Source organism: Kitasatospora sp. NPDC001540 (assembly GCF_042894345.1).
GTDB lineage: Bacteria > Actinomycetota > Actinomycetes > Streptomycetales > Streptomycetaceae > Kitasatospora > Kitasatospora phosalacinea_C.
This window is the reverse complement of the sequence record NZ_JBIAVO010000054.1, coordinates 1-42,626: the sequence shown is the minus strand read 5'-3', so window position 1 is coordinate 42,626 and position 42,626 is coordinate 1. Positions and strand designations below refer to the sequence as shown.

At 73.7% G+C, this 42,626-nt stretch carries 36 protein-coding genes and 2 pseudogenes; 17 read left to right on the top strand and 21 right to left on the bottom strand.

Going from position 1 to position 42,626, the window contains the following annotated elements; genetic code table 11:
• Positions 1-505 (bottom strand): carbohydrate-binding protein (locus ACFY00_RS35955; protein ID WP_388037869.1); only part of this gene is annotated, 505 nt, incomplete at its 3' end.
• Between the two features lie 413 nt (positions 506-918).
• The gene (locus ACFY00_RS35950; RefSeq protein WP_388037866.1) at positions 919-1,749 is read right to left on the bottom strand and encodes a helix-turn-helix transcriptional regulator; all 831 of its coding nucleotides are present in this window, start codon (positions 1,747-1,749) and stop codon (positions 919-921) included.
• Positions 1,750-1,938: 189 nt separating this feature from the next.
• Between ACFY00_RS35950 and ACFY00_RS35945 the strand changes: the two genes are divergently transcribed.
• Entirely contained in the window at positions 1,939-2,718 is a 780-nt protein-coding gene (locus ACFY00_RS35945; protein ID WP_388037864.1) for an SDR family NAD(P)-dependent oxidoreductase, read from the top strand.
• Positions 2,719-3,141: 423 nt separating this feature from the next.
• Here ACFY00_RS35945 and ACFY00_RS35940 read toward each other — a convergent pair whose 3' ends face one another.
• The 5 genes from ACFY00_RS35940 to ACFY00_RS35920 form a co-directional block, all read right to left on the bottom strand.
• Entirely contained in the window at positions 3,142-4,047 is a 906-nt protein-coding gene (locus ACFY00_RS35940) for a 2-hydroxyacid dehydrogenase (protein ID WP_388037861.1), read from the bottom strand.
• 147 nt (positions 4,048-4,194) lie between these two features.
• Positions 4,195-5,055: an alpha/beta fold hydrolase gene (locus ACFY00_RS35935; RefSeq protein WP_388037858.1), complete on the bottom strand. Its 861-nt coding sequence runs from the start codon at positions 5,053-5,055 to the stop codon at positions 4,195-4,197.
• Positions 5,056-5,350: 295 nt separating this feature from the next.
• The gene (tpg, locus tag ACFY00_RS35930) at positions 5,351-5,893 is read right to left on the bottom strand and encodes a telomere-protecting terminal protein Tpg (RefSeq protein WP_388037855.1); all 543 of its coding nucleotides are present in this window, start codon (positions 5,891-5,893) and stop codon (positions 5,351-5,353) included.
• A gap of 71 nt (positions 5,894-5,964) precedes the next feature.
• Entirely contained in the window at positions 5,965-8,289 is a 2,325-nt protein-coding gene (tap, locus tag ACFY00_RS35925) for a telomere-associated protein Tap (protein WP_388037852.1), read from the bottom strand.
• Between the two features lie 194 nt (positions 8,290-8,483).
• A complete protein-coding gene (locus ACFY00_RS35920; RefSeq protein WP_388037849.1) occupies positions 8,484-8,951 on the bottom strand; it encodes a hypothetical protein in 468 nt (155 codons plus the stop codon).
• A 191-nt stretch (positions 8,952-9,142) separates the two neighbouring features.
• On the opposite strand from ACFY00_RS35920, the gene ACFY00_RS35915 reads away from it, so the two are divergent.
• A complete protein-coding gene (locus ACFY00_RS35915) occupies positions 9,143-9,688 on the top strand; it encodes a hypothetical protein (RefSeq protein ID WP_388037847.1) in 546 nt (181 codons plus the stop codon).
• Between the two features lie 239 nt (positions 9,689-9,927).
• Here the strand turns inward: ACFY00_RS35915 and ACFY00_RS35910 are convergent, their stop codons facing one another.
• A complete protein-coding gene (locus tag ACFY00_RS35910; RefSeq protein WP_388037844.1) occupies positions 9,928-10,278 on the bottom strand; it encodes a 5-carboxymethyl-2-hydroxymuconate Delta-isomerase in 351 nt (116 codons plus the stop codon).
• 109 nt (positions 10,279-10,387) lie between these two features.
• Here ACFY00_RS35910 and ACFY00_RS35905 point away from each other — a divergent pair, with 109 nt between their 5' ends.
• The 3 genes from ACFY00_RS35905 (at position 10,388) to ACFY00_RS35895 (ending at position 15,104) form a co-directional block, all read left to right on the top strand.
• Positions 10,388-11,464 carry a hypothetical protein gene (locus tag ACFY00_RS35905; protein ID WP_388037842.1) on the top strand — a complete coding sequence of 359 codons (1,077 nt, stop codon included), beginning with the start codon at positions 10,388-10,390 and terminating at the stop codon, positions 11,462-11,464.
• 180 nt (positions 11,465-11,644) lie between these two features.
• On the top strand, positions 11,645-12,469 hold the full coding sequence (locus tag ACFY00_RS35900) for an ABC transporter ATP-binding protein (protein WP_388037840.1): 825 nt from the start codon (positions 11,645-11,647) through the stop codon (positions 12,467-12,469).
• A 76-nt stretch (positions 12,470-12,545) separates the two neighbouring features.
• Positions 12,546-15,104 (top strand): FtsX-like permease family protein, encoded by a 2,559-nt coding sequence (locus ACFY00_RS35895; RefSeq protein WP_388037837.1) that lies wholly within the window; start codon positions 12,546-12,548, stop codon positions 15,102-15,104.
• A gap of 177 nt (positions 15,105-15,281) precedes the next feature.
• Here the strand turns inward: ACFY00_RS35895 and ACFY00_RS35890 are convergent, their stop codons facing one another.
• The 3 genes from ACFY00_RS35890 to ACFY00_RS35880 all read right to left on the bottom strand — a co-directional run bounded on the left by ACFY00_RS35890 (position 15,282) and on the right by ACFY00_RS35880 (position 18,819).
• Positions 15,282-16,739, bottom strand: coding sequence for an oxygenase MpaB family protein (locus ACFY00_RS35890; protein WP_388037835.1), 1,458 nt, complete (start codon positions 16,737-16,739; stop codon positions 15,282-15,284).
• Positions 16,740-16,974: 235 nt separating this feature from the next.
• Positions 16,975-17,844: a DUF4253 domain-containing protein gene (locus tag ACFY00_RS35885; RefSeq protein WP_388037832.1), complete on the bottom strand. Its 870-nt coding sequence runs from the start codon at positions 17,842-17,844 to the stop codon at positions 16,975-16,977.
• Positions 17,845-18,015: 171 nt separating this feature from the next.
• The gene (locus ACFY00_RS35880; RefSeq protein ID WP_388037830.1) at positions 18,016-18,819 is read right to left on the bottom strand and encodes a GNAT family N-acetyltransferase; all 804 of its coding nucleotides are present in this window, start codon (positions 18,817-18,819) and stop codon (positions 18,016-18,018) included.
• Positions 18,820-19,100: 281 nt separating this feature from the next.
• Here ACFY00_RS35880 and ACFY00_RS35875 point away from each other — a divergent pair, with 281 nt between their 5' ends.
• Positions 19,101-20,147: an NlpC/P60 family protein gene (locus ACFY00_RS35875; RefSeq protein ID WP_388037827.1), complete on the top strand. Its 1,047-nt coding sequence runs from the start codon at positions 19,101-19,103 to the stop codon at positions 20,145-20,147.
• Between the two features lie 56 nt (positions 20,148-20,203).
• On the opposite strand, the gene ACFY00_RS35870 is transcribed toward ACFY00_RS35875, so the two are convergent.
• Complete coding sequence (locus ACFY00_RS35870) at positions 20,204-21,169, bottom strand: EamA family transporter (RefSeq protein ID WP_388037825.1); 966 nt, start codon at positions 21,167-21,169, stop codon at positions 20,204-20,206.
• Between the two features lie 81 nt (positions 21,170-21,250).
• Between ACFY00_RS35870 and ACFY00_RS35865 the strand changes: the two genes are divergently transcribed.
• The 3 genes from ACFY00_RS35865 (at position 21,251) to ACFY00_RS35855 (ending at position 24,959) form a co-directional block, all read left to right on the top strand.
• Positions 21,251-22,135 carry a LysR family transcriptional regulator gene (locus ACFY00_RS35865; protein WP_388037822.1) on the top strand — a complete coding sequence of 295 codons (885 nt, stop codon included), beginning with the start codon at positions 21,251-21,253 and terminating at the stop codon, positions 22,133-22,135.
• A gap of 350 nt (positions 22,136-22,485) precedes the next feature.
• Positions 22,486-23,808 carry a bifunctional o-acetylhomoserine/o-acetylserine sulfhydrylase gene (locus ACFY00_RS35860; RefSeq protein ID WP_388037819.1) on the top strand — a complete coding sequence of 441 codons (1,323 nt, stop codon included), beginning with the start codon at positions 22,486-22,488 and terminating at the stop codon, positions 23,806-23,808.
• Positions 23,809-23,828: 20 nt separating this feature from the next.
• Entirely contained in the window at positions 23,829-24,959 is a 1,131-nt protein-coding gene (locus ACFY00_RS35855) for a homoserine O-acetyltransferase (protein WP_388037816.1), read from the top strand.
• Between the two features lie 45 nt (positions 24,960-25,004).
• On the opposite strand, the gene ACFY00_RS35850 is transcribed toward ACFY00_RS35855, so the two are convergent.
• Positions 25,005-25,427 (bottom strand): DUF350 domain-containing protein, encoded by a 423-nt coding sequence (locus ACFY00_RS35850; protein ID WP_388037814.1) that lies wholly within the window; start codon positions 25,425-25,427, stop codon positions 25,005-25,007.
• Between the two features lie 146 nt (positions 25,428-25,573).
• On the opposite strand from ACFY00_RS35850, the gene ACFY00_RS35845 reads away from it, so the two are divergent.
• Positions 25,574-25,912: a hypothetical protein gene (locus ACFY00_RS35845; RefSeq protein ID WP_388037811.1), complete on the top strand. Its 339-nt coding sequence runs from the start codon at positions 25,574-25,576 to the stop codon at positions 25,910-25,912.
• A 5-nt stretch (positions 25,913-25,917) separates the two neighbouring features.
• Positions 25,918-27,147, top strand: coding sequence for a glutathionylspermidine synthase family protein (locus tag ACFY00_RS35840; protein WP_388037808.1), 1,230 nt, complete (start codon positions 25,918-25,920; stop codon positions 27,145-27,147).
• 4 nt (positions 27,148-27,151) lie between these two features.
• On the opposite strand, the gene ACFY00_RS35835 is transcribed toward ACFY00_RS35840, so the two are convergent.
• Positions 27,152-27,436, bottom strand: coding sequence for a hypothetical protein (locus tag ACFY00_RS35835; protein WP_388037806.1), 285 nt, complete (start codon positions 27,434-27,436; stop codon positions 27,152-27,154).
• 335 nt (positions 27,437-27,771) lie between these two features.
• Entirely contained in the window at positions 27,772-30,699 is a 2,928-nt protein-coding gene (locus tag ACFY00_RS35830; protein WP_388037803.1) for an AAA family ATPase, read from the bottom strand.
• 455 nt (positions 30,700-31,154) lie between these two features.
• Here ACFY00_RS35830 and ACFY00_RS35825 point away from each other — a divergent pair, with 455 nt between their 5' ends.
• A complete protein-coding gene (locus tag ACFY00_RS35825) occupies positions 31,155-31,649 on the top strand; it encodes a DUF5709 domain-containing protein (RefSeq protein ID WP_388037801.1) in 495 nt (164 codons plus the stop codon).
• Here ACFY00_RS35825 and ACFY00_RS35820 read toward each other — a convergent pair.
• The 3 genes from ACFY00_RS35820 to ACFY00_RS35810 form a co-directional block, all read right to left on the bottom strand.
• A complete protein-coding gene (locus ACFY00_RS35820; RefSeq protein ID WP_388037798.1) occupies positions 31,640-32,398 on the bottom strand; it encodes a carbon-nitrogen hydrolase family protein in 759 nt (252 codons plus the stop codon). The two genes, ACFY00_RS35825 and ACFY00_RS35820, sit on opposite strands and share 10 nt — an antisense overlap.
• 98 nt (positions 32,399-32,496) lie before the next feature.
• A complete protein-coding gene (locus tag ACFY00_RS35815) occupies positions 32,497-33,321 on the bottom strand; it encodes an MFS transporter (protein WP_388037796.1) in 825 nt (274 codons plus the stop codon).
• 23 nt (positions 33,322-33,344) lie between these two features.
• The gene (locus ACFY00_RS35810) at positions 33,345-33,773 is read right to left on the bottom strand and encodes a DUF5959 family protein (RefSeq protein ID WP_388037793.1); all 429 of its coding nucleotides are present in this window, start codon (positions 33,771-33,773) and stop codon (positions 33,345-33,347) included.
• 145 nt (positions 33,774-33,918) lie between these two features.
• Between ACFY00_RS35810 and ACFY00_RS35805 the strand changes: the two genes are divergently transcribed.
• The 3 genes and pseudogenes from ACFY00_RS35805 (at position 33,919) to ACFY00_RS35795 (ending at position 36,695) form a co-directional block, all read left to right on the top strand.
• Positions 33,919-34,782 (top strand): transposase family protein, encoded by an 864-nt coding sequence (locus ACFY00_RS35805; RefSeq protein ID WP_388037792.1) that lies wholly within the window; start codon positions 33,919-33,921, stop codon positions 34,780-34,782.
• A 503-nt stretch (positions 34,783-35,285) separates the two neighbouring features.
• On the top strand, positions 35,286-35,771 hold the full coding sequence (locus tag ACFY00_RS35800) for a hypothetical protein (RefSeq protein ID WP_388037790.1): 486 nt from the start codon (positions 35,286-35,288) through the stop codon (positions 35,769-35,771).
• A gap of 153 nt (positions 35,772-35,924) precedes the next feature.
• Positions 35,925-36,695: pseudogene (locus tag ACFY00_RS35795) on the top strand (IS5 family transposase).
• A gap of 211 nt (positions 36,696-36,906) precedes the next feature.
• Here the strand turns inward: ACFY00_RS35795 and ACFY00_RS35790 are convergent.
• Positions 36,907-37,851, bottom strand: a pseudogene (locus ACFY00_RS35790) (IS481 family transposase); the annotation flags it as partial.
• Between the two features lie 131 nt (positions 37,852-37,982).
• On the opposite strand from ACFY00_RS35790, the gene ACFY00_RS35785 reads away from it, so the two are divergent.
• Together ACFY00_RS35785 and ACFY00_RS35780 are read left to right on the top strand one after the other, a co-directional pair.
• Positions 37,983-38,360 carry a hypothetical protein gene (locus ACFY00_RS35785; protein ID WP_388037787.1) on the top strand — a complete coding sequence of 126 codons (378 nt, stop codon included), beginning with the start codon at positions 37,983-37,985 and terminating at the stop codon, positions 38,358-38,360.
• A gap of 228 nt (positions 38,361-38,588) precedes the next feature.
• Positions 38,589-38,885, top strand: coding sequence for a hypothetical protein (locus ACFY00_RS35780; RefSeq protein WP_388037784.1), 297 nt, complete (start codon positions 38,589-38,591; stop codon positions 38,883-38,885).
• Between the two features lie 106 nt (positions 38,886-38,991).
• On the opposite strand, the gene ACFY00_RS35775 is transcribed toward ACFY00_RS35780, so the two are convergent.
• On the bottom strand, positions 38,992-41,442 hold the full coding sequence (locus ACFY00_RS35775) for a tyrosine-type recombinase/integrase (protein WP_388037782.1): 2,451 nt from the start codon (positions 41,440-41,442) through the stop codon (positions 38,992-38,994).
• Complete coding sequence (locus tag ACFY00_RS35770; RefSeq protein ID WP_388037779.1) at positions 41,435-42,433, bottom strand: tyrosine-type recombinase/integrase; 999 nt, start codon at positions 42,431-42,433, stop codon at positions 41,435-41,437. The genes ACFY00_RS35775 and ACFY00_RS35770 overlap by 8 nt, the downstream gene beginning before the upstream one ends.
• Positions 42,434-42,626 lie beyond the last annotated feature (193 nt).

Here is a 42,626-nt window from a genome sequence, read left to right as displayed (position 1 = left end):
GCGCGTTGACCAGGCCCGCGTACGTGTAGAAGGAGTTCCGGTTCGGGAACATCTGGTTGAACTGCGCCTCGGAGACCACGAACCCGCCCGGGTTGACGGTGCTCGACGGGCTCGGGCCGGTGGTGGTCGAGCCGGTGCAGGTGTAGGGGCTCCAGTACCAGGTGGAGACGGTCGGATCGTAGCCCGGGTTGTCGTGGGTGGCGATGTAGTACTGGCCGTTGGGCGCGTACTTCACGATCGAGCCGGTGGCGTACTGGGTGCCGGCCACCCAGGTCGGGTGGTTGCAGGTGGTGGGGGTCGTGGCGGTGCCGCCACCGCCGCCGCCGCAGGCACCCTGGTCGGCCCAGACGCCGGAGCCGCCGGTGCTCGGCGTCTCACCCTGGGTCCACCACTTGGCGTTCCAGTTGTGCCCGTTGTACGAGGCGGACATGCCGCCGGTGTACACCTGGGTCGCCGAGTACGGGGCGACGCAGGCCGCCGCCGCGGTCGACGTGGTGGGCACCATCACGGCCAGGCCGGTCGCGGCCAGCGCGCCGGTCAGCAGCGCGGCGATCTTTTGCTTGTTCACGTGCCACTCCTCGTGGGGGAAGGACGGGGCTGGGCAGGGAACCCGCGGCGCACTCAACTCCAAATGGTCCAGACCTGTCAATAGGCCAGGAAAGGAATCGTGGAAGGAGAGTGACGGAATGTCAGGAACCTTTACTGTCGTTCCGAGATCCCCCGACCCCCGCCCGACCGACCCGTTCCGATCCGGCCGACCAGCATCCACCAGCGCCGACACCGGGAATTCGGGATCCGGAACCCGATATTCCACAGCCAATTCCGACCCCGGCCGAATACACGCCCGCGCAGTGGTCTGAACCTATTGACGTTGCGGTCCAGACCTTTCTAACCTCTCGGTGACACCCCGGCGGAGGGTCACCCGACCAGGGACTGCGTGCCGACCACGCCGATCAGCGCGAGGCGTTCGGCGTCCGGGGTGCCCGGCTCGGCCGTGTAGAGCATGATGCGCAGGTCCTCCCCGGTGACGTGCAGCACGTCGCAGTCCAGGGTCAGCGCACCGACGAGGGGATGGTCGATCGTCTTGCGCGCACTGCGGTGGGGCGCGGCGGGCACCCGCCGCCACAGCTCGTCGAACTCGGGGCTCCCGGCCCGCAGCGCGGCGACCAGGCGGCGCAGGCGCGGGTCGTCCGGGTAGCGGTCCGCGGTCGCCCGCAGGTCGGCGACCTGCTGGGCCCGCAGCGCGGCCATCGACCCGGGGGTGTGGCGCACCCGGGAGCCGGAGCCCAGGAAGGTGCGCCGCACCGCGTTCAGGTCCTCGCCGTGCCACTCGCCCATCAGCGCGGTGTACAGGGGGTTGGCCAGCAGTTGGGTCCACCCGGCGTCGAAGACCGCGACGGGCGTGCCGGTCAGCCGGTCGAGCATCCGCTGCACCCCGGGGGTGATCCGCCCGGAGACGACCCCGGGGCCCGGCGGGGCGAGACCGGCCAGTTCGAACAGGTGGGCGCGGTCCGCGTCGTCCAGGCGCAGCGCACGGGCCAGGGCCTCGACGACCTGCCCGGACGGGTGCGCGGACCGGCCCTGTTCGAGGCGAGTGACGTAGTCGACCGACACCCCGGCCAGTTGCGCCAGCTCCTCGCGCCGCAGCCCCGGGGCCCGGCGGCGGCCGCCGCCGGGCAGGCCCACGGCCTCGGGGGTGACCAGCTCGCGTCGGCGCCGCAGCGCCGCGCCCAGGGGTGTCGTCGGCATGCGTCCAGTGTGCCGAACCGGGGTGGTCACGGCGGCTCCGTTCCCTGGTAACGGCAGTACCAGGACGACGGGTCCGCTGTCTGTCGGCCCGTTCCTCCCGCAAGGTGGGACCCGTGGCGGTGACGCGGCCCGACCCGCGTCCGACGCCCCTCGAACGCCCCGCCTCCCCCGACCGCAAGGACCTCCCCGATGAGCAACAGCCTCGCCCTGGTCACCGGCGCCACCTCCGGCATCGGCCTGGCCTTCGCCGAACGCCTGGCCGCCGACGGCCACGACCTGATCGTCGTCGGCCGCGCCGAGGAACGGCTCGACGCGTTCGCCGCCGCCCACCCGGACGTCGCGGTGCGCGTGCTCGCCGCCGACCTGTCCACCCCCGCGGGCATCGACGCCGTCGCCGACGCGATCGCCGACGCGCCCCTGGACCTGCTGGTCAACAACGCCGGTGTCGCGCACTACATGCCGCTGGCCGAGCTGCCCGCCGCGAAGGCCCGCGAGGTGGTCAACGTCAAGGTCCTGGCCCCCACCCTGCTGACCCGCGCCGCCCTCGGCGGGATGCTGCGCCGCGGCCGCGGCACCGTGGTCACCATCGCGGGCATGCTGGCCTTCAGCGGCCCCGCCGGGCCCGAGGTGATGCCCCGCCGGGCCGTGTACGCCGGGAGCCTGGCCCACCTGGTCACCATGACCCAGGCGCTGGCCGCCGAACTGGCGGGCACCGGCGTCACCGCGCACGTGGTCTGCCCCGGCGTGGTCGCCACCAACTTCCACGCCGTCCAGGGCATGGACCTCGGGGCGGTGCCCCGGATGAGCGCCGAGGACCTGGTCACCGGCGCGCTGGCCGGGATCGCGCTGGGCGAGACCGTCATCGCCCCCGGCGTCGAGGAGCGGCGGCTGCTGGACGAGGTGTTCGCCGCCGAGCTCGCCGCCTTCGCCGGTCAGCGCCCGGCGCTGGCCGCCCGCTACCGCGCCTGACCCGGCGTCGCCCCCGCCCCCGCCCGCTTCCGGCACCCCGGGAGTTCGGCGCCGCCGCGGGGGCACGGCCGGGCGGGTGGCCCGGATCGGCCAGCGGGTCGCGGTCAGGCACAGCGCGGAGACCGCGCCCAGCACCAGCGGGACCGAACGGACGCCCGGTGTCCCGATGGTCCCGCCCAGGGCCGGCCCCGCGACGCCGCCGCCCACCATCGAGGCCGCGATGACCGGCGCCCCGGCGCGACGGGCCCGTGGCCCGGCCCGGTGGAGCCGGGGAAGCCCGGTGGGGAAGACCGGTCCGATGAACAGGCCGACCCCGGCGTGGGCGTACGGGGCGGAGCCGTACGGGCGGCCCTGCGGTCGCCCTGTCCGTGACCCGGTGACGGCCGGAGGGGGGCGCCGCTCGGCGGTGTGCGCTCCGCCCCGTCAGTCGGCGAGCGGTTCGCCGTTCTCGAAACGCAGGACCTGTCGGCGCAGCAGGCGCTTGGCCCGCGGCAGGAAGGCGCTGCTGGGGCCGCCGACGTGCGGGGTGATCAGTACGCCGGGGGCGTGCCAGAGCGGGTGGTCGGCGGGCAGCGGCTCGGGGTCGGTGACGTCGAGCGCGGCCCGCAGGCGCCGCGCGGTGAGTTCGGCGAGGAGCGCCGGGGTGTCGACGACGGGGCCGCGGGCGACGTTGACGAGCAGGGCGCCGTCCTTCATCCGGGCCAGGAACCCGGCGTCGACGAGGTGGCGGCTCTCCGGGGTGAGCGGGGTCAGCAGCACGACGACGTCCGCGGACGGCAGCAGTGCCGTCAGTTCCTCCGTGCCGTGCACCCCTTCCTCCGGACGGGCCCGGCGCGCGACCCGGACGACCTCGCACTCGAAGGGCTCCAGCCGGGCGGCGAGCGCGCGGCCGATCGAGCCGTAGCCGAGGATCAGCACGGTCCTGTCGGCGAGGGACTGGTGGAACTCCTGCTGCCAGCGCCCCTGGTCCTGGAGCCGGGTGAAGTGCGGGACGCCCCGCAGCGAGGCCAGCACCAGCGTCACCGCCAGCTCGGCGGTGCTGGCGTCGTGCAGCCCGCGCGCGTTGCACGCGACGACCCCGTCCGGCACGTGCGGCAGCACGTCGTCCATCCCGGCGGTGAGGGTCTGGACGACCTTCAGCGACGGCAGGTGCCCGATCAGCGGGAGGGCGGCGGCGTGCCGCATGTAGGGCAGGCAGAAGAACTCCACCCCCCGCAGTTCCTCGTCCGGCGGCACCGGCCCGTCCCCGTCCCAGACGAGGGTGTCGAGGCCGGCGGGCAGGCCGCCGATCGCGTCGGGCGCGTACGGGAGGAGGTAGCGGGCGCTCATGCTCCGACCTTAGCCACTGTGACCGAGCACTTCAGCCGGCGACTTCCGCCCCCCGTGCGGTGCTCGGCGTCCGCCCTCAGCCGGGGAGCTCCTCAGGCACCGCCTCGGCCACGAGGCGCATGCCGTTTCGGCGGCGGACCGGGGCGATCAGCGGGTGAAGAAGTCGCCCAGGGCGGCGGAGAGCGGTTCGGGGGCCTCCTCGGCCACATGGTGGCCGGCGTCGACACCGTGGCCGCGGACGTCGTCGGCCCAATCGCGCCAGATGGCGCGCGGGTCGCCGTACAGGTCCTCCAGGTCGTCCCGTAGCGACCACAGCACCAGGACGGGGCAATGGATCCGCGCGCCCCGAGCGCGGTCCGCCTCCTCGTGCCGGCGGTCCACCGTGAGTCCGGCGCGGTAGTCCTCCAGCATGGCTCGGACGACGTCCGGATTCCTGGTCGCGGCCCGCCACTCTTCGTAGTTCTCCTGCCCCATGGCCTCGGGGTCGCCGCGGTACCAGGCATCGGGATCGGCGTTGATGACGCGTTCGGGAGTCTTCGGCTGGGCGAAGAAGAACCAGTGCCACCACGCGGTGGCGAACCTGGCGTCCACGCGGATCAGGTGCTCGCTCAGGGGAAGGCCGTCCAAGAACGCCACCCGGTTCACCGCGGAGGGGTGGTCCAGCACCAGCCGGAGTGCCACGGCGACCCCACGGTCGTGACCGACGAGTCCGAAGCGCCGGTGCCCGAGCGCCTGCATGACCTCCACCATGTCCTGGGCCACGGCACGCTTGGAATGCGGGACGTGATCAGGAGCGGGCGCCGGACCGCGAGAGCGCCCGTAACCGCGCAAGTCGGGACAGACGACGGTGAACCCGCGCCGCACCAGGACGGGTGCGACCCGGTGCCAGGTCGCCGACGTGCGCGGGTGACCGTGCAACAGCAGCAGAGGCGGCCCCTCGCCCCCGTAGCGGACGAAGACGGAAGCCTCACTGGTGCTCACCGTCCTGGTGGCGAACCCCTCGAACACGAAATGCCCCTCCCCGTCCCGGAGCCCGGTCCGCGGTACCCCGTCGTCCCGCATGCCCAGGACGGGCCCCGGCATGTCACCCGGACCTCCGAGGCGCCGGGGTCCGGCGGCGGCGCGGCCGGAGCCAGGGCTCTGATCGCTCCTCCCACCGACGCATCCGCGTCAAGGGTGCGGACGGGGACCGCGGCCGCACCGGCAACCGCTTCGGACCGACTCCGACGCCCGTCTCGCCAACTCACGTGCTCACTCGCCGCGTGGAGCGCTCAGTCACGGCAGCCCGGGCCCGGGCGGGGCGTCAGACCTCCAGTTCCAGCCAGCCGAGGTCGTTGATCTCGGTGGTGAGGCCCTCGGCGCGGCGGCCGCGGTCCTTGAAGTAGTGGTCCTGGAGGGCGTCGGCCAGGATGCGCCGCTGTTCGGCCTCGCCGGCCCCGGCGTCGCGGGCGGCGTAGAGCGCGCGGGCGACGGTGCCGGGCAGGTGCTGGGTGATCAGGCGTTCGCGCGGGTCGTCGGTGGAGCCCCCGGCGGCGGTGTAGCCGAAGCGGGCCTGGATGTGCAGCATGAAGCCCTGTTCCTCGGCGCGGCGGCGGACCCGGCGGCGGACGCCGGGCTGCCAGGTGGCGCGGACGCGCTCCTCGATCCGGCGGGCGGCGTCCGGTTTGGGGGCGATGGTGCCCTTGAGCCAGCGCTGCACGGTGCGTTGGGAGACGCCGAGCTCGGCGGCGACGGCCCGGGTCGACCCCTTGGCCCGCTTGACCAGGTACCTGACCCGGGCGGGTACGCCCCGCGGGATCGGCCGGGTCCGCTCGACCCGTTCGAGTCCTTCGTCGATCTCCCCCACGGGGCGTCACTTCCTCGTTGCTGTGCTGGAACGTTTCCACCCGTCCGGAACGGCTCGCTCACCGGGACGGTTCACTCGTCGGCGGAGACCAGGCCGCCGGTCTTGATGTGGCGGGCCGGGTTGGCCCCGTCGGCGAGCAGCTCGCGGATCTCGGCGAGCGGTCGGCTGCCCTCGAACTTGACGTGCCCGGGCGAGACGCCGAGCCGCAGCGCGGTGCTGAGGTCGCCGTCGGGGCGGCGCAGCACGTCCAGGGCCGAGGGGCCGGGGGCGGCGAAGACCGCGCAGTCGGAGAGCACGGCGAGCGGCGGGATGCCGAGTTCCGCGTGCAGCCGGACGAGTTTGCGGTGCAGGTTGACGGTGGCGGTGTCGATGACCAGGGCGCGCACCAGCGGGTCCCAGGTCGGGCGGTCCAGCGCGGCCCAGCGCTGCCCGGGGCGGTAGCCGAAGCCGCGCGGGCGCTCGCGGAACTTGCCGATGGCGCCCTTGGCGGTCTGCTTGATCGCGCCGAGCACGGCCAGTTCCGCCGGGTCGCCCTCGCCGAGCGCGGCCATCGCCGCCAGGAAGGCCCGCGGGTCGCGGTCGGCGAGGTCGAGCGGGACGCCGAGCGCGGCCATGGTGTCGACGTACGCCTGCCGCAGCCGCTTGTGCCACGGGTCGAGGTACGGGCCGGACTCGTGGCGCAGCCAGCCCTCGCTGGGGCGGACGTCCGCGCCGAGTTCGACGGCGTACGCGAGTTTGGCGGTGCTGTACCAGGCGGGGCCGGTGGGGGCGGTGCCGTCGGGGGTGAACGGGTTGGGCAGCAGCGGGTCGAGGACCAGGCCGCTGAGGTCGGCGCGCCAACTGCCCGGGACCTTCTTGTCGAAGACCGGGTCCAGCTCGTGGACGGGCCCGGAGAGCGGCAGGTTGAGGCGCCCGGCGGCGGCGAGGAAGGCCATGTTGACGTCGAGTCCGACGGCGAACGGCGCGGCCTGCTCCCGGTCGGTGAGCGGACGGTGCCAGTCCCAGGCCTCGGTGACCAGGACGGCGTCGTCCTCGCGTTCGGCGGCCAGCGGGTGCTCGTCGGGCACCTCGGGCGGCGCGGCGTCGAACGCCCGGGCCCGGGAGCCCTCCACCGGCCCCGACGCCCAGCCGCTGCCGGTGCGGACCGGCCGGGTCGGCGGACGCAGCGCGGTGACCAACTCCAGCCCGGAGACGGCGGTGGAGCCGCGCGGGGTGTGCACCCGGGTGGCGTACGTGCCGAGCAGGCGGGCGAGTTCGGGCGCGGCCAAGCCCTCCGGGACCTTCCAGCCGCCGCCGTCCAGCGCGCCCCACGGCAGCACGCACAACTGCACGCACTGCCGACGGCCCGCCTCGGGCTCGCGGTAGATCCGGGCCCAGGGGCCGAAGCCGCGCCGGGTCAGCTGCCAGCCGTCCTTCACCAGCGACTTGACCTGCTGGTGGGTGTCGGCCAGGCGGCCGACCCGGGCCACGTACTGGGTCCTCTCGTCGCGCCCGGCGGGCGGCAGGCCGAGCTCGGTGGCGGCCGCGTCGGTCAGCACCACCAGCGGGTCGCCGTCCTTGCCGTACCGGTGCAGCCGCGGCGAACCGAGCCGCGCGCGCAGCGCCCACTCCAGCAGCCCGGCCACCCCCGGCCCGGTCGGCGCCTCCCCCGCCAGCTCCACCCCGTCCGCGCCGTACGCGACCAGCCCGCGCCCGTCCGCCGCCACGTCCACCACGGCCAGCGGCCCGCCCGGGAAGCGCGCCGCGGCCGCCTGCTCCCAGTCCTCCCCCTCTGCGGCCCTGCGTGCCTTCCCGCCCCGCGCCGCACCGCCCGCCGTGCCCCGCCCACCTGCGGGCTTCGCCACCGGCGCGGGTCCGGGCGTCGCGGGTGCGGGTGCGGGTGCGGGTGCAGCGGCGGCGGGCGCGGCCGGACGGCAGAAGCCCCCCAGGTGCATCGGCCTGCCCTGCGCGCGGTACACCGACGGCTGCCCGCACTGCACGCACGGCGCAGCCTCGGCCATCACCAGCGAACCGTCCGGGTGCTGGTCGAGCATCACCCTCTGCATCGGCGGCGGCACCGGCACCACCGCAACCTCCGGCACCACCGCAACCTGCGGCTCCGGCTCCGGCTCCGGCTCCGGCTCCGGCTCCGGGGGGACGTTTTCCTCCCCGAGCTGCGCGGCGATGCCCTCCAACAGGCGCGCGTACGCGGCGCGCCCCTCGCCCTGCGGGTCGCGGCGGCCCTGCTCCCAGGCGGTGAGGGTGCTGGTGCTGATGCCGAGGGCCTGCGCGGTCTCGGTCTTCCCCAGCCCGTACCGCACGCGCAGGCGCTCGCGTTCGGCGGGTTCGGGCAGCGGGACGGGCCGCCGGGGGCCGGTTCCGAGCAGGGCGCCGATGGCGTCGGGGGTGCCGGTCACCTCACGCCTCCTTCGCCCGCGGAGCGCCGGTCGTACCGCTTCCGCTCCCGTGCCACACTGCCGGGCGGGGGCCACACATCGTGCCGCTGCACCTCTTCTTGCATCCTGCCGAACGGTCGAACTCCCGCTCAACATAGACACGCCTCGAGCAGCGGCACAAGCAAGCCCGCCCCGCGCCCGGACCCGTTCCCGGTTTACGCCCCGACCGCGGCGACCCAGACCGGGAACGGCTGCGGCTCCGGCTCCGGCTCGCTCCACCCGGCCCGGTCGTCGACCTCCTGCAGTTCCTCCCAGCGCACGACGCCCGGATCCTCGTCGGCCAGGTACCCCTCGACGATCGGCTCCAGTTCCTCCGTCGGGTAGTACGGGCCACCGAAGGGCAACTGGTCCGGACCTACCGAACCGGTGGAGCAGCGCAGTTGACCGGCCTGCACGTCGTGCCAGACGTAGAAGGTGGCGGGCCCGTCGTAGGGCATCTCCGCGGTGCGCCGCCGGATCCCGTCCGCGGTGGCCCGGAACGCCGCCACCACCTCGGCGACCGACGGGGCCGGGCCGTCGTCCGGGCCGAGCCACCAGGTGTTGGTCTCCCACTCCTCCAACGGGTGGTCGGGGTCGAACACGAGCGGTTCGTCCGCCACTTCGGCGATCCAGGTCAGCAGCATCCCGCAAGGATCCTCCACCAATCACTCGCTCACCTGTTCATCGGGTGAAATCCGCAGCGCCGGCGCGACGCTTCAACACCAGACCGTGACGCTGAGTACAGAAAGCCGCCGCCCGAGTGACGGAACGTCACGAAAGACGGGCCCCCGCGTACCCGGCCCGTCCAGGTCTCGTTGGGCGGGGCATGGAAAAGATGATCACTTGCGCATCGGTCGGGCTCCTCCTCCTGGCCGCCGCGGGCCCGGCGGGTGCGGCCCCCGTCCAGCGCTCCGGCGCCCACCTGGTGCGCGGACACGGCGTCGCGGCCTGCCCGGGTGACGCGTTCTGCCTCTACGAGCACGAGAACTACAACGAACAGGAGACCGGCCGGATCTGGGTGTTCCAGCAGGAGAAGCGCGGCACCAGCACCCCGCGGCTGGACCTGACCCGCACGGGGGTGCTCGGCTTCGGACGCTCCGCGGTGGCCAACGACAAGGACTTCGTCACCATCCGGCTCTCCCCGAACACCTGCTCAACGGTCCACAACCCGGCCCGCGACTGGGAGTACCTGATCTTCCTCCCGGACAGCGGCTACCCGGAACGCACCGCGCGCGTCCCCGACCTGAGCAGGGCCAAGGGCCTCCACCACACCGCGCGGGAGGTGGACCAACAGGGCCGCCAGGTGGTCTCCGGACGCACCGTCGACCTGAACAACCGGGCCCGCTGCCTGCTCTTCGACGAATCCACCCCCGGGCTGTGACGCCCCGCCGACGGGGCCCGGCCCGGCTCCCGCCGCCACCCCGGCGGGCGTCCGGGCCCGACCCCACACTCCCCCGCTCCGCCCGACCCCTTCTGCCGAGCCGAAACGATTCTTCCCCGCGGTCCCCAGCCTGACGAAACCAACCGGAGACCGGGGACCAGCAGCCCGGTGGATCGGTGGATCGGTGAACCGGCGGGCCCGGCAGCGCGATCCGAGCAGCCGGGCCCGCCGGGCCGCCCTCACCGCCCGGGGTGGTGGACGAACACGTAGGTGTCCCGGTCGAGTTCGGTGACCTCCACGCAGAACTCGGCCGGCACCCGGACGTACCCGCGCAGCAGGTCGGTCACCCGGGCGGTCAGCGCGCTCCTGGCCTCGGCTCGGCGACCGGCCAGGATCTTGATCTCCACGAACACCACGGCGTCCGTCGAGGCCCCGTCACCGACCAGGTGCTGCACGGCCGGGCGCACCAGCGTCTTGCAGTCGTCCGTTCTGGCCCCGATGACCTCGGGGATCAGCTGGTGCACCTCCTTGGCGAAGCCCAGCACGTCGAAGTCCAGGCCCGGCGAGTGGTCGATCAGGATCTGCGGCACGGCGGTCGCCCCTCCCGGACGACGGGCCCACCGGGGCCTTCCCGGATCTCCGCGTCCGTGATCCAGAACATAGTCCCGCGACGACACTCCCGGCGGGCATACTGGCGCAATGCCCGACCGCCCCCAGCCCGATGCCCTCGAACCCCCGGACCCTTTTGAAGGGCTGGTCCTGGACGAGGACTTCGTCCGCTCCGCCACCGTGAACGAGCCGTCCGCCCGGGCCCGGATGCTCGCCGAACGCTGGCGCCGCGAACCCCCGGTCGATCCGGGCGGCCGCCGCTGGTCCCTCGACGGCCCGGGCCGGACCCGCGGGAGGCGTTCGGCCACGCGCCCCGGACGGTTCCCCCGTCTGCGCGGGCTGCGTCGGCGGCGGGGCGACCGGGGGTTCGCGGCGCCAGCGTTCGGCGCCCTCAGCCGGGGCGAGCGCTGGACGGCCGTGCTCGGTGCGCTGATCGTCCTGCTGGTGGTGGGCGGGCTGCTGTTCGGCCCGAACCGGGCGCACACCCCGCAGATCGCGGCCCCCGGCTCCCCGGGCACCCTGCCGGGCAGCCCCCGCCCCACCGCCGACCGGGCGCTCCCGGGCGGCGGCACGTTCGCCGGGAGCAAGTGCGGGCAGCACGGCTACCACCACTTCCCGACGGTCGCCGACCCGCTCCCCGTCGAGGGGTCCACCGGTCCCTGGCTGCGCTTCGCCTCCTACGGCCACCGGCAGTCGGGGGGCGGCAAGCCCGGCGAGTTCCTGTTCGACCTGGAGCTCGGCTCCGGCTCCGGCTCCGGCACCCCGCTGGCGCTCTCCGCTCCGTTGGGGAACGAGGGCGTCGCGGTCGAGATCGAGGGACCGGGCGGCGTGGTGGCCGCCGCTTACGGGCTGCCCAGCACGGTGGAGGGCGCCGGGCACACCCCCGACGGGCAGGGCTGGCTGGTCACCGAGCGGGGCACCTCCGCCCACGTGGTGCTGCCGGCCGCCGCCCTCTGCCCGGGGGTCGACGAGCAGGCCGTGGCCGCCGGACTGTCCCTGCCGACCGATGCCGAGCACACCGTCAACGGACCCGCCTCCTACACCCTCACGGTGTCGATCGCCGACTCCGAGATCGGCGAACTGCGCCGCGTCCTGGGAACGCAGCTCCGCGGTGAGGTGCTGGCGGCCACCAACCAGCTGCCGGCGCCCGCCGCGAAGCCGGTCTGACCGGGAGCGGCTTGCCGGTCAGACCGGTGCGGTCGGGGGCTGGCCGCACCGGCGGGGGTGGGGGTAACCCCACCATGCGGCCACCGGCCGCCTCCATGGTGGGTGACCTGCGAGTTTCCTAGCGTTGACGGTGCCCCTGAGCAAGACCGCCGGGGTGCCGTCTCCGAGGAAGGCTCCACCATGTCGCCCCGCCCGCACCGTTCCACCTCCGGCCGGCCCGCCCCGTCCGCCGCCCCCGGGCCCGCCCTACCCGCCACCGGGGTGCCCGCCGTGGAACTCCGCGGGGTGCACCGCAGTTACGGGCGCGGCGCGGGCGCGGTGCACGCGCTCGGCGGCATCGACCTGGTGCTCGCGGCGGGCACCTTCACGGCCGTGATGGGACCGTCCGGCTCCGGCAAGAGCACCTTCCTGCAGTGCGCCGCGGGCCTCGACCGGCCGGACTCCGGCCAGGTGCTGCTGGCCGGCCGGGAGATCAGCTCGCTGAGCGAGGACCGGCTGACCAAGTTGCGACGCACCCGGATCGGCTTCGTCTTCCAGTCCTTCAACCTGCTGCCGTCCTTGACGGTCCTCCAGAACGTGCTGCTCCCGCAGCGCCTGGCGGGTCAGCGGCAGGACCGCGCCCGGGCCCACGAGCTGCTGTCCCGGGTCGGTCTCGGCGAGCACGCCGCGCGCCGCCCCGGCCAGCTCTCCGGCGGACAGCAGCAGCGCGTCGCGCTGGCCCGCGCGCTGGTCACCAGCCCCGACGTGATCTTCGCGGACGAGCCGACCGGCGCGCTCGACACCAGCAGCGCCCGCGAGGTCCTCGGCCTGCTGCGGGACGCGGTGGACGGCCTGGGCGCGACCGTCGTGATGGTCACGCACGACCCGGTCGCCGCCTCCTACGCCGACCGCGCGGTCTTCCTGGCCGGTGGCACCATCGCCGACGAGGTCCGCCACCCCGACCCGCGCACCGTCTCCGACCGCATGCTCGCCCTCTCCGCCTCCCCCGCGACGGCCGCCGCATGACCCGCCACCACCCCGGCAGCCCCTTCCCCGCCGCCTTCCGCCCCACCACCGCCGATCGCACCACGGAGCCGACCGCATGAGCAACGGACTGGCCCGCGCCGCCGTACGCTTCCGCCCCGCGTCCTTCGCGGGCACCTTCCTCGCCCTGCTGTTCGCGTCCGCCGTCGTGACGGCCTGCGGCGTGCTGCTGCAGACCGGCCTGACGGCGAGCGTGCCGCCCTCGCGGTACGCCGAGGTGCCGGTGGTGGTCGCGGCCGACCAGCAGGTCGAGGTGACCGTCGGCCGCGGCGAGGACCGCGAGACGATCACCCAGCCGCTGCCCGAACAGGCCAGGCTGGACGCGGGGTTGACCGCCACCGTGGCGGCCCGGCCCGGGGTCGCCCAGGCCCTGCCGGACTCCGCGTTCCCCGTCTCGGCCACCGACACCCGCCTGTCCGACCCGTCCGTCCTCCCCGACGGGCCCGGGCTCACCGGCCGGGGCTGGGGTGCGCTGGGCATCGCCCCGGGCGAGCGGCTGGCCGCGGGCCGGGCTCCCGCCGATGGCGAGCTGGTGCTGGACACCGCCAGCGCCCGGGCCGCGCACCTCTCCCCCGGTGACACCCTCACCCTGACCACGCCCACCGGCAGCGCTGCCTACCGGATCTCCGGCCTGGCCGAGACACTGCCCGGCTCGCCCACCGCCTGGTTCTCCGACCGCACCGCGGACCGGGTCTCCGGGCACCCCGGCCGGATCGACGCGGTCGCGGTGCGGCCTGCCCCGGGCACCGACCCGCGGGCCCTGGCGGACGAGTTGCGCCACGCGCTGGCCGGGCAGGCCCAGGTGTCGACCGGCCAGCAGCGCGGCGCGGTCGAGCAGCCCGCGTTGCACGAGGCGAAGGCGATGCTGACGGGGATCGGCGCCTCCTTCGGCGGGATCGCGACCATGACGGCGGTGTTCGTCGTGGTCAGCACGGTCGCGCTGGCGACGGGCCAGCGGGCCCGCGAGTTCGCGCTGCTGCGCACCATCGGGGCGACGCCCCGCCAGATCCGCCGCTCGATCGCCGCGGAGGCGGTGCTGGTGGCACCGGTGGCCGCCGCGGTCGGCGTGCTGCCCGGTCTGGCGCTGGCCCGTTGGTGGTTCGGCGAGTTGGTCGCCCGCGGGGCGGTGCCGTCGGACGTGGTGCTCGGTGTCGGCCCGCTGCCGGTGCTGGCCGCCGTCCTGGCGTGCACGGCGACGGCACTGGCGGCCGGCTGGTTCGCGGCCCGGCGCAGTGCCCGGATGCGGCCTTCCCAGGCCCTCGGCGAGGCGAACGCGGGACCGGGCCGCCCCGGCCGGGCCCGGACGGTGGCGGGCGCGGTGTTCACCGCGGGTGCGGTGGCGTTGGCGGTCGCCGCGGCCCGCCTGACCGGGGAGACGGCCGCGAACACCGCGCTGGGCGTGGTGCTGTGCTTCCTGGTCGCGGTGGCGCTGCTGGGCCCGTGGTTGGTGCGCGGGGCGGTGGGCCTGTTCGGCGCGCTGCTGCGGGCGGGCGGGGCGCCGGCTTCGCTGGCCGCCGACAACGCCCGGGCCTCCTCCCGTCGGCTGGCTTCGGCGACCGTCCCGATCGTGATGGTGACGGCCTTCTGCGGCACCTTGGTGTTCCTCCAGTCGAGCCTGCAGCACACCGCCGCCGAGCAGGTCCGCCAGGGCCTGACGGCCGATCAGGTGGTGACCGCGGCCGTCGGCCGCCCGGGCCTGCCCGCGGACACGGTGGAACGGGCCGGGCGCCTCCCCGGCGTGACGGCGGCGGTCGGCCTGCGGCCGACCGGGCTGGTGTACCAGCAGTCCGGCGGCGTGCTGGCGACGGCCACCGCCCTGGGCGTGGACGGCGATCCGGCGGCCCTGCCGTCGGTGCTGGACCTGGGCGTCGAGTCCGGGTCACTGGCCGACCTGTCCCGTTCGGCGGACACGGTCGCCCTGGACGCCACGCTCGCCGACAGCCTCGGCGTCCGGGTCGGCCAGCGCGCCCCGCTTCGGCTCGGCGACGGCACCGAGGTCGAGCCGACGGTGGTGGCCACCTACAGCCGGGGCCTCGGCCTCGGCGAGGCGATCCTCCCCGGTGGCACCGTCGCCGCACACAGCACCTCCCCCTATCCGGCCCGGCTCCTGGTCGCGGAGGCCCCCGGCGCGGACCGGGCGGCCACCGCCGAGGCCCTCTCCGCACTCGCCCCCGGCGGCCTCTCGGTGGCGGACCGCCAGGGCTACGCGGCGCAGGCCGACCGGCAGCGCGAGCTGAGCGGCTGGGCCAACAACGTGATGGCCGCCGTGCTGGCCGGTTTCGCGGCGCTGACCGCCGCCAACACCCTGGTGATGACGGTGCTGGACCGCCGCCGCGAGATCGCCCTGCTGCGGCTCGCGGGCACCACCCGCCGCCAGGTCCGCGCGATGCTCCGCTGGGAGGCCCTGCTGATCGCCGCCATCGGCCTGGCCACCGGCGCCGCCATCGCCTGGGCCACCCTCACCCCGCTCACTCGCGCCCTCACCTCCGCCTCCCCCCACGTACCCCTCGGTACGGCCCTCCCGCTCGCCGCCGGAGCAGCCCTGCTCTGCCTGACCGCCACCGCCCTCCCGGGCCGCGCCCTCCTCCGCTCCCGCCCCACCACCCCCTCCCACTGACCCCACTGGCATCCCCGTCACGGGCCACCCTCCCGGGAGCTTCCGGGAGGGTGGCCCGCGGCACGTCGGCCCTCGCTGCTCCGGCCGCCCCGCGTGCACTGTGGAGTTGTCAAGGAACTGAACGCACAGGGCGTTCCCCCCCCGTGGGGCGACGGACCGGTTCCCGGGGTCACGTCGTCATGGTCGGCCGAGCAGTTGCGTACCGGCGACGCCCTCCGTCCGGGCGGTGAAGAACTCGGTGAATCCCCGCACGAACTCCTCCTCGGTGATCTGCCCGTCCCCGTCGGCGTCCAACTGGCGGAAGCCGTGGGTCAGTTCGGCCGGGTGGACGCGGGATCCGCCGAACAGGGTGCGGTACTCCTCGGCGTCCAGCAGCCCGCTGCGGTCGAGGTCGGCGGCGTGGAACATGGCCCGGACGGCCGGGAGCAGGCCCCGGTCGAGGTAGCCGGGGTCGCGGTCGATGCCCGCGAGCATCGCGGCGACGAACTCCTCGCAGGAGATCGCCCCGTCGCCGTCGGTGTCCGTACTGGCGAGCAGGTGGTGCCACCAATCGTCGAAGGCGGCGTACACGGCGGACTCGCCCGCCTGGTCGAGCTCCAGCGGCCAGCAGACGTTGTGCGCCATCGCCGCGAAGTCGGCGGAGGTCAGCCGTCCGTCCCCGGTCTGGTCCATCACCTGCCGGTAGAACGCGGCGATCCGCCCCGGCCGGTTGTCCCGGCGCGGTCGAGCCGTCCGCGCCCGGCGTGGCGCGCCGGCCTGCTGCGATCGGGCCCGGGCCCCGCTCGGCAGGGTGCGGTACCGCAGCCGGTCGGGCAGCTGCACCGCCACCGCCCGGGCCCCGTGGTGGACGACCCAGGAGAGCAGGGCCGCGCTGCGGCTGCGCGGCAGGCCGAACTTGGCACGGAACTCCGCCGGCAGGTCGGCCAGGGTCAGCGCGGTGAGGAAGCGGGCGACGAGTCGGCGCAGCAGCGGCCAGGCCGGGCGCAGTCGGCCGAGGCGGCGCGGAGCCGGCGCGCGGGTCAGGACGGTGTACAGCATGTCCTGGGCGGCTCCGGTGAGTTCCAGGGTGTCCCGGATGGTGGCGCTGATGTATCCGGGCACGTCGGCGGCGGTGGGCGGGAACAGCTCGTCGGGGAGGTCGAAGGCTGCGCAGACCTCGCGGAACTCCCGGTAGAGCCGGTCGAGTTGGGCCGGGCGCAGCGGGCGGCCGGAGAGGGCCCGGAGGGCGGTCATCGCTTCGTACAAGGTCACCAGCACCCAGACCCGCACGGCGGGGTCGAGCGCGGTGTAGGGACGGCCCCGGTCGTCCGTCCCGGCGATCCGGCGGTGGCTGCGTTCGAGTCGTTGGACCTCCCGGCGCAGGGCCTCCTGGTCGGAGAAGAACAGGCGGCGGCCGCTGTCCATGGTGTGCTCGATCCGTCGCCACGGATGGTTGCGGTAGGTGGAGAGTTGACTGACCCCGGCGGCGACCGCCGGGTGCGCGTTCTGCAGGACCAGCAGCCGCCAGGCGACCAGCGCGATCCGCTGCTCGCCCAGGGTGCGGCGCAGCATCGAACCGGCTCCGGCCCGCACCGCCCCTCCGGTGGCGTCGGCAGCACCGGCGGCTCCGGCGTTCGTCCTGGTCGTTTCCGCCATGACTGGCTCCCCCCTGGGCAGTTCGGCCCGTTCTGCACGGCTTCGTTCCTCGTCTCGTCGGCAACCCTAAGAGCCGTCAGGACCGGAACTGTGCTGCACGGAAGCCAAACCACCCGCCAGAGCGAATCTTTGTGCGATTCTTCACTCGCGCGAGCGGGCCGGGGTCAAACGGAGTTGACGCCCCCTCCACCACCCACCGCCGTACTTCGGGGAACCGCCCGACCGCGGGGGCCGGTCAGTCCCACCAGAAGGACCACTGCGCCGCCCCGACCAGCCCGGACGCGTACTCGGTGAGCGTGCCCGTGCGCGTGCCCTGGAAGACGTTGTCGGGGCAGAACGCGAAGTGCTCGGCGGCGACCCGGAGCGCGGTCCGTTCGTCGCCGGGCGGGGCGGCCACGCTCAGCTCCAGCTCCGCGAAGCCGACCCGCACCAGCCGGGTGCCGTAGCGGCGCTCCCAGTCCAGCAGGACGGCGGACACCTTGGCGATGTCCTCCTCGTGGTTGGCCGGTCCGGACCACCCGCAGACGGTCAGCGCCTCGGCACCGCTGCCCGCCGCGACCAGGCCGATCCGCACCTGCGCGTCGCCCGCGAGCAGGTGCCGGGCCAGCGCCCGGGCCGCCTCGTCCGGGTCTCCGGCCGGTCCGGCAGCGGGGGCGGTGGCGGGCGCGAGGCCGGGCCAGCCGTCCAGGAACGGCGCGACGGACCGGCCGAGTTCGGACAGCTCCTCCGGGTCGAGCGCCTCCCCCTCGGTCTCCACGCCGGTGGAGTACTCCCACCCGGTGCGCAGCAGGGCGGCCGGGTCGTACCAGTCGGGCTCCCCGGCGTAGAGCCTGCTGAGCTCGCCCGTCCCCCAGGGGCGGAACTCCTCGTCCCCCGCCCGCAGCGGCGCGAGCAGCAGCGGCCACAGCCCGCTGCGCGGGTGCGCGCGGTGCAGTTCCTCCCACAGCCCGAGCGGCGCGGGCCCGTCGCTCATCCAGAGCACGGGCGCCGCCCCCTCCCCGTCCTCCTCGGTGCCGACCAGTCGTCCGGTCGGCAGCAGATCGGCCACGGCACTCGGATCGCCGCTGGGCATCAGACGGCGCAGCTCGCGCTCGGCATCGGTCATGCGAACACGCTATCGACCGCCCATGACGATCCCGGCCACGCACACCGCCATGCCACGCCGCGCCGCCCGCAGCACCCGCGCCACCCCACGGCGCCCGCACCGGCACGCACCGCGGAACCACCCGCAGCACCCGCGCCCCGAGCGGCCGGATCCACCGCCCGTCCGTCCAGGTCAGCGACTCCGTGCCGCCCCGTCCGCCGTGCGCTGCGCGGCCGCGGCCAACTGCCGGTGGTCGAGGCCGAGCCGCCGGTAGAGCCCGATCGCCGGTCCGTTCCAGGCGTCCACCATCAGCGCCGCGCGCGGGGAGCGCCCGAGGATCCCGCCGAGTGCCAGTCGGCAGGCCGCCGCCGCGTGCCCGCGTCCGCGCCCGTGCACGGGGTCGCTGACGACCCCGGCGAGCAGGCCGACGGTCGGCGCGGGCCAGGCGTCGGCGGCGAGGGCGGTGAGCCGTCCCGTCTCGTCGCGGACGCCCGCCCAGGCCCGGACGCCCGGCCGGTGCGGGTGGGCGTGCGAGGCGGGGAAGTGGCGGTCGATCAGGTCGGCGGCCTCGTCCAGCTCACCGGGGGCCAGCCAGTGCGCCACCGGCCGCCCGCCCGTGCCCCCGCTCCCGCTCCCGCTCACGTCGGTGTCGAGCGGCGGCAGTCCGGTCGCGGTGCGCTGCATCCAGCCGAAGCGTCCGAGCGCCTCCAGGCCGTCGTGGCGGTCGCAGAGTTCGGCGAGCAGTTCGGCGTCGCCGAACGGACGGTAGCTCGGGCCGACGAGGGACATCACCTCGTCCAGCAGCGGCAGCAGTTCCGCGACGGGGCCGCGGACGGCGATCCGGTCGCGGCCGGAGAGCGCGGGGGAGGCGACGGCGACGGCCCGGCCGGACGTCCAGGCCCGGGCGCCGCCGGTGAGGCCCTGGGCGGCCCAGACGAGCACGCTGTCGTCGTCGGTGGCGGTGCGGAGTTCTTCCTCCACGGTCAGTTCGAACACGGATTCATTCTGCGCGAGGGCTCAGCTCCTGCCCGGACCGGGGTGGTCGGAGCGCCGCCGGTGGAACCGGCCGAGGTGGCCCGAGGCCCGCACGGCGGCCCGCACGGCGGCCTGTGCGCCGACCCCCTTCCCCGTTGACGCGCCCTCAACGAGGCCCTCCCGCAGGAGGGTTCGAGGGTGCGGAAGTGGACGCGACGGCGGTATTTCATTACGGTCTGGCGTCAAACGCATATTCGGTCGATCACTCGAACGAGTAAGTCCGTCCCGAAGAAGGAGCGTCGATGGCCTCCCACCGCCGTCCCAAGCAGCCGAGTCGCGCCCGGGTGGCCGTCCTCACGGGTGCCGCCGCGACCGCGGTCGCCCTGTCGGCCCAGGCCGGTGCCCACGCGGCGCCCGCCCAGCCGTCCAAGGACGAGGTCAAGGCGCAGGTCGACAAGCTGTCCGAGGAGATGGAGCAGGCCACCGAGAAGTACAACGGCGCCCAGGAGCGGGCCGACCAGTTGCGTCGGCAGGCCGGCCAGTTGCAGGACCAGGTGGCCCGCAGCCAGGAGCAGCTGACCGAACTGGCCTCCGGGCTCGCGGTGGTGGCCGCCGACGAGTACCGGCAGGGCGGCGTCGACCCGTCGATGCAGCTGATGCTCTCCTCCGACCCGGACCAGTACCTCGCCAAGGCGTCCTCCTTCGACCAGGCCGCCAGCACCCAGAGCGACGTCCTCCGGGCGCTCAAGGACCAGCAGCGCCGTCTGGACCAGCAGAAGCAGGAGGCCACCGCGGTGCTGGCCGAACTGGACGGCGAGACCCGGACGCTGAACGACACCAAGAGCCAGGTGCAGTCCAAGCTCGCCGAGTCGCGCCGGCTGCTCAACCAGCTCAGCGCCACCGACCGCGCCGCGATCCTCGCGGACGAGGGGGGCACCGCCTCGCGCGGTTCGGACCGGGTGGACATCGGCTCGCTCCCGAAGGCCGGCAGCGCCGCCGCCCAGACCGCCGTGAACGTGGCGCTCGCCCAGCGCGGCAAGATGTACGTCTGGGGTGCGGAGGGGCCGAACAACTTCGACTGCTCCGGGCTGATGGTGTACGCGTACGCGCAGGCGGGCGTCCACCTGCCGCGCACCTCCCAGGAGCAGGCCGGCGTCGGCAGCGGCGTGGGCCGCGACTGGCACAACGCCCAGCCCGGCGACCTGGTGATCTACAGCGTGCACGGCGCCCAGGACCACGTCGCCATGTACATCGGCAACGGCACCGTGGTGCACGCGCCGAAGCCCGGCGCCCCGGTCCGCACCATGGCGGTCGACGCCCTGACGATCAGCACCATCCGCCGGGTCTGACCCCTGACCCGGTCGGCCGTGAGCGCCCGGGCGGTTGCCCGGGCGCTCACGCCTTCTCAGCCCCGGGCGGCCCGGCCGCGCTCGGGCAGTTGGCCGGCCACGATCGACGCCAGTGCCAGCGCGAAGCCCAGCAGTTGCACCGCGCCGAGGGTCTGGTCCAGCAGCAGCGCGCCGAGCACCGCCGCGACCAGCGGCGACAGCAGGCCCAGCACCGCGACGCTGGTGACGGGGAGGCGGCCGATGCCCTGGAACCAGAGCGCGTACGTGAGCAGCCCACCGACCAGGCCGAGCCACAGGTAGCCGAGCGCGGCCCGGCCGTCGACCGCGGGGGGCGCGCCCTCGAACAGGAAGGTGGCGGGGAGCAGGAACAGGCCGCCCGCGGTGAGCTGCCAGCCGGTGAACGCGAGCGGGCCGACGCCCTCGGGACGGCCCCAGCGCTTGGTGAGCGTGACGCCCAGGGCCATGGTGGCGGCGCCGCCCAGCCCGGCGGCCACGCCGACGGCGTCCAGTGCGGCGGACGGGCCGATCACCACCAGCCCGACGCCGAGCACGCCCACCAGCCCCCAGCCGAGCCGCCGGGCGGACAGCCGCTGGCGGAGCACCGGGACGGCCAGCAGGGCGACGACCATCGGCTGGGCGGCGCCGAGGGTGGCGGCCACGCCGCCGGGGAGGCGCTCGGCGGCGGTGAACAGCAGCGGGAGGAACAGTCCGATGTTCAGCACGCCGAGCGCGGCGGCCTTGCCCCACCAACTGCCGCGCGGCAGCGTCCGGGTGAGGGCCAGGGCGATCAGTCCGGCGGGCAGGGCGCGCAGCAGGGCGGCGAACATCGGGTGGCCGGGGGGCAGCAGTTCGGTGGTGACCACGTAGGTGGTGCCCCAGACCATCGGGGCGAGCGCGGTGAGCGCCGTGCGGGCGAGGGTGCCCCCACCGCTGCTACCGCTGCCGCCGCTGGGCGAACCGGCGGACGGGGTACGGGTGTCGAGCGGGCTGACGGACGGGTCGGTGCCGGTGTTCGCTGTCATGTGCAGCAGTCTGGTCCCGGCTCGATCGATGAGTCCAACACATGTTTGTCAGCTCATCAATCTCGTTCCATGATGGATCACATGGAACTCCAGCAACTGCGCTACGTCCTCGCGGTGGCCGAGACGCTGAGCTTCACCAGGGCCGCCGAGCGCTGCCTGGTCGTGCAGTCGGCGCTCAGCCACCAGGTCGCCCGGCTCGAACAGGAGCTGGGAGCCCGCCTGTTCGAGCGCACCAGCCGCCGGGTCCGGCTGACCGCGGCCGGGGAGGCCTTCCTGCCGCCCGCCCGGCAGTGCCTGGAGGCGGCCGAGCGGGCGGCGGCCGAGGTCGCGGCGGCGGTCGGCGAGGTGCGCGGGCGGTTGGCGGTCGGGCTGATCTCGACGGTCACCGCGGTGGACATCCCGGTCGGGCTGCGCGAGTTCCGCGGCCGCCACCCGCAGGTGCGGATCAGCCTGCGGGTGGGCGCCAGCAAGGACCTGGTCGAGCAGGTCCGCCAAGGCGCCCTGGACGTCGCCTTCCTGGGGCTGCCCACCACGTTCCGGCCGGAGGGCGTCACGGCCCGCGAACTGGCCCGCGGCCGCCTGGTCGCCGCGGTCGCCCCCGACCACCCGCTGGCCTCCCGGGAGCGGGTGCCGCTGCGCGAACTGGCCGCCGAACCCTTCGTCGACCTTCCGGCGGGCACCGCGGGCCGGGCCCAGACCGACCTGGCGTTCGCCGCCGCCGGGCTGGTGCGCGACGTGGCCTTCGAGGTGGACGAGGCCTCCTACATCCCCCGGCTGGTCGGCCCCGGCCTGGCGGTGGCGATGCTGCCCGCCGCGTACGTCCCGCAGCTCACCGGCATCGCCGTCGTCGAGGTCACCGACGCGCCGACCCGGATCGAGACGGTGGTCTGGCCGCGCACCGGGCCCTCCCCGGCCACCGCGGCGTTCCTCGCCCTGCTCGGCATCCCGGACGCCGACCCGCTCTGAACCGGCCCCCGCCCACCGAGCGGACCACCGCCCGCCGACCGGCAGCGCCGCCCGCCAACTGGCCCGCCGCCCGCCAACTGGCCAAGTCAGATCATCAGATGATGACCCGTCAGGTCGACGGGACATTGCGCCCCGTTTCCTCCGGTTTCCGCTTCCGCGATCCGCTGGCGGGGCGTTCGCGGCCTGTGCTTACCTGACGCCGTGACCGTCCGGCGGCGCAGCGGCGCCGCCGGTGCGGAAGGCGCCCGGGCCGCGCAGGCCCGTCGACGGCGCCCCTCCCCTGCCCTCCCGCGTCCGAGCGGCGGCTCCGCCGTGCCCGCGTCGCGCCCGTGACCCCGTACAGGAGCAGCATGTCCGAGCAGAGCCCCGCAGCCGTTCCCGGCTGGTCGTTCGAGACCCGGCAGATCCACGCGGGCGCGCAGCCCGACCCGGCGACCGGGGCGCGGGCGGTGCCGATCTACCAGACCACCTCGTTCGCCTTCCGGGACACCGCGCACGCCGCGGACCTGTTCGCGCTCGCCGAGCCGGGCAACATCTACACCCGCATCCACAACCCGACCACCGACGTGCTGGAGCAGCGCCTGGCCTCGCTGGAGGGCGGCGTGGCGGCGGTCGCGCTGGCCTCCGGGCAGGCCGCCGAGACGCTGGCGCTGCTGACGGTGGCCCAGGCCGGCGACCACCTGGTCTCCTCGGCCTCGCTGTACGGCGGCACGTACAACCTGCTGCGGCACACGCTGCCGCGGTTCGGCGTCGAGGTGAGCTTCGTCGAGGACCCGGACGACCTGGACGCGTGGCGGGCGGCGATCCGTCCGAACACCAAGGCGCTGTTCGCGGAGTCGCTGGGCAACCCGCGCGGCAACGTGCTGGACGTGCGCGGCGTCGCGGACGTGGCGCACGCCGCCGGGGTGCCGCTGATCGTCGACAACACCGTGCCGACCCCGTACCTGCTGCGTCCGCTGGAGCACGGCGCGGACGTCGTGGTGCACTCGGCCACCAAGTTCCTCGGCGGGCACGGCACCACCATCGGCGGCGTGGTCGTGGACGGCGGCGGCTTCGACTTCGGCGCGCACCCGGAGCGCTTCCCCGGATTCAACGAGCCCGACCCGAGCTACCACGGCCTGCGCTTCTGGGACGCCCTCGGCCCGGGCGCGTTCGCCGCCAAGCTGCGGGTGCAACTGCTGCGCGACCTCGGGCCCGCGCTCTCCCCGCACTCGGCGTTCCTGCTGCTGCAGGGCGTGGAGACGCTGTCGCTGCGGCTGGAGCGGCACACCGCGAACGCCCTGGAGCTGGCCCGCTGGCTGGAGCAGCGCGACGAGGTCGCGGCCGTCCACTACCCGGGGCTGCCCTCCAGCCGCTGGTACGCCGCGGCGCAGCGCTACCTGCCGCGCGGCGCGGGCGCGGTGCTCTCCTTCGAGCTGCGCGACGGCGTGGAGGCGGGGCGGCGGTTCGTCGACGGGCTGGAGCTGTTCAGCCACCTCGCCAACATCGGGGACGTCCGCAGCCTGGTGATCCACCCCGCCTCGACCACGCACAGCCAGCTGGACGCCGAGCAGTTGGTCGCGACCGGGACGGCGCCGGGCCTGGTGCGGCTGTCGGTCGGGCTGGAGAGCGTCACGGACCTGCGGGCCGACCTGGAGGCGGGGTTCCGCTCGGCGAAGGGCGCGTCGTCCTGAACGGCCCGGCCCGGGTCGCCGTGCCGCCCGCCTCCGGGGCCTGGCGGGACGGCGACCCGGTCGGCGGGCGGCGCTGGTTCGCGCTGCCCGGACCGCTCGCCCTGGAGGCGGGCGGCGTCCTGCCCGGGGCCCGGCTGGCGTACCAGACCTGGGGCACGCCGCGTCCGGACGGTGCCAACGCGGTGCTGGTGCTGCACGCGCTGACCGGCGACAGCCACCTCACCGGTCCGGCCGGGCCGGGGCACCCGACGGCGGGCTGGTGGGGGGAGCTGGTCGGGCCGGGGCGGGCGCTGGACACCGACCGCTGGTTCGTGGTCGCGCCGAACGTGCTCGGCGGCTGCCAGGGCTCCACCGGGCCGTCCTCGGCCGCGCCGGACGGGCGGCCCTGGGGCAGCAGATTCCCGTTCCTCACCCAGCGCGACCAGGTCGCCGCCGAGGTGCTGCTGGCCGACGCCCTCGGGATCGAGCGCTGGGCGCTGGTGGTCGGCGGGTCGATGGGCGGGATGCGGGCGCTGGAGTGGGCGGTGGCCCACCCGCGGCGGGTCGGGGCGCTGCTGGTGCTGGCCACCGCGGCGGCCGCCTCGGCCGAGCAGATCGCGCACGCCTCCGCGCAGTTGCACGCGATCCGCGCGGACCCGGGGTGGCACGGCGGCGACTACCACCACCTGCCGCCGGGCCGCGGCCCGCACCGGGGCCTGGGCCTGGCCCGCCGCCTGGCCCAGATCACCTACCGCAGCGAGCCCGAACTCGGCGCCCGCTTCGGCCGCGCCCCGCAGCGCGGCGAGGACCCGTGGCGGGGCGGGCGGTTCGCCGTCGAGTCGTACCTCGACCACCACGCCGCGAAGCTCGCCCACCGCTTCGACGCGGGCAGCTACGTCGTCCTCAACGAGGCCATGAACGCGCACGACCTCGGCCGCGGCCGGGGCGGCACCGCCGCGGCACTGCGCCGGGCTGCCGTCCCGGCGCTGGTCGCCGCGGTCGACTCCGACCGGCTGTACCCGCCCGGGCAGCAGGCCGAACTGGCCGCCCTGCTGCCGGACGCCGACGCGCTGCGGGTGCTCTCCTCGCCGTACGGCCACGACGGGTTCCTGCTGGAGACCGCGCAGGTGGCACCGCTGCTCGCCGAACTGCTGCCGACCGCGCGCCGCTGACCGGACCGCCCCTGCGGCCCGGGCCGCCCCTCCGGCCCCGGGACGTCAGGCGATCGAGGCGGCCACGACCGCGGCGGCGGCCAGGTTGCAGCTGGCCGACACCCACACCGCCGGGTGCGGCTCGGTGGAGACCAGGATCGCGCCGAGCCGTCCGGGGGTGAGCAGGTCGAGCAGCCAGAACGCGAGCGCCATCAGCAGCAGGCCGAGGACGCCGAAGCACAGGGTGGACAGCAGGCCCTTGCCGAAGTCCTCGTAGGTGTAGCGGATCGCGGTGTACACGATGCCGCCGACCCCGAGCAGCGCCGAACTGAGCAGCACGGCCGCGTTGCGGTTGCCCTCGGCCCAGATCAGCCGCCCGAGCTCGCCCGGCGTGAGGACGTCGATCAGCAGGTAGCCGAGCAGCAGCAGGAGCAGGCCGACCAGGCCGTAGACCGCGGCCGCGCCGAGGCCGTGGAGCATGTCGTTCATCTGCGGGCACTCCGGGGGGGTCGGACGGCCGCGCCGGCCGCAACCGTGGTCAAGGATCGGCAAAACATATCCCATGCCCCTGGCGTCCCGTCAGTTTTCCGGAGCACCTCCCCTATCATGCGGCGGCCCGCGTACGATGATCCGCCATGACACCGCCGCCTCCCCCCGCCACCGAACCGGACCGGTCGAGGCCGGGTTCCCGCCGCCGCTCGGGCTTCGTCGCCCTGGGGATGGTCGGCACCCTCGCCCTGACCCTCTCCGGCTGCTCCTCGTCCACCAGGACGCCCAGCCGCTGCGTCGACCCGAGCACCCTCAAGGTCCTCGACGCGCACTCCTGCTCGGCGGGCGGCTCGGGCGCGGGCCAGTGGTACTACTGCGGCCACGGCACCACCACCGCCGGCGGCGGCACCTTCAGCAAGTCGGCCGCCAAGCGCGGCGGCTTCGGCTGCCCCAAGGGCAGCGGCAGCGGCTCGGGCGGGGGCTGATCCCCGTGCGCCGCCACACCCTCGCCCCGCGCCCCGACTGGCTGGCCACCGTCGAGTCCCAGGGCCTCGTGTACGCGATGTGCTCCGACCCGTGCAACCAGGGCGGCCCGCACGCCTACTGGGACGAGAGCGCCTACTACGAGTTCTCGCTGCCCGAGGTCGAGGCCCTGGAGGAGGTCGTCGAGGAGCTCCACGCGCTCTCGCTGGCCGCCGCCGAGCACGTGGTGCGCACCGGCCGGTTCGCCGACTTCGGCATCACCGACCCGCGCCTGGCCGCGGTCGTCGCCGAGTCCTGGCGGCGCCGCGACGAACAGCCCAGCGTGTACGGCCGCTTCGACCTCGCCTACGACGGCACCGGACCGGCCAAGCTCTTCGAGTACAACGCCGACACCCCGACCTCGCTGATCGAGGCCGCCGGGCCGCAGTGGTTCTGGATGGAGGAGCGCTTCCCCGAGGCCGACCAGTGGAACTCCCTGCACGAGCGGCTGGTCGGTTCCTGGGCGCGCCAGAAGCACCTCCTGCCGCCCGGCCCGGTCCACTTCGCCCACTCCCGCGGCGACACCGAGGGCGAGGACTGGCTCACCACCCTCTACCTGCAGGAGTGCGCCGAACAGGCCGGCCTGCGGACCGTCGGCATCGCGATGGAGGACATCGGCTGGGACGAACTGTCCGGCCGCTTCGTCGACCTGGAGCACCGCTTCATCCGCTCCGCGTTCAAGCTCTACCCCTGGGAGTGGCTGGTCGACGACGAGTTCGCCGACCACCTGCTGGACGTCATCGACCTCGGCGGCAGCACCGGCTCCACGCTGTGGATCGAGCCCGCCTGGAAGATGCTGCTCTCCAACAAGGCCCTGCTCGCCGTCCTGTGGGAGCTCAACCCGGGCCACCCCAACCTGCTGCCCGCCTACCTCGACGGCCCGCGCGAACTCGCCGGCCCCGACGGCCCCGGCTACGCGGCCAAGCCGCTGCTCGGCCGGGAGGGCGCCGGCATCCGCATCGTCGAACCCGACGGCAGCCGGACCCGGCTCGCCGACTGGGCCGGCGACCCCGACCGCTACGGTGCCGAGGGCTACTGCTACCAGCAGTACCACCCGCTGCCCGACTTCGACGGCAACCGCCCCGTCCTCGGCACCTGGGTCGTCGACGGCGAGTCCGCCGGCCTGGGCATCCGCGAGACGGACGACAGCCCCATCACCCACCAGGGCGCCCGCTTCCTGCCCCACCTGATCCGCTGAACCCTCAGCCCGCCGGGGAGGTCGGGCCGTCCCCGTACGACCGCTGCTGCGGGATCCGGACGGCCGGGCCGTCCGCGGGCAGCGGTTCCGGGCCCCGGCGCCGGCCGGGCGCCGCACCGCTCGCCGTCGGCACCGGGTAGCGGGGGGCGATCCGCGCCAGCGAGGCCAGCCGGGCGCGGCTGGTCTGCCGCTCCACCCGCCCCCGGCAGCGGGCCCGGCCGTCGGCCGACCCGTCCGGGGCGGTGAAGTGCTCGGCGGCGTAACGGCGGAAGAGTTCACGGCGGGTCATCGAAACCTCCTGGGCGGCCGGGGCCGACTGGCGGCCGTCATCGGGAACACCCCAAGCAAACCCCCGCCGCCGCGGAGCGAACAATGCGTATCCCCTACCCAACATCCGCGCCGAACCCTGGGTACCCCCCGCCCCGGAGGCCCGGATGACCCGCCGCGAACGCTTCCGCCTGTACGTCGGCGGGCGCTTCACCGCCCCCGCCGACCGGCGCCCGCATCGACACCGCGCCGCCCGCGCCGGCCTCCACCGCTGACCGGCCGTCACCCCGCGGCCCCCGGCAACCCGGTGGGGGACGCGGCCCGGTCGCCTGCCCGTCCCGTCGTCCTGGCGTCCCGTCAGCCCTCGCGCTCGGCCAGTGCCCCCGCCACGTCCTTCCGCCCCACCCCCAGCTTCCGCAGCGCACTGGCCACGTGGTGCTCGACCGTGCGCGGTGACAGGAACAGGGCCTGCGCGATGTCCTGGTTGCTGACGCCCTGCCCCACCAGCTCCGCCACCTGCCGCTCGCGCGGCGAGAGCGCCTCGCCGTAGCCCCGTCGCCCGGGCGAGGCCATCCGTCCCAGTCCCAGGTCCCGCCGGACGTGCTGGCAGCGGGCCGCGTCGGAGGTCGCCCCGAGGGTGGTGTAGGTGGCCTCGGCGGCGGCCAACCGCTCGGCGGCGGTCTGCGGATCCCGGTCGGCGAGCGCCCGGGCCAGCCGTTCCTCCGCCTTCGCGGCCTCGTAGGGACGGCCGATGTTCCGCCAGGCGTCCCGTGCCCGGTGGTAGGACTCGATCGCGCCACCCGGGTCCGTGCCCTCCAGCAGGACGCCCCGCGCCTGGTGGAGCCCCGCGTGCGCAGCGGGCGCGTCCAGTCCGTCGAGTGCCTCCGCGGCCTCTTCGGTGAGGTGCCGGGCCGCACCTTCGTCGCCGACGCCCCGCGCGGCCGCCACGGCGATCGGCAGCAGTTCCCCGCCGCGGGCCCACGCCCCGGCCTGGCGCAGGATGACGACGGCGGGTCCCAGCACGGCGGCGGCGGCCTCCGCCCCGTGCTCCGCCAGCTCCACCGCGCCCAGGCCGGCAGCGGCCCGGATCGCCGCGGTGACCTGCGACTCCCGTTCCCCGTACCTGGCGGCGGACTCGAACTCGGCCCGGGCGACCGCCAGCCTGCCCCGCGAGGCGGCCATCCGACCGAACAGCATCGCGCGTTCGACCCGGGCCATCGCCACGTCCGGGTACTCGGTGCCGAGGGCCTCGAACCGTTCCTCCAGCCCCTGCCAGCGCCCGGCCAGGCCGTCGAGGCGCAGCAGGCCGATCCGGCTGTAGCACTCCAGGTAGGAGATCGCGGCCTGCCGGGCCAGGGCGCGGCTCTCGGTGAGCAGCCGGCCGGCCCGCCGGTCGTGGCCGGTCTCCATGGCGATGTCGCCGACGTTGAACAGGGCCCTGGTGGTCTGCCGGACGAGTTCGGGGCTGGAGGCGTCGCGCGGCAGCCGGTCGAGCTCGGGCCACAGCTCGGGATCGCCCTCACGGGCCTGGAAGGTGAGCCGGGTGGCGCGGTAGGCGGCGGCGACCTCCTCATCGGGTTCGATCTCCAGGGCCGCGGCGGCTTTGGCCATTCTTTCCCAGGCGGCCGCCCCTTCCCCGTCGCGTTCGTTCATGGCGAGCGCGACCAGGGCCCGGGCGGCGCGGGCCGGCCGTTCGGCGATGAGCTCGTCGGCGGCCCGCTCGATCAGCGCGAAGCCGTCCCGGTCGCCGCCCTGGACCGCCACCCTCAGCCCGAGGGTCAGCCGGACCTCCCCGCGGTCGGCGACCGGCAGCCGGGGGTCGGCGATGATGTCGGCCAGTACATCGGTGCTGGCGGCGTCGTAGGCGGCGTTCGCGGCGAGCCCGGCCAGGGCCCGGGCGGCCCGGCCGCGGCGTTCGGGGGCGAGGTCGGTCCCGGCGAGCAGTTCGCGCAGCAGCGAACCGGCCGCCGCGGTGTCGCCCTGTGCCGCGGCCTGTTCGGCTGCGGCTTCGGCGGCCTGCTGCCAGGCCTCCCGGTCGCCGAGGGCGAGGGTGTGCGCGGCGATCCGGGCGAGCGGCTGCGGTTGCCTGCTGCGCAGTGCCTCGATGGCCCGACGGTGCAGCGCGGACCGGATCGGGCCCGGTATCCGCCGGTACGCCACCTGCCGGGCGGGCTCCCGGCGGAACGCGTACCGGGCGGGCGCGGGCTCGTCCAGCACCGCCGCGTGCAGGGCCTCCACCAGGCCGGAGGAGACCTGGTCGGCGGGCAGCGCGGAGACCTCGGCGATCAGTTCCTCGTCGGCGGGCTCGTCCAGCACGGCCGCCGTCTCGGTGACCGCCCGCGCCAGCGGGCCGAGGCCCGCCAGCCGTTCGGTCACCGCCTCCCGCAGGCCTCGCGCCAGGTCCGCCCCGGCCAGGGCCGCGACGGGGTCCGCCCGCCGACCGTCCTCGCGCAGGAACGCCAGGTCCTCGACGATCGCGGCCGGGAGCCCCCCGGAGCGCTCGTGCAGCAGGGCGGCGAGCGCGGACGCGGTGCCGGTCGCCGGACCGCTCGCGGAACCGGTCGCGGGACCGGTCGCGGGACCGGTCGCCGGGACCGCGGCAAGGCCGAGCGCGCTGCCGCCGAGCACGGCGCGGGCCAGGTCCAGCACCTCCGCCCGTTCCAGGGGCCCGACCTGGAGCGGTCCGCCCGCGACTCCGGGCGGGCAGCGGTAGGCGGCTCCCAGGACGGGCATCCCGTCCGGCACCTCCTCCGCCCGGTAGGTCACCACCAGCGACCGGCCGGGATGCGGGTCCCTGGCCAGGAGCAGCAGCGACTCCCTGGTCGCCCGATCGGCCCACTGGGCGTCCTCGACCAGCAGCACCACTTCGCCCAGCGCGTCGAGCAGGGCCCGCAGGCCCTGGAACAGCCGGTCCCGCTCGTCGTTCCCCGCTGCGGCGGTGTCCTCGGGCAGCAGGTCGGCCAGGTCAGGGAGCCGGTTCCGGAGCGCACCGGTGCTCGGCGGCAGCTGGGGCGCGGCCGCCAGCAGCGGGCGGCCGCGCCCCAGCGCGTCCAGCAGCGGGCCGTAGGGCGTCGGCGCGGCGACCGGGTGGCACCGTCCGGTCAGCACCCGCTCCGGCGGCACCCCGGACTCCGCCAGCGCCCGCTCGACCAGTGCGGACTTCCCGACCCCGGCCTCGCCCTCCACCAGCACCACCGCCGGAGCGGACCGCAGCGCCTCGGCCAGCCGCGCCACTTCGCGCCGCCGCCCGACGAAACCCGCCGCCCCGCCGCCCCGCCTCGTCACCGCGCGCCCCATCCGCACCCCCGGCCCGACCGCACCAACCGGCGAGAGCACGTACGTTCCATGGGCCCCATCATGCCGTGCCGCTCCGACGCCCTGAACCCCGACCGCTGGCCGCCCTCCCACCGACGCATCCGCCCCGGTCCCCCGCCACCCGCCTCCTCACCAGCCTCTCCGTCCCCGTCCGACGCCCCTCCGCCACGCCCCACCGGCCCCGGCCGACGGCCGGCACCCGCCTCTTCCGCGTCCCGGTCTCCCGAAGCCGTCCTCCTCGCCCTGTCGGCACGGGTCTCCGGCGAGGGCCCCGCCCGCCCGCACGGGGCTCCCGCCACAGGCCCTGCCTCCCGCTGTCGCACCGGCCCCTGGCCACCGCGCCGTGTTGCGGGCCGGGTGGCTCCCTGGCGAGCATGAAGAAACTGCGTGCGACCTCACCCCGAGTGACGAGGACAGGTGCTGTCATGACCGACTGGGACGCCCAGGACCCGGAACCCGCCGAGGACGACGGCGTTCTCGAACCCGCCGACTCCCTGCTCACGGACCGGCTGGACGACGACCCGCTCGACACCGGAGTCATTCCGCCGGACGGCTACCGGGGCGCCACCGCGTACGGCACCACGCCCGAGGAAGCCGAGCGCGGCGAGTCCCTGGACCAGTTGCTGGCGGAGGAGGAACCCGACGACAGCTCCGAGGCGGTCGACGACCGCTGGGCCGACGGACCTTCGCCGCGGGCCGGTCGCCTGGTCGAGGACGGCATCGACACCGAGGGCACCGACGTCGGCCCGGACGCCGGTGCCGCGAGCGCGGAAGAGGCCGCGGTGCACCTGGTGTACCCGGACGAGGACAGCGAGGCCGAGTTCGACGACGCCGAGCCGGACGAGTCGCTCCGTGAAGCGGTCCGGTTCACCGTGCTCGACGACCTGGCCGACCGCGTGCCCGACGACGACTACCGCTGAGCCCCCGGCCCGGTGCTCCGGGCCTCCCGGTCCCGGTCGTTCCTCTCCACCTCCAGGTCGGCCAGCAGCAGCCGGGGCCCGCTCTCATCGGCCTCGACCATCAGGGCCCCGTCGGGTGCCCACGCAGCGCTGCCCCCGCAGCCCGTCCACGGCCCGGCGGTGCCGACGTGGTTGGCGAGCACCACGGACATCCCGGTGTCCTTGGCGATCGCCGGGTGAACGGTGACGCGCTCCTCGCGTCCGCCTCCCGTCCCGTACAGCGAACTCGCGAGGTGAACCTGGCAGCCCCGGGCGGCGTTCCGCGCAGGCACCTCGGGGAAGTGGTTGTCGAAGCACGTCGCCAGCGAATAGCCGATGCCGTCCGACCAGAACCGGCCACCACCGCTCCCGGGCTCGAACACCTCCCGCTCGTTCTCGTACAGGTGCTCCTTCGCGTACACCGCCGCCACGGTGCCGTCCGGGCCGTACACGGTGCTGACGATCCGCGGCCGACCGCCCGGCCCCGCGGCCGCTCCGTTCACCACCAGGGTGATCCCCGTGGCGCGCAGCGGATCGAGGCGCGCGTCCTCCGCCTCCGTCCACAATCTGCGGTCCACGCCGATCAGTTCGGGCACGTATCCGGTGAGCGCCAACTCCGGGCAGACCATCACCGCACTGCCGGCCTCCCGCGCCTCCCGCGCCAGATCGGCGATCTGTCGCACGTTGGACTCCACGTCGCCCTCGACGCACTCGAACTGAGCTGCTGCCACTCGTACCCGCACCAATGCCGTCCCTTCCCCGCCGTCCCGGCCTCCGGCCGGGCAATTGTCGAATCCTGTGGATCGCCGCCCTCATCGGACTGCTCTTGTCATTGTGTGGTGACGCGAAGGTCGTGACCGTCGGGGTCATGGAGACGGAAGTCGGTCAGCCCCCGTGGCCGCCCGCGTCGATCTTCTGCCACGGACCGGCCGCTCTCCTTGACCCGCTGGTGGGCCGCATCGAAGTTCCGGAAGTGCGGCTGTCGGCAGCGCCCCTTCCCGGCGCTGCGGGGACTGGTCGACTTCGGTGTCACCCGGAGGTGCAGCACGACGAGAAGCAGGCAGAGTACGGCCATCGTGTCCCACAGCGTCGTGGTCCCCGCGCGGGCGAGGAGCCGGGTGCCGAGGACGGGTGCGAGCGTCGCGGCGATGCCCCAGCTGGTACCGAAGGCGGCCAGGTAACGGCCACTTCCGCCGGGTGGTGCGAGGTCGGTGACGAGCGCGTAGGCGCGGCCCATGGCCAGCAGGTCGCCAAGACTGCCCACGGCGGCCGAGGCGAGTAGAGCCGGCAGGGTGCGGGCGAGGGCGTAGCCGGTCAGCCCAGTGGCCAGGATGCTCAGCAGGGTTCGGTCCCGCAGGGGTCGTACGACGGTGTCGCCGTGGTCGATTCCGGCGGGCGCTGGGCGGTCGTGGGGAAGCACGAGTCGGATCAGCAGCGCGCAGGCCAGGCACGTCGCGGCATCGGCGACGAAGAGCCAGCGCAGCTCCCAGCGTCCGAGCGGGGCGGCGATCAGTCGTCCGGCTCCCATGCCGCCTGCCGCGAGCGCGGCGCTGAACAAGCTGAACGCGCGCACCCGTTGACGGTCCGGCACGGACTCACCGGTGATCGCCTGGCTCGGCGGCTCGTAGAGTTCGAAGACCAGCCCGAGGAACACTGCTCCGGCGACGGCTTGTCTCCCTACCCTGACAGCATCGGCACCCAGTGGTCCATCACCTGCTGCAGGCGTTGCCGGTGGTCGGCGATCCAGTCGTCCGGCGGAACGAGCGGGACGCGCACGGTGACCATGGACCCCGACTCGTCCTCCACGACCACCTCCGGGCAGTCACGCTCGCCGGTGAGCTGGATGAAGATCGACGGCCCTCTGCTCATCTCCATCCAGGCGACGTCTTCGCCGGCGTCGAGCCTGTCCAGCGCGTTCGCCCAGCTTTCCAGCTTCGAGACGTACAGCGCGAGGTCGATGCGGCCGGCCACGAAGGGCGTCTTGACGACGATCTCAGCGTCGAGGCCGGCACTCCAGCTGGCGCTCGGTCCCAGAATGTTGACGGTGACGCTGTTTCCCTCGTCGTCGGCGAGGGAGAGGAGCTCCCGCGGAGCACTGTCGCCCATAACTGCCCTTTCATCGGCGAGTACTGAGGCATTCTCGCCCGATCGGGGGATTCCACCACCTCATTTTGTCAGCAGTTCCTACGACCTCGTGCACGGTTGGCCGTGGCTTGTGTGGGCTTGGCTCGTTCGACCGTTCGTGGTGGGAATGGCGGCACGTGCATGGATCGTCTCGGAGCGTCGGATCACCGGCTTGTCGCGGGCGGTGATCGCTGATCTGTTGGCCGAGTCGGGGCCGGTGTGGCAGGCCCGACGCGACGCCGAGCTGTGCGACCGGCCGCGGCGGCGGTCGGTGGGCGCCGGTGCGAAGTGCCAACTGGTCTTCGTCGACCGGCTCCTGGCCACGCTCGTCCACCTGTGCCACGGCGCCACCCACGACGTCCTGGCCTGCTGGTTCGACGTGGACCGCTCCACCCTCACCCGCGCCGCCGACGAGATCCGCCCGCTGCTGGCCGAGCGCGGCTGCCGCAACCGCTTCGTCTCGGGCAAGAGCCGGATCAACCCCATGAAGGCACTGGTCGCCACCGACGACCGCGGGCGCGTACTGTTCTGCGGCGAAGTGCGGGCCGGCTCGGTCGCCCACATCACCCAGGTCCGCGATGCCGGCCTGGTGGACCTGCTCGCGGTCACGATCCACCTGGAGATCCTCACGGACGCCGGCTACCAGGGCCTGGGGGGCCCAGACCTGTGGCCAGGGCGTCACCCCGCCCCGCAAACGCCGCGGCAAGCACCTCGAGCGCCTCCAGTGACTCATGGCCCACCACGAACAGGCCCGCTTCGCCCACTCCTCAGGCCGCATGCCAGCCGAACACGGCATCGCCCACCTCAAGAACTGGCGCACCCTCGCCCGGCACCATGGTCGCCACGACCACCTGCCCGACACCGTCCGAGCCGTCGCCGGACTCCTCTCGGACCAACAAAGGATCATCGGGAAGGTACGCCTTCCACGTCCCTCCCGGGGCCGATCCACAAGTGCCGAGCACCGCTCTCCAGTACTCGTCCCTCCGCTTGATCGATTCGACGGAGGGCTGGCAGCAGGCGCTGACCGCTTCCGACGCGGTGGTCGGTGACCACGGTTCGGTGACCCCTACGAACTCGTCACACGATCCTGCTGATCGTTGCTGGTAGGGCGTGACCGATGCGACGATCCTTCCGTCAGTCCAAGCTCCTCGCCGTCCGATGGGAACGACACCTCCACCTCCACAACGCCTCCGTCTTCCTCGCCTGTGCACCCATCTGCTGGCAACGCCCCAACAATCCGCCCTCGTGATCGTGTTACGGGCTCCGGCCGGGGGCGTTGGATCGACATCGGAATCGAGTCCTGCTCGGCCTAGTCCGCTCCCCTGCCAGTGCCAAACGTCAAGTGATCGGAGCCGTAGACCCATGGTGCACTCCGCTGTGGAACAACTGTCCGCCCACCTGGTGCCGCCGACGGAGCCCTCGGGACGCCCGTCCGACTGGGGGCGAGCCGCCGACAGCTAGAACACGGCCTTCCCCTCGGACTATCGCGATTTCGTGGACGTCTACGGATCCGGCACGATCGACGACCACCTGGTGATCGCGGGCATGGTCGACGCCGGCCCTCCGGAGGTCACCGTCGATGCGCTCACCGCGGTGGCGAGGTCGCTGCACGAGGAGAACAGCGAATGGCCCTACCGGGTGTGGCCGGATACGGGCGGACTGATCTGCTGGGGGGCGACGGTCAGCGCCGACGTCCTCTACTGGGACACCACCGATCCCGACCCCGACCGGTGGACCGTCGTGGTCCGCAACCGGGAGGGCGACTTCGCCCGCTTCGACACGGGCATGGCGGAGTTCGTCCTCCGACTGCTCGGCCCGGCCGGTGAACGCCCGCTCGAAAGCCCCTGCCTCTACGGCCTGCCGAACTCCCGCTTCCTGAACGGGGTCGACCGGCGGCGGATCGAAGCGGTCGGCGGCTACCCGTGGGAGTACCTGGAGGAGCTCTACGAGGCCAATGAGGCCGCCGAAGAGGAGGACTGAACCCTGAGCCGGTGCGCCCCGAGCCTGCTTGGCTCGGAGCGCACGGGACTCGTAACGCGATCGTGCTGATCGTTGCTGGTGGGGCGTGACCCATGTGGCGTTCCGACTGTTCGTGATGACATGAGCAACAGGCCGTGAACCACGAACGACGAGCTGTGGGCCATGATTGAGCCGCTGCTGCCAACCTGGCCGGAGCGGTCGCCGGGTCCGCAGCCGGCGGACGACCGTCGCTACCTGCAGGGCGTCCTGTTCGTGCTGTACACCGGCATCACCTGGCAGCAGTCGCCGCCCGAGTTGGGCTTCGGCTCCGAGCAGACCTGCTGGCGACGGCTCGGCCGCTGGGAGGGCGCCGGGGTGTTCGAGGCCCTGCACCCCACACTCCTGGCCGGGTTGGACGCGGTCGGGCTGATCGACTGGACACGCGCGTGCATGGACACTTCCCACGTGCGCGCGAAAAAGGGGCGAGGCCACCGGTCCGTCACCGGTCGATCGCCGCAAGACCGGAAGCAAATACCACCCGATCAGCGACGGCGGCAGCCTCCCGTTCCACGTGACCACCACCCCCGCCAACATCAACGACGTCAACCGGACCCTCACCCGGAACGACAGCATCCCACCGGTCGCCGGCCGGGGCTGCCGCGCAAGCCACCCAAGTCCCTTCTCGGAGACAAGGGCCACGACAGCCGGCCCTCCGCCGGGAACTGACCCACCGCCGGATCCTGCCCGTCATCTCCCGCTGCGGAGAGCCAGAACATCATCGGCCTCGGCAAGCTCCGCCACGTCGTGGAGCAGACCTTCGCCCAGCTCCACCAGTTCAAGCGCCTCGCCGTCCGCCGGGAACGATGCCTCGACCTCCACAACGCCTCCGTCTCACTCGCTCGCGCACTCATCCGCTGGCGACGCCTCAACCGACAGATACCGTGACGCTGTTGCGAGTTCGCACTGAAAGGGCGTGTCCATGGGTCGCCCCGGTTGGATCGGCGATGTCTTCGAGGCCAGGAGGAGAGAGTTCGCCGTAAGCCCGGACGACGAAGGGATCTTCGGCTCGCCGATCCTGCGGAGCGGGGCAACGAAGGAGGACATCACGCGGTTGCGGGCGAGGTTCTCCCAGCCGTTGGAGAAGTACTAGTTTGTTCTGTCCTGTGAGGTTGGGGACGCGGCTGGCGGGTGGTTGGCCTGCGAGTGCGGTGTGTCCGCGGTGGTGATTGTAGGTGTGGAGCCAGGCGGGGTAGGCGTCTCGGCGTTCTTGTTCGGTGCGGTAGGGCCTGGCGTAGGCCCACTCGTCGAGCAGGGTGCGGTTGAAGCGTTCGACCTTGCCGTTGCTCTGCGGCCGGTAGGGACGGGTGCGTTTGTGCGCGATCCCGGCTGCTGCCAGGACGTCGCGCCAGGGGTGGGACTTGTAGCAGGCGCCGTTGTCGGTCGTGACTCGTCGGACGGTGATGCCGGCCCGGGCGAAGAATTCGTTCGCCCGGGTCCAGAACGCGGCGGCGGTCTCCTTGCGCTCGTCCGCGAGGATCTCGCTGTAGGCCAGGCGGGAGTGGTCGTCGACGGCGTTGTGCAGGTAGCTGTAGCCGACGCCGGAACGTGTTCTGCGTCCGGCTTGGCGGCCCAGGGTCTTGTGGCCGCCGCCGTCGGGGATGTTGCCGGGCTTCTTGATGTCGACGTGGACCAACTCGCCTGGCGCGCAGTGTTCGTAGCGTCGTATCGGCCGTCCGGTGGCGCGGTCGAGGTGGGCCAGGCGGGCGAGGCGGTAGCGGGTCAGGACCCGGTGGACGATGGCGGGGTTGAGCTTCAGCAGGTAGGCGATGCGGGCCGGGCCCCAGCGGCGCAGGACGCGGACCTTGATGATCCGCCGCTCGGTGCGGGTCGGGGTCCGGTTCGGGCTGCGGTGCGGCCGGCTGGAGCGGTCGCTCATGCCGGCGTCGCCGAGCGCGCGGTAGCGGTCGGCCCACCGCTTGGCGGTGGTGGGTGAGACCTGGAAGCGTTCGGCGGCCCGGCGCAGTGGCCAGCCGTCCTCGACCACGCAGTGGGCCAGGCGCAGCCGTCCGGTCTCGGTCAGCGGTGCGTTACGGTGTGGCATGAGGGCCTTTCTGGTCGCCGGTGCTTCTCTGCACTTCACCCGATTGGGCGATCGGAGCCGCCGGGGACCGGTGGGCGGCCGAGCGCGGAACCTTGTGGATCTGTGGCTCGCTGCCGTGATCGACTGAGGCCATGAGCTTGTCAGTGGATGTGTTCGTCGTCGGTGCGGACGACAAGATGAACCTGCTGGATGTTCCGGAGGGAAGTTCCGACCTCGCGGGCTTCGAGCGCTGGCGTACCTCCGTGTGGGGGTCCGAGGCCGTGCACTCGTTGGGGGCGAGGTTCTTCCCGGTTTTGGCCCGCGGTGACCTCACCGTGGCGCCGGACCAGGTGGCGGACTTCCTGGATGAATGTGCATTGATCCGGAGCAACCTCGAACTCGTCGCGCCCAGCGCCGACCCGGCGAAGTCGCATGCGGAGTACGTTCGGCAGATCTCCGAGCGCCTGCGGAACATCGAGGACGCTGCCGAGCGTGCGCAGAGCGTCAGGGGTGGTGTGGTCATCTGGTAGGCGTCCGTTCTGGAGGAAATTCGACGGTCGGTCTGCCTGTGGCGTGGCAGGATGGCGCTATGACGTTGATCCGAAGGGGCGATGCCGCGTAAGTCGCCCGGCGCCGTGCGCGCCCAGACGCGGTTGATTCGGGGTCAGTCCCGACAGTTCAGTCAGGTCCGAGGCCTGCGACGAAGTGCCCAGGCTGCTGTCAGGCGCCTTGAGGCTTACAGGTTTTGGCCCGGGTTCTTGAGCGAGGCGCTCGGCCAGTACGAGCGGTTCTTGCGCCAGCCTGGCCGGTGGCTCTATGTGCCGTTGGCGGATTGTCCGTGCCACGATGTCTTGGGTGGTCGGGACAACCTGCAGGCCATGCTTGATGCGCTGCCGTCGGCCGCGCGCCGCGAACTGAGGCAGATCGTGACCCGGCTCGATGCGGAATTCGAGCGGCGTACATTGCCGGATCCGTTTGCGTCGGAACGGTTGTGCAGCGAGTGGTTCGACCCGCCGAGTCGGCCGTGGTGGTACCTGCGGTTGACCAAGCCGTAGGCGAACATGTGCGGCATCGGCCGCTCCCCGCCGCTGGCGGAAGGCCCTCCAGCGGGGGGACGGACGCACGAGAGCTGACTCGTATGGCAGGGGTTCATGGAAGTGACTACTCCGGTGAGAGAGATGGTCGAGGCCGGGGAAGGCCGAGGTCGACGACGGGCCGGCGGCTGCGGCGACTGGCTTCGTCTCTCTTGCCGCGCAGGAAGGTGAGGGTGAGGTCGATACCTTCGATCTCACCGATCCAGCCTTCGACTTCAGCGCGTTGACGCCGGTCGAGGAGGTCGTGCTCAAGCTCGTTCAGGCGGGGCAGCATCTTCGGGTTGACGTGCAGCATCGGGCACCGAATGCAGGCATGCTCGTGCTGGCAGGGGGTGCCGTAGGGCCGGCCGCATGCGCCGAGCTCGACCTTTCGGCGATCGAAGTGCTCCTCGAACTCCGACCACTCGTCGGGCGTGCTGTCCCGGTACTCGCCCTCGGGGCGGACCTGGCGGCGGTGCTGCAGGTACTCCTGGTAGTGGCGGATCACGTCCTCGTCGAACACTGCGACGTAGCCACGAGTGGTCTGGATATTCAGGTGTCCGAGCAGGGCCGCGCCGATGTGGATCGGCAGGCCGCTGTTGACGAGCTCGGTGATGAAAATCCGGCGGAAGTCGTGCGGGGTGAACTTCAGTCTCTTGAAACCGGGGTGCACCTTGGCGAGGGCGAGGCAGCGCCGTTGGATCATCCGGTGGATCGTGCCGGGGTTGAAGACCGCAGGAACGGCGCCGTTCTGCCGTTGGAAGAGGAACGGCATCGGAGGGCTCCAGACCTTGTCGTGCGGGTCGTAGCGGGAGACCAGCGGGATCGGCCGACCGGTGCGGAGGTGTCGGCGGATGATCGACGCGATCACGTGGAAGAGCTCAGCGGACATCGGGATCACACGCTCGCGGTCGGTTTTCGACGGCGCGATGACGAGCAGGGCGATGACCTCGCCGCCGGGCCGCTGGTACTGCCGGATGCTCAGGTGGCTCAGTTCGCACAGCTCCTCGATGCGGACGCCGGAATGCCGCAGGGTTTCCACCGCGGCCCAGTCCCAGAACGCGGCCTCCTCCTCGGCGGCGATGTGGACCGTCTCGCCGCTGTCGTCGTTGTGCAGGCGTGGCGGGACCGGCGCGGCCCGGCGGGTGAGCTTGCGGTCGGAGTCGCTCAGCACGCGGGTGTAGGTAGTGCCGGCGAAGGTGAACGACTCGCCCTCGACCGCTCGCGCGGCGCGTTCGAGCAGTTGGCGGAAGTGGTCGTAGCGGGACTCGACGTGCTCGACGAGCACGGGCAGCAGAGGCTGGCGCTGGCGGGTGCGGTCGGCGGTTCGCTCGTTGATGCGCCGGCGGCGTGCGCCGAGCCCGCGCAGGTCGGAGGGCGGGACCGGGCAGGGGGCGACCCAGACCGCCCACTGCTCGGGTTCCTGGGCCGCCCAGGTGTGCAGGTCGTAGTAGAAGCTGCGGACCGAGATAACCAGGCCGTCCGCTCCGGCACGTGGAGCGCCGTCATCCTTGACGGCGATCATCTGCCGCCAGGCGGCGTAGACCTCCGGGGCGATCCGCAGATCGGCCTGTTCGGGGTTGATGCGCTCGATCTTCTCCCAGAAGTGGTGGGCCAGGTGCAGCACCAGGTTCTTCCAGGTGCCGTAGTCGGTGTCCGCGCGGCGGCGGTTGAAGTAGTCGATCAGCAGCCCGCGGACGGCCCGGTTGCGGATGGGGTAGAGGTCGATCAGCTCCTCGATGGTCTTCTGGCCGCGCATCAGGGCCGCGCGCATCGTGGCCGGGACGGTCGGTGGGAGGTGGCCCATGGCGTGGAGCACGTGCCACACGCCCTGGCCGCGCAGCCGGTTGCCGGCCTTGTTGCCCGGGGCCACGACCGACCACGCGCGCCGGTTCTCCTGCGCGAAGTGCAGCAGCGCGGGCGCCGTGATGTCGCTGAGCGCGACACCCTGGACGGCCAGAAGCGCGGTCAGGTCGAACAGGGCCTCGGTCCGGTGCGCGTAGGTGTGCTGATGTACCTCGACCTGCTTGACGAAGTCGTCCAGCAGCGGGTCGCTCTGCGCGGCGATGAACATCAACGCAAAGCTGGTCATGTGGTGGCGCCGGAAGGCGAGCATGGATGGCTGGATGGCGCGCAGGCAGATCAGGGACCGCAAGTCGGTGGTGAGCTTGATGCTGGGGCTGCGGCGGCACTCCAGGTCGTTGACGTTGACCAGGCCCTGTCCGACCGGGCTGGCTTCCCACCGTTCCTGCCAGGTCAGGCCGGGGTAGCCGGCCAGGTAGTCAAGAACGGCACGGGCGGCCATGCCGCGCTGCTGCCGAGTCGACGCCCCTCCGTCCCATGCCTCAACGGCCAGTCCCGCGATCGACAGCGCGGAGGTGCGGGAGAGGTCGCCGAACGGGCGGGGCGGTGTAGTCGCGACGGCTGGCTCGGGAGTCATCGGGCCGCCGACGAAGCGGCTGGAGTAGTCGAGGCCCTCGGCGATCGGGCCGTGTCGGCGGCTGACGCCGGTAGTGGGGCTCGCGGCGGTCTTAGGCACCGAACACCGCCGCGATGTCGTCGGTGGCGTAACCGGACGGGTAACTGATCTGCGGCCGTGGCCTATTGTAGTGCTCCAGCAGCGCGTCGAAGATCTCCTCGATCCGCACCGTGAGGTGGCGGCTGGTGGTCTGGATGTTGGCGTGGCGTAGCACCGTCTGGACCTCGGGCAGGGTGAGCTTTCCGCCGTTGGCCATCCGGTGGGCGGCCGTGTGGCGAAGGTCGTGGAGCGTCCAGTTGGTGCCGAGGTTCTGCTGGGCGCGCTGCATCACCCGTCGCATTGCCCAGTAGGTCAGTGGCCGGTCCTCTCCGTGCCGTGTTCGCCAGACCGGCTCGCCGGGCTGTGGTGTGCCGGTGCTGTCCGGGTAGCGGGCCAGCCGGACGCACGCTTCCGGTGAGATCGGTACGAGCTCGCGCTCTCGGGTGCCCTTGGAGATGACGTAGAGGCCGGGCTTGGCCCAGTGGATGTCGCTTGTCCCGACGCCGAGCAGCTCTTCCGCCCTGGCGCCGCTGGAGACGTAGCAGTCCAGTAGGGCTCGGTCGCGCTCACAGCCCATCGCGGCGAACAGCTCGTCCCACAGCGGATCGGGGATCGAGCGCGGCGGCCGGCTGGCCACCTTCTGCCGCAGCCGGGCCCGGCCCAGAACCGGCTTGGGCTCCAGCGGGCTGAGGTGGCTCATGGCACGGCGCCGCTGCGGCGACACAGGCACGGGGTTCACGACCGGCCCCCGCCCGTAGTGCGCATGGAAGGTGTAGAAGCCGCTCACGACCGACAGCGCGTGGTTGATCGTCGTCGCGGCATATCCGGTGCCGAGGTACGGCTTGCCGGTGCGCGGATTGACCGTTCCCGGGGCCGGCGACTGGAGGTTGCGCCGCCGGCGTTGCGGGTTCGGTGCCGTGCGCATCCAACCGGTCAGCACGGCCGCTTCCGCCTCGGTCGCCCGCTCCCAGGCGACATCGAGCAGCCACAGCAGCCGGAACCACCGCAGCATCCCGAACCCATAGCTGCGGGCCGTCAGCGGGCTGCTGTCACTCAGCGCCAGGTCGCGCAGGTACGCGGTGACCGGCTCGACCTTGACCCCGTGACCGTTGAGAGGGCGTTAAGTCCTGTTTTTAATGGTTCGGCATCGCTCGATCGTGGGGTCGGCTGCAGTTCCGGGGCGGCTGCCGGATCGGGGGTGGTGC

Bases quoted from the DNA above. Each gene is read 5' to 3' on its own strand.
- ACFY00_RS35950 (WP_388037866.1), bottom strand. From the start codon at position 1,749: ATGCCGACGACACCCCTGGGCGCGGCGCTGCGGCGCCGACGCGAGCTG.
- ACFY00_RS35945 (WP_388037864.1), top strand. From the start codon at position 1,939: ATGAGCAACAGCCTCGCCCTGGTCACCGGCGCCACCTCCGGCATCGGC.
- ACFY00_RS35940 (WP_388037861.1), bottom strand. From the start codon at position 4,047: ATGAGCGCCCGCTACCTCCTCCCGTACGCGCCCGACGCGATCGGCGGC.
- ACFY00_RS35920 (WP_388037849.1), bottom strand. From the start codon at position 8,951: ATGCTGCTGACCTGGATCGCCGAAGTGGCGGACGAACCGCTCGTGTTC.
- ACFY00_RS35915 (WP_388037847.1), top strand. From the start codon at position 9,143: ATGATCACTTGCGCATCGGTCGGGCTCCTCCTCCTGGCCGCCGCGGGC.
- ACFY00_RS35905 (WP_388037842.1), top strand. From the start codon at position 10,388: ATGCCCGACCGCCCCCAGCCCGATGCCCTCGAACCCCCGGACCCTTTT.
- ACFY00_RS35900 (WP_388037840.1), top strand. From the start codon at position 11,645: ATGTCGCCCCGCCCGCACCGTTCCACCTCCGGCCGGCCCGCCCCGTCC.
- ACFY00_RS35895 (WP_388037837.1), top strand. From the start codon at position 12,546: ATGAGCAACGGACTGGCCCGCGCCGCCGTACGCTTCCGCCCCGCGTCC.
- ACFY00_RS35890 (WP_388037835.1), bottom strand. From the start codon at position 16,739: ATGGCGGAAACGACCAGGACGAACGCCGGAGCCGCCGGTGCTGCCGAC.
- ACFY00_RS35885 (WP_388037832.1), bottom strand. From the start codon at position 17,844: ATGACCGATGCCGAGCGCGAGCTGCGCCGTCTGATGCCCAGCGGCGAT.
- ACFY00_RS35875 (WP_388037827.1), top strand. From the start codon at position 19,101: ATGGCCTCCCACCGCCGTCCCAAGCAGCCGAGTCGCGCCCGGGTGGCC.
- ACFY00_RS35870 (WP_388037825.1), bottom strand. From the start codon at position 21,169: ATGACAGCGAACACCGGCACCGACCCGTCCGTCAGCCCGCTCGACACC.
- ACFY00_RS35865 (WP_388037822.1), top strand. From the start codon at position 21,251: ATGGAACTCCAGCAACTGCGCTACGTCCTCGCGGTGGCCGAGACGCTG.
- ACFY00_RS35860 (WP_388037819.1), top strand. From the start codon at position 22,486: ATGTCCGAGCAGAGCCCCGCAGCCGTTCCCGGCTGGTCGTTCGAGACC.
- ACFY00_RS35850 (WP_388037814.1), bottom strand. From the start codon at position 25,427: ATGAACGACATGCTCCACGGCCTCGGCGCGGCCGCGGTCTACGGCCTG.
- ACFY00_RS35845 (WP_388037811.1), top strand. From the start codon at position 25,574: ATGACACCGCCGCCTCCCCCCGCCACCGAACCGGACCGGTCGAGGCCG.
- ACFY00_RS35835 (WP_388037806.1), bottom strand. From the start codon at position 27,436: ATGACCCGCCGTGAACTCTTCCGCCGTTACGCCGCCGAGCACTTCACC.
- ACFY00_RS35825 (WP_388037801.1), top strand. From the start codon at position 31,155: ATGACCGACTGGGACGCCCAGGACCCGGAACCCGCCGAGGACGACGGC.
- ACFY00_RS35810 (WP_388037793.1), bottom strand. From the start codon at position 33,773: ATGGGCGACAGTGCTCCGCGGGAGCTCCTCTCCCTCGCCGACGACGAG.
- ACFY00_RS35805 (WP_388037792.1), top strand. From the start codon at position 33,919: ATGGCGGCACGTGCATGGATCGTCTCGGAGCGTCGGATCACCGGCTTG.
- ACFY00_RS35785 (WP_388037787.1), top strand. From the start codon at position 37,983: ATGAGCTTGTCAGTGGATGTGTTCGTCGTCGGTGCGGACGACAAGATG.
- ACFY00_RS35770 (WP_388037779.1), bottom strand. From the start codon at position 42,433: ATGCTGCGGTGGTTCCGGCTGCTGTGGCTGCTCGATGTCGCCTGGGAG.